The organism is Pseudoalteromonas sp. 2CM36K (assembly GCF_023161865.1).
Taxonomy (GTDB): Bacteria; Pseudomonadota; Gammaproteobacteria; order Enterobacterales; family Alteromonadaceae; genus Pseudoalteromonas; species Pseudoalteromonas tetraodonis.
The window spans coordinates 1-57,671 of sequence record NZ_JALNTK010000016.1 but is presented as its reverse complement, the minus strand read 5'-3'; the positions used below and the strand labels follow the sequence as shown (position 1 = coordinate 57,671).

The 57,671-nt window shown below is 41.6% G+C and carries 56 protein-coding genes, 1 other RNA gene and 1 pseudogene (1 of these 58 running past the window's edge); 25 read left to right on the top strand and 33 right to left on the bottom strand.

What is annotated here, in order from left to right; genetic code table 11:
* Together rnr and MTN97_RS11260 are read right to left on the bottom strand one after the other, a co-directional pair.
* Positions 1 to 1,524: the 5' portion of a ribonuclease R gene (gene rnr, locus MTN97_RS11265; protein WP_214552582.1), read on the bottom strand. 936 nt of this gene lie to the left of the window's left edge; only the first 1,524 of its 2,460 coding nucleotides appear in the window; its start codon is at positions 1,522 to 1,524; its stop codon lies off the left edge, out of view.
* Between the two features lie 207 nt (positions 1,525 to 1,731).
* The gene (locus tag MTN97_RS11260; protein ID WP_171034746.1) at positions 1,732 to 2,466 is read right to left on the bottom strand and encodes an enoyl-CoA hydratase/isomerase family protein; all 735 of its coding nucleotides are present in this window, start codon (positions 2,464 to 2,466) and stop codon (positions 1,732 to 1,734) included.
* 391 nt (positions 2,467 to 2,857) lie between these two features.
* Here MTN97_RS11260 and MTN97_RS11255 point away from each other — a divergent pair, with 391 nt between their 5' ends.
* The 6 genes from MTN97_RS11255 to tnpA all read left to right on the top strand — a co-directional run bounded on the left by MTN97_RS11255 (position 2,858) and on the right by tnpA (position 8,407).
* Positions 2,858 to 3,718 carry an IS982 family transposase gene (locus MTN97_RS11255; RefSeq protein WP_036981709.1) on the top strand — a complete coding sequence of 287 codons (861 nt, stop codon included), beginning with the start codon at positions 2,858 to 2,860 and terminating at the stop codon, positions 3,716 to 3,718.
* Positions 3,719 to 3,884: 166 nt separating this feature from the next.
* Positions 3,885 to 4,751, top strand: a complete 867-nt coding sequence (locus MTN97_RS11250) for a DMT family transporter (RefSeq protein ID WP_036981361.1) — start codon at positions 3,885 to 3,887, stop codon at positions 4,749 to 4,751.
* Positions 4,748 to 5,452 carry a glycerophosphodiester phosphodiesterase gene (locus MTN97_RS11245; protein ID WP_069440113.1) on the top strand — a complete coding sequence of 235 codons (705 nt, stop codon included), beginning with the start codon at positions 4,748 to 4,750 and terminating at the stop codon, positions 5,450 to 5,452. The genes MTN97_RS11250 and MTN97_RS11245 overlap by 4 nt, the downstream gene beginning before the upstream one ends.
* 58 nt (positions 5,453 to 5,510) lie before the next feature.
* A complete protein-coding gene (locus MTN97_RS11240; RefSeq protein WP_248474418.1) occupies positions 5,511 to 6,731 on the top strand; it encodes a methyl-accepting chemotaxis protein in 1,221 nt (406 codons plus the stop codon).
* A gap of 70 nt (positions 6,732 to 6,801) precedes the next feature.
* Entirely contained in the window at positions 6,802 to 7,935 is a 1,134-nt protein-coding gene (gene queG / locus MTN97_RS11235; protein WP_248474417.1) for a tRNA epoxyqueuosine(34) reductase QueG, read from the top strand.
* A 235-nt stretch (positions 7,936 to 8,170) separates the two neighbouring features.
* The gene (tnpA, locus tag MTN97_RS11230; protein WP_069440111.1) at positions 8,171 to 8,407 is read left to right on the top strand and encodes an IS200/IS605 family transposase; all 237 of its coding nucleotides are present in this window, start codon (positions 8,171 to 8,173) and stop codon (positions 8,405 to 8,407) included.
* 311 nt (positions 8,408 to 8,718) lie between these two features.
* Here the strand turns inward: tnpA and MTN97_RS11225 are convergent, their stop codons facing one another.
* Positions 8,719 to 9,207 carry a GNAT family N-acetyltransferase gene (locus MTN97_RS11225; RefSeq protein ID WP_013464075.1) on the bottom strand — a complete coding sequence of 163 codons (489 nt, stop codon included), beginning with the start codon at positions 9,205 to 9,207 and terminating at the stop codon, positions 8,719 to 8,721.
* Between the two features lie 88 nt (positions 9,208 to 9,295).
* Between MTN97_RS11225 and MTN97_RS11220 the strand changes: the two genes are divergently transcribed.
* The 7 genes and pseudogenes from MTN97_RS11220 (at position 9,296) to MTN97_RS11190 (ending at position 15,009) form a co-directional block, all read left to right on the top strand.
* The gene (locus MTN97_RS11220; protein WP_138627708.1) at positions 9,296 to 9,865 is read left to right on the top strand and encodes a glutathione peroxidase; all 570 of its coding nucleotides are present in this window, start codon (positions 9,296 to 9,298) and stop codon (positions 9,863 to 9,865) included.
* A 76-nt stretch (positions 9,866 to 9,941) separates the two neighbouring features.
* The gene (locus MTN97_RS11215; RefSeq protein ID WP_008114778.1) at positions 9,942 to 10,223 is read left to right on the top strand and encodes a peptidylprolyl isomerase; all 282 of its coding nucleotides are present in this window, start codon (positions 9,942 to 9,944) and stop codon (positions 10,221 to 10,223) included.
* Positions 10,224 to 10,292: 69 nt separating this feature from the next.
* Positions 10,293 to 10,571: a glutathione S-transferase family protein gene (locus MTN97_RS11210; protein WP_248474416.1), complete on the top strand. Its 279-nt coding sequence runs from the start codon at positions 10,293 to 10,295 to the stop codon at positions 10,569 to 10,571.
* A 301-nt stretch (positions 10,572 to 10,872) separates the two neighbouring features.
* Positions 10,873 to 11,190 (top strand): annotated as a pseudogene (locus MTN97_RS11205) (glutathione S-transferase family protein); the annotation flags it as partial.
* Between the two features lie 11 nt (positions 11,191 to 11,201).
* Complete coding sequence (locus MTN97_RS11200) at positions 11,202 to 11,552, top strand: DUF2750 domain-containing protein (protein WP_013464070.1); 351 nt, start codon at positions 11,202 to 11,204, stop codon at positions 11,550 to 11,552.
* Between the two features lie 89 nt (positions 11,553 to 11,641).
* On the top strand, positions 11,642 to 12,322 hold the full coding sequence (locus MTN97_RS11195; RefSeq protein WP_069440107.1) for a hypothetical protein: 681 nt from the start codon (positions 11,642 to 11,644) through the stop codon (positions 12,320 to 12,322).
* Positions 12,323 to 12,435: 113 nt separating this feature from the next.
* Complete coding sequence (locus MTN97_RS11190) at positions 12,436 to 15,009, top strand: M1 family metallopeptidase (protein ID WP_138627619.1); 2,574 nt, start codon at positions 12,436 to 12,438, stop codon at positions 15,007 to 15,009.
* A gap of 77 nt (positions 15,010 to 15,086) precedes the next feature.
* On the opposite strand, the gene MTN97_RS11185 is transcribed toward MTN97_RS11190, so the two are convergent.
* A complete protein-coding gene (locus MTN97_RS11185) occupies positions 15,087 to 15,452 on the bottom strand; it encodes a hypothetical protein (RefSeq protein ID WP_248474415.1) in 366 nt (121 codons plus the stop codon).
* Positions 15,453 to 15,513: 61 nt separating this feature from the next.
* Positions 15,514 to 16,389 (bottom strand): hypothetical protein, encoded by an 876-nt coding sequence (locus MTN97_RS11180; RefSeq protein WP_248474414.1) that lies wholly within the window; start codon positions 16,387 to 16,389, stop codon positions 15,514 to 15,516.
* Positions 16,390 to 16,504: 115 nt separating this feature from the next.
* Here MTN97_RS11180 and MTN97_RS11175 point away from each other — a divergent pair, with 115 nt between their 5' ends.
* The 3 genes from MTN97_RS11175 to yjjG all read left to right on the top strand — a co-directional run bounded on the left by MTN97_RS11175 (position 16,505) and on the right by yjjG (position 18,797).
* On the top strand, positions 16,505 to 17,404 hold the full coding sequence (locus MTN97_RS11175; protein WP_248474413.1) for a phosphoribulokinase: 900 nt from the start codon (positions 16,505 to 16,507) through the stop codon (positions 17,402 to 17,404).
* A gap of 167 nt (positions 17,405 to 17,571) precedes the next feature.
* On the top strand, positions 17,572 to 18,111 hold the full coding sequence (yjjX, locus tag MTN97_RS11170) for an inosine/xanthosine triphosphatase (RefSeq protein WP_248474412.1): 540 nt from the start codon (positions 17,572 to 17,574) through the stop codon (positions 18,109 to 18,111).
* An 11-nt stretch (positions 18,112 to 18,122) separates the two neighbouring features.
* On the top strand, positions 18,123 to 18,797 hold the full coding sequence (gene yjjG, locus MTN97_RS11165; protein WP_248474411.1) for a pyrimidine 5'-nucleotidase: 675 nt from the start codon (positions 18,123 to 18,125) through the stop codon (positions 18,795 to 18,797).
* A gap of 87 nt (positions 18,798 to 18,884) precedes the next feature.
* Here yjjG and lpxC read toward each other — a convergent pair whose 3' ends face one another.
* The 16 genes from lpxC to mraZ form a co-directional block, all read right to left on the bottom strand.
* Positions 18,885 to 19,796 carry a UDP-3-O-acyl-N-acetylglucosamine deacetylase gene (lpxC, locus tag MTN97_RS11160; protein ID WP_010390707.1) on the bottom strand — a complete coding sequence of 304 codons (912 nt, stop codon included), beginning with the start codon at positions 19,794 to 19,796 and terminating at the stop codon, positions 18,885 to 18,887.
* A gap of 105 nt (positions 19,797 to 19,901) precedes the next feature.
* Complete coding sequence (gene ftsZ / locus MTN97_RS11155) at positions 19,902 to 21,158, bottom strand: cell division protein FtsZ (protein WP_248474410.1); 1,257 nt, start codon at positions 21,156 to 21,158, stop codon at positions 19,902 to 19,904.
* A 21-nt stretch (positions 21,159 to 21,179) separates the two neighbouring features.
* Positions 21,180 to 22,412 carry a cell division protein FtsA gene (gene ftsA / locus MTN97_RS11150; RefSeq protein ID WP_013464060.1) on the bottom strand — a complete coding sequence of 411 codons (1,233 nt, stop codon included), beginning with the start codon at positions 22,410 to 22,412 and terminating at the stop codon, positions 21,180 to 21,182.
* A gap of 13 nt (positions 22,413 to 22,425) precedes the next feature.
* Positions 22,426 to 23,187: a cell division protein FtsQ/DivIB gene (locus tag MTN97_RS11145; RefSeq protein WP_248474409.1), complete on the bottom strand. Its 762-nt coding sequence runs from the start codon at positions 23,185 to 23,187 to the stop codon at positions 22,426 to 22,428.
* 1 nt (position 23,188) lies between these two features.
* On the bottom strand, positions 23,189 to 24,109 hold the full coding sequence (locus tag MTN97_RS11140) for a D-alanine--D-alanine ligase (RefSeq protein ID WP_028834436.1): 921 nt from the start codon (positions 24,107 to 24,109) through the stop codon (positions 23,189 to 23,191).
* Positions 24,106 to 25,515, bottom strand: coding sequence for a UDP-N-acetylmuramate--L-alanine ligase (murC, locus tag MTN97_RS11135; RefSeq protein WP_248474444.1), 1,410 nt, complete (start codon positions 25,513 to 25,515; stop codon positions 24,106 to 24,108). Before murC ends, MTN97_RS11140 begins: the two co-directional genes overlap by 4 nt.
* A 42-nt stretch (positions 25,516 to 25,557) precedes the next feature.
* A complete protein-coding gene (murG, locus tag MTN97_RS11130; RefSeq protein WP_248474408.1) occupies positions 25,558 to 26,634 on the bottom strand; it encodes an undecaprenyldiphospho-muramoylpentapeptide beta-N-acetylglucosaminyltransferase in 1,077 nt (358 codons plus the stop codon).
* Positions 26,631 to 27,806 carry a cell division protein FtsW gene (gene ftsW / locus MTN97_RS11125; RefSeq protein WP_008465286.1) on the bottom strand — a complete coding sequence of 392 codons (1,176 nt, stop codon included), beginning with the start codon at positions 27,804 to 27,806 and terminating at the stop codon, positions 26,631 to 26,633. Before ftsW ends, murG begins: the two co-directional genes overlap by 4 nt.
* Entirely contained in the window at positions 27,803 to 29,137 is a 1,335-nt protein-coding gene (gene murD, locus MTN97_RS11120; RefSeq protein ID WP_248474407.1) for a UDP-N-acetylmuramoyl-L-alanine--D-glutamate ligase, read from the bottom strand. The genes ftsW and murD overlap by 4 nt, the downstream gene beginning before the upstream one ends.
* Positions 29,138 to 30,220 (bottom strand): phospho-N-acetylmuramoyl-pentapeptide-transferase, encoded by a 1,083-nt coding sequence (mraY, locus tag MTN97_RS11115; protein ID WP_008110692.1) that lies wholly within the window; start codon positions 30,218 to 30,220, stop codon positions 29,138 to 29,140.
* Positions 30,214 to 31,602, bottom strand: a complete 1,389-nt coding sequence (gene murF, locus MTN97_RS11110) for a UDP-N-acetylmuramoyl-tripeptide--D-alanyl-D-alanine ligase (protein ID WP_008110694.1) — start codon at positions 31,600 to 31,602, stop codon at positions 30,214 to 30,216. Before murF ends, mraY begins: the two co-directional genes overlap by 7 nt.
* Positions 31,599 to 33,077, bottom strand: coding sequence for a UDP-N-acetylmuramoyl-L-alanyl-D-glutamate--2,6-diaminopimelate ligase (gene murE, locus MTN97_RS11105; RefSeq protein ID WP_248474443.1), 1,479 nt, complete (start codon positions 33,075 to 33,077; stop codon positions 31,599 to 31,601). The genes murF and murE overlap by 4 nt, the downstream gene beginning before the upstream one ends.
* Positions 33,070 to 34,887 (bottom strand): peptidoglycan glycosyltransferase FtsI, encoded by a 1,818-nt coding sequence (locus MTN97_RS11100; protein WP_013464053.1) that lies wholly within the window; start codon positions 34,885 to 34,887, stop codon positions 33,070 to 33,072. Before MTN97_RS11100 ends, murE begins: the two co-directional genes overlap by 8 nt.
* Positions 34,884 to 35,210 carry a cell division protein FtsL gene (gene ftsL, locus MTN97_RS11095; protein ID WP_008110697.1) on the bottom strand — a complete coding sequence of 109 codons (327 nt, stop codon included), beginning with the start codon at positions 35,208 to 35,210 and terminating at the stop codon, positions 34,884 to 34,886. Before ftsL ends, MTN97_RS11100 begins: the two co-directional genes overlap by 4 nt.
* Entirely contained in the window at positions 35,207 to 36,145 is a 939-nt protein-coding gene (gene rsmH / locus MTN97_RS11090) for a 16S rRNA (cytosine(1402)-N(4))-methyltransferase RsmH (protein ID WP_008110698.1), read from the bottom strand. Before rsmH ends, ftsL begins: the two co-directional genes overlap by 4 nt.
* A gap of 28 nt (positions 36,146 to 36,173) precedes the next feature.
* Positions 36,174 to 36,632, bottom strand: a complete 459-nt coding sequence (mraZ, locus tag MTN97_RS11085; protein ID WP_008110699.1) for a division/cell wall cluster transcriptional repressor MraZ — start codon at positions 36,630 to 36,632, stop codon at positions 36,174 to 36,176.
* 574 nt (positions 36,633 to 37,206) lie between these two features.
* Between mraZ and MTN97_RS11080 the strand changes: the two genes are divergently transcribed.
* From MTN97_RS11080 to MTN97_RS11070, 3 genes are read left to right on the top strand one after another with little or no spacing between them, the layout of a single operon-like run.
* Entirely contained in the window at positions 37,207 to 37,524 is a 318-nt protein-coding gene (locus MTN97_RS11080) for a hypothetical protein (protein ID WP_008110700.1), read from the top strand.
* A 5-nt stretch (positions 37,525 to 37,529) separates the two neighbouring features.
* On the top strand, positions 37,530 to 37,970 hold the full coding sequence (locus tag MTN97_RS11075) for a hypothetical protein (RefSeq protein ID WP_016899505.1): 441 nt from the start codon (positions 37,530 to 37,532) through the stop codon (positions 37,968 to 37,970).
* 13 nt (positions 37,971 to 37,983) lie between these two features.
* Complete coding sequence (locus MTN97_RS11070) at positions 37,984 to 38,226, top strand: hypothetical protein (protein ID WP_008110702.1); 243 nt, start codon at positions 37,984 to 37,986, stop codon at positions 38,224 to 38,226.
* 22 nt (positions 38,227 to 38,248) lie between these two features.
* Here MTN97_RS11070 and MTN97_RS11065 read toward each other — a convergent pair whose 3' ends face one another.
* Positions 38,249 to 39,094 (bottom strand): pirin family protein, encoded by an 846-nt coding sequence (locus tag MTN97_RS11065; RefSeq protein ID WP_248474406.1) that lies wholly within the window; start codon positions 39,092 to 39,094, stop codon positions 38,249 to 38,251.
* Positions 39,095 to 39,346: 252 nt separating this feature from the next.
* Between MTN97_RS11065 and MTN97_RS11060 the strand changes: the two genes are divergently transcribed.
* Positions 39,347 to 42,373 (top strand): EAL domain-containing protein, encoded by a 3,027-nt coding sequence (locus tag MTN97_RS11060; protein WP_248474405.1) that lies wholly within the window; start codon positions 39,347 to 39,349, stop codon positions 42,371 to 42,373.
* Positions 42,374 to 42,396: 23 nt separating this feature from the next.
* Here the strand turns inward: MTN97_RS11060 and MTN97_RS11055 are convergent, their stop codons facing one another.
* Positions 42,397 to 43,344 (bottom strand): YihY/virulence factor BrkB family protein, encoded by a 948-nt coding sequence (locus MTN97_RS11055; protein ID WP_016899509.1) that lies wholly within the window; start codon positions 43,342 to 43,344, stop codon positions 42,397 to 42,399.
* Between the two features lie 124 nt (positions 43,345 to 43,468).
* On the opposite strand from MTN97_RS11055, the gene MTN97_RS11050 reads away from it, so the two are divergent.
* Positions 43,469 to 44,572: a mechanosensitive ion channel family protein gene (locus MTN97_RS11050; protein ID WP_248474404.1), complete on the top strand. Its 1,104-nt coding sequence runs from the start codon at positions 43,469 to 43,471 to the stop codon at positions 44,570 to 44,572.
* Positions 44,573 to 45,253: 681 nt separating this feature from the next.
* Here MTN97_RS11050 and rnpB read toward each other — a convergent pair.
* An RNA gene (gene rnpB / locus MTN97_RS11045) (RNase P RNA component class A) lies at positions 45,254 to 45,619 on the bottom strand.
* A 42-nt stretch (positions 45,620 to 45,661) separates the two neighbouring features.
* Entirely contained in the window at positions 45,662 to 46,519 is an 858-nt protein-coding gene (gene rsmI, locus MTN97_RS11040; RefSeq protein WP_248474403.1) for a 16S rRNA (cytidine(1402)-2'-O)-methyltransferase, read from the bottom strand.
* Between the two features lie 60 nt (positions 46,520 to 46,579).
* Between rsmI and MTN97_RS11035 the strand changes: the two genes are divergently transcribed.
* The 4 genes from MTN97_RS11035 (at position 46,580) to dolP (ending at position 50,145) form a co-directional block, all read left to right on the top strand.
* The gene (locus MTN97_RS11035; protein WP_248474402.1) at positions 46,580 to 48,460 is read left to right on the top strand and encodes a penicillin-binding protein activator; all 1,881 of its coding nucleotides are present in this window, start codon (positions 46,580 to 46,582) and stop codon (positions 48,458 to 48,460) included.
* Between the two features lie 9 nt (positions 48,461 to 48,469).
* Positions 48,470 to 48,841 (top strand): YraN family protein, encoded by a 372-nt coding sequence (locus MTN97_RS11030; RefSeq protein ID WP_036981301.1) that lies wholly within the window; start codon positions 48,470 to 48,472, stop codon positions 48,839 to 48,841.
* 151 nt (positions 48,842 to 48,992) lie between these two features.
* On the top strand, positions 48,993 to 49,586 hold the full coding sequence (locus tag MTN97_RS11025; RefSeq protein ID WP_036981300.1) for an SIS domain-containing protein: 594 nt from the start codon (positions 48,993 to 48,995) through the stop codon (positions 49,584 to 49,586).
* The gene (gene dolP, locus MTN97_RS11020; RefSeq protein ID WP_008468380.1) at positions 49,579 to 50,145 is read left to right on the top strand and encodes a division/outer membrane stress-associated lipid-binding lipoprotein; all 567 of its coding nucleotides are present in this window, start codon (positions 49,579 to 49,581) and stop codon (positions 50,143 to 50,145) included. Before MTN97_RS11025 ends, dolP begins: the two co-directional genes overlap by 8 nt.
* 1,147 nt (positions 50,146 to 51,292) lie before the next feature.
* Here dolP and MTN97_RS11015 read toward each other — a convergent pair.
* The 8 genes from MTN97_RS11015 to rplM all read right to left on the bottom strand — a co-directional run bounded on the left by MTN97_RS11015 (position 51,293) and on the right by rplM (position 57,185).
* Positions 51,293 to 51,730 (bottom strand): ClpXP protease specificity-enhancing factor, encoded by a 438-nt coding sequence (locus MTN97_RS11015; RefSeq protein WP_036981298.1) that lies wholly within the window; start codon positions 51,728 to 51,730, stop codon positions 51,293 to 51,295.
* Positions 51,730 to 52,356, bottom strand: a complete 627-nt coding sequence (sspA, locus tag MTN97_RS11010; protein ID WP_008110861.1) for a stringent starvation protein SspA — start codon at positions 52,354 to 52,356, stop codon at positions 51,730 to 51,732. The genes MTN97_RS11015 and sspA overlap by 1 nt, the downstream gene beginning before the upstream one ends.
* Before the next feature lie 79 nt (positions 52,357 to 52,435).
* Positions 52,436 to 53,179, bottom strand: coding sequence for a cytochrome c1 (locus MTN97_RS11005; protein WP_036981296.1), 744 nt, complete (start codon positions 53,177 to 53,179; stop codon positions 52,436 to 52,438).
* Entirely contained in the window at positions 53,176 to 54,441 is a 1,266-nt protein-coding gene (locus tag MTN97_RS11000; RefSeq protein ID WP_036981294.1) for a cytochrome b, read from the bottom strand. Before MTN97_RS11000 ends, MTN97_RS11005 begins: the two co-directional genes overlap by 4 nt.
* The gene (gene petA, locus MTN97_RS10995) at positions 54,441 to 55,031 is read right to left on the bottom strand and encodes a ubiquinol-cytochrome c reductase iron-sulfur subunit (protein ID WP_248474401.1); all 591 of its coding nucleotides are present in this window, start codon (positions 55,029 to 55,031) and stop codon (positions 54,441 to 54,443) included. The genes MTN97_RS11000 and petA overlap by 1 nt, the downstream gene beginning before the upstream one ends.
* Before the next feature lie 567 nt (positions 55,032 to 55,598).
* Entirely contained in the window at positions 55,599 to 56,195 is a 597-nt protein-coding gene (locus MTN97_RS18025; RefSeq protein WP_312842961.1) for a four helix bundle protein, read from the bottom strand.
* A gap of 160 nt (positions 56,196 to 56,355) precedes the next feature.
* Positions 56,356 to 56,748: a 30S ribosomal protein S9 gene (gene rpsI / locus MTN97_RS10985; protein WP_024600778.1), complete on the bottom strand. Its 393-nt coding sequence runs from the start codon at positions 56,746 to 56,748 to the stop codon at positions 56,356 to 56,358.
* An 8-nt stretch (positions 56,749 to 56,756) separates the two neighbouring features.
* Complete coding sequence (gene rplM / locus MTN97_RS10980; RefSeq protein ID WP_002957960.1) at positions 56,757 to 57,185, bottom strand: 50S ribosomal protein L13; 429 nt, start codon at positions 57,183 to 57,185, stop codon at positions 56,757 to 56,759.
* Positions 57,186 to 57,671: the final 486 nt, after the last annotated feature.

Sequence of the window (57,671 nt, the reverse complement as noted above, 5' to 3'; positions counted from 1 at the left end):
TTCAATCCCCAGCTCAGTTAAAAACTGAGTAAAGTTACCCAGTTTTTCGCTATCGGGTTCATCATGCACCCTAAATAGGGCACTTGCTTCGTGTTTTTCAAGTAATTTAGCCGCAGAAACATTGGCTAAAATCATACATTCTTCAATGAGCTTATGCGCATCGTTACGAATAACTGGCACAATTGATTCTATTTTACGCTGTGCATTAAATACAAAACGGGTTTCGAGTGTTTCAAACTCAATGGCACCACGCTCTTGGCGCGCCGCTTTTAATGCCATGTACATTTGCTGCAAATCAGTTAAATGCGGCACTACAGCTGCGTATTCTTTACGTAGCTTTTCATCGTTTTGTAAAATGGCATTTACTTTGGTGTAAGTTAAACGTGCATGTGAGTTCATCACCGCTTCGTAAAACTTATAACCTGAGAGCTTACCCTCTTGCGATACGGTCATTTCTGCCACCATACACAAGCGATCAACCTCAGGGTTTAGCGAACACAAACCGTTAGATAATACTTTTGGTAGCATTGGAATAACTTGCTCAGGGAAATACACTGAGTTACCGCGCTCTATCGCTTCTTTGTTAAGCGGCGTGTTCATACCTACATAATGTGATACATCGGCAATGGCTACCCATAAGCGCCAGCCACCCGACTTTTTAGGCTCACAGTATACGGCATCATCAAAATCACGAGCGTCTTCGCCATCTATGGTCACAAGCGGTAAGCCGCGTAAATCAACTCGACCTTGTTTATCGGCTTCTTCAACAAATTCACCTAAGTGGGCAACTTGTTGTTCAACCTCTTCAGGCCATACGTGTGGAATATCGTGATTACGCAGCGCAACTTCAATTTCCATACCCGGCGCTAAATGCTCGCCCAGTACGTCGATAACTTTACCTACCGCATTCATATTGCGGCTTGGATTTTGGGTTATTTGCACTTGCACCATTTGGTTATGGCGCGCGCCTTTTTCGTTACCCGGTAGAATAATAATGTCTTGGGTAATGCGCGGATCTTCAGCCACAACAACGGCAATACCATGCTCAACAAAATAACGCCCTACAATAGGTGCGCGCTCGTTAGTGAGTACTTTGATGATGCGAGCGTCGCATTTTGAGCCTGAGCCGCGTTTAGTGCCTTTGGCAAGAACGATGTCACCGTGTAGCACCATATTCATTTGATGCTTGGCAATAAACCAATCTTTGCTCTCGCCTTCAACTTCTAAAAAGCCAAAACCGTCTCTGTGACCGACTACTTTGCCTTTGGTTAAACCGGCTTCGTCAATCAGGGCATAACATTTAAATTTATTAAAATACAGCTGCCCATCACGCTCCATGGCGCGAAGTCGGCGCTTAAATGCTATTTGTCGTTCTTCATCGTTGACCGCGAGTTCTTCACATAGTTGTGCGTAGCTAGCAGGTTTGGAACGCTCTTGCAGGTGAGTAAGTATAAACTCACGACTAGGGACTGGGTTTTCGTACTTTTCTTGTTCTCGACTGAGATTTGGATCTTGGTTTGACATTCACTATCTTGTTAGTTGGTTATGTAAGTATTTTAACTCATATACTCGCAATGAGACAGGTAAAAGCCATTAAACTTTTAATAAAGCGTTATTACCTTTTGCATTTTGTAGCAATGTAGCTAAATAACACTTAACACCTACTTAATTAATGTACATGAAAGTGAGTAAATTAACTGTAGTTAATTTACTCACTTTTATAAAAACAGCTTACTTTTGCTGTAGTTTCTTCCACAATAGCGCGCTGATGTTTTCAATAAAAGCCGCATCTTGTGCAGCCATAACATCGAGTATTGGTTTGTTCATTTGGCTTTTATTTTGAGAGTATATCCAGCGATTTTTATTAAAGCTTTGCGCAAACTCTAACACACCCGTTTGCAAGGCTTGCTCATCAGCAAAGGTGGCCTCTACTACGTTATGTTGTAATAATTTTTGCGCATCAACACGCTCACCGGTCATGGCTAAACGATTAAAAAACTGCTGATTTATGGCTTTATTAATAATAGGAAACATAGACGGTACAAACGGCACTAATACATCGACTTCGGGGAAACAAAAGAAGCCTTTGTCTGATTTCATAAATCTAAAATCACAGGCACATGCCAACACCGAACCATTACCATAAGTGTGGCCGTTTAGCGCGGCAATAATAGGCATAGGAAAAGTAACGATACGTTTAAACAAGGCACCTATCGAGTTCATGAAATCGGCAATTATTTGTGGTGTGTTGTCAGGGTTGGCCATCCACTGTAGATCAATGCCTAACGACCAACTTTTATCGCTACTTGAGGTTAGCACCACCGCTTTAAAATGCTCGTTAGCCTCAATCGTATCTAGGTGTTGATTAAACTCGTTTATAAAGGTTGGATTATGGCGGTTTTCTGCTGTATTCATAGTAAGGATAGCCGTGCTTCCTTGCGTGGTAATTTCTATTAATGCTGTCATTAGACCCTCATTTAGTGCTTTTAGCTGCGCTTTTAGCACTTTTCATTACTTTTATAATTGTGAACTACCCATCGACGCCGCTTCGCGTCGAACAATGGGTTTTCTCGGAAAATTTCGATAAATACAAATAACATAAAAATGCATACGAACATAAAACAATCGACATAAGTGATAGTAAAACTTAGTGTTTCTTATATCCCCGCCCTCGGATCGGGCGAGGGTTTACGGCGAAACTGCTAAAAAATCGCTAATGCTTAAGCTTGTTAAAATTAAAGAATTCATAACACCCTCCAATATAAGTAACCTGAGCTGCACATAAGAAATGGAACTAAATGCCCTTGCGGTGATCAGATCTTTCGACCAAGAAACATAAGATTACCGAGGCAAGGGCATGAATAACTTAGATGCAATTTACGTAGATGTCGATGATTTTTGTTTATTGTTTGAACCTCAATGGCTTAAACACCTAATAGAATCAGGTGAAAAGCAACGCATTAAGCCATCTCGACTATCCTCTAGCGAAGTGATGACTATATTAATTGCTTTTCATCAATCAGGTTATCGCGATTTTAAAACTTACTACACCAAATTTGTTTGTCAGTATTGGCGACATTATTTCCCTGATTTAGTCAGTTATACACGTATGTTGAAGTTACTTCAGGCCACGTTACCTGCTCTGTGTAGCTATCTGAAGCAGCGCTTTGATAAACCAACAGGCATTGCATTTATCGATTCCACTTCTCTCAAGGTGTGTCACAACATGCGTATTCCTCGTCACCAAGTTTTTGCAGGAGAAGCCAAACGAGGCAAAGGAACAATGGGCTGGTTTTATGGTTTTAAACTTCACCTCATCATGAATGATGAAGGTGGTTTATTAGCTGTAAAAGTGACAGCTGGGAATGTTGATGATAGACAGCCGGTATTAGATATGGTCGATAATGTTGCAGGTAGTTTATACGCTGATAGAGGTTATGTATCTGCAAACTTAAAAGCGGAACTTGCTGAGCAAGGTATTGATTTTATTACAGGTCAAAGAAGTAATATGAAACGTCAGCCAATATCATCTTGGGATAGAGCGATGTTATCAAAGCGTTTCATCATCGAAACAGTTTTCGACCAGCTGAAAAATATGGCTCAAATAGACCACACAAGGCACCGCAGCTGCATCTCATTTATGGTTAATTTAATGGCTGGATTAATAGCCTATACTTTTCAGACTAAAAAGCCGAGTATAAAAGTGACTCGGCTTTAATTCTTATGCAGATCTGAGGTTAAGTAAGGTAACTATGCCAGTGGATAAATAGATAATAGTGTGAAGTGTCATTAACTTGGCTGACATTTGTCATGAAATAGAAAAATTCATCTTCTGAGTGTAAAAGCAATGCTAATATAGCCAAAAAAAGTGACCAGGAAACTTAATGCAGTCCCAACAACAAAGCTTAATTTACTTACACATTGCCGTACTTTTATTTGGCGGCACCGCCTTATTCGCAAAGCTAATTGGTTTGAGTGCATTAGATATTACCGCTTATCGTGCGGCTATCGCTGGGCTGGCAATTTGTGTGCTACTGTCTTTGCAAAAAAAACCAATTAAGCTGCATCGCGCTAAAGATTATGTGATTGCCATTTTATTAGGCATTGCCGTAGGTATTCACTGGGTAACCTATTTTGCAGGCATGCAATTGGCGGGAATTACCGTGGGCATGTTAGCCTTTTTTACCTATCCCGTGATCACGGTATTTTTAGAGCCCCTATTTAATAAAAGTAAGCCCAAAACAAAAGATATAATAAGTGCTGTGGTGGTGATTTTTGGCATTTATTTATTGATCCCTAACGTTAATTTAGGCGATGACATCACTTTAGGTGTTTTGACGGGCGTGGTATCAGCATTATTTTTTGCTCTTCGTAATATTACCCACAAACGCTACTTTAGCGAGTATGGTGGACCGCAAACCATGTTTTACCAAACCTTAGTCGCAAGCCTGATGCTATGTGCTTTTATTGAAGTGCCCATAACAGAAATTAATGATACTGATTTAATATTGCTGCTTATTGCCGGTGTGGTGTTTACTGCGATGCCGCATTCGTTATTTGCAGCGAGTTTAAAACATTTATCAGCAGCAACCGCTGGATTGATTTCTTGCTTACAACCTCTTTATGGCACAATACTGGCTATAATTATTCTGCACGAACGCCCTTCAGTGATGACCCTGATTGGTGGCGCACTGATTGTTAGTGCTGCGTGCTTTGAAACTTGGTCAATTTCACGGAAAAAGCAGCCATGAAAATATTTGCACATAGAGGCGCAAGCACACACTTCCCCGAAAATACGCAAAGCGCCATTTTAGCGGCGTTAAAAGCGAATGTAGATGGCATTGAGGTTGATGTACAAAGCGCGCTTGATGATTACGTTATTATTCATGATACCTACCTCGACAGAACCACTAATGGCAAAGGCAAAGTGTGCGACTTTAGTGCCCAGCAAATTAAACAGTTTGATGCCGGAAATGGCGAACAAATCCCTACTTTGCAGCAATTAATAAACTGGAATAATAACCAAACCTTACTCAATTTAGAGCTAAAACATACCTTTGAACTTGAAAAGTTTGTAACCGTGCTTGAAAGTAACATTGCGAACAAAAAAATAACCGCAGACAATATTTTAGTTTCATCATTTAATCATCATCAACTACACTGGCTAAAGAGCCGTTTACCGTGGCTTAAAATTGGCGCACTTACTGCATCAATTCCATTGCAGTATGCAAAGTTTGCACAAGACTTACAGGCCTATAGCATTCATATTGACAAAAACTTTATGAACAAACCGTTTGTTGACGATGCCAAAATGCGCGGTTTACAAGTATTTGCTTACACCGTAGATGAAGTCGAAGATATTAAACTGATGCTTGCCTGTGGTGTTGATGGTATTTTTACTAACGACCCTGAACGAACTAAGCATTATTTAGCGCAATTAAATGAACTATAACTAATTATTTAATTGCCATTTATGCTATAAAAACAATAATTTAGTAGGCCACTATTTAATGAGTAGCTACATGCGTATTTATAATTTTTTAGAACAAACACTGTTTTATACTTTAACCCGAAAAATAGTTGGGAATTTAAGTTTTGTTTTTTTATTTCAAGCCATTACTTTGTTTTGGTTGCACAGTAACTTAACCGAAAACCAGCAAAGCACTGGCTTATTTTGGGTACTTGCGCTACTTATTATTGCAGGCTTTATTTTTACTATTCTTTATATGCGCTTTTTAATTGTGCGCCCGGTAAAAGCAATGCGCGATACGCTCATTAATATTAATCAACAAGATGCGAATTTAGCAGCCAAATTACCCCATTTCACGTTTGATGAATTTAGAGACTTAAGTGAGCAATACAATCAATTTACTACCCATTTAAATAGTTTATTAAGCACTACCTATACCAGCGCCCAAGAGAGTGTGCAGAGTAACAGCCAAGTAACGCAATCAATGCAACACACTGAACAATTGAGTGAGCAGCAAATTAATTTAAGCCACACCATTATTAATGCCAGTAACCAAATTACCCAAAGCCTGCAGGCTATAGTAAGCAACACTGATAACGTACATCAGGTCAATAATGAACACCTTAATTTTGTAAAGCTCTCTGCTGGTGAGCTATCAAAACTAGTTGAGCAGGTAAGGCTTATTAATGAAATGCTGGGTAGTTTTTCTAAAACGATTGCGGGCTTGAAAGAGAACAGCGAAAACATTCGCAGTATTTTAAAAATGGTTGAAGAGTTTTCGGATCAAACTAACTTATTAGCACTTAATGCAGCCATAGAAGCAGCACGCGCTGGTGAAGCGGGGCGAGGTTTTGCCGTGGTTGCCGATGAAGTTCGTACCCTATCGGTTAAAGTAAGCGACGCAACACGCCAAATTAGTGATTTTATTACCCAAATGAATGAGCTCGTTAATGAAACGAATAAAGAGTCAGAGCAATTAATAAACCACTCAAATAATGCGCAAACATCAATTAACACCACCTCTGATGGGTTTGGTAAAATGCTCAATGAGTTTGAACATAATCAACAACAATTGCAGCAAATAGCCAATGCAGTACACTTGCTCGAAGATACCCAAAACCAAACGCATGAATCGGTTGAGCAAATTGTGGCGCTAGGCGAACAAGCCAAGCAACAAATAGATACAGCACTGCATGATTCTGAACAATCACAAAAGCTAAGCCAACAAACCCAACAACAGTTAAAACGCTTTGTAGATTAGGCAATAACAATTTCACCCAAGCCGCGATTATGCTAAATTAAGCGGCTTGTCATTTAACTGTGTGAAGTATGTGAGCGACGTAAAACCAAACTATGAACAGCTAGCCCAGCAAATAAAATTATGGGGCCAACAACTTGGCTTTAGTGAAGTGGGCATTACTGACATTGATTTAACTAAGCATGAAGCACAGCTTCAGCGCTGGCTTGATGCAGGGTACCATGGTTCAATGGATTACATGGCTGCACATGGAATGAAACGCGCCCGCCCTAGCGAGCTAGTCCCTGGCACGCAACGAGTTATTTCAGTAAAAATGAATTACCTGCCGCCAGATTCAGGCTTTGCCAAAAACCTTAAAAATACCGAGAAAGCCTATATCAGCCGCTATGCGCTTGGCCGTGACTATCATAAGTTAATGCGTAATCGGCTCAAGCAATTAGGTAAAAAAATTGAACAGCAGGTAGGTGACTATGGCTTTAGGCCTTTTGTTGATTCAGCCCCTATACTTGAACGTCAACTCGCTGAAAAAGCGGGATTAGGCTGGCGCGGAAAGCATTCTTTACTGATAAATAAAGAGGCGGGCTCTTGGTTTTTTTTAGGCGAGTTATTTGTAGATTTACCACTGCCTATTGATGATGAAAACACGTTCGAAGGTTGTGGTAAATGTGTTGCCTGCATAACCCTTTGCCCTACCGGCGCTATTGTAGAACCTTATGTGGTAGATGCACGTAAATGCATATCGTATTTAACCATAGAGCATCAAGGGGCTATTCCAGAGCAATACCGAACCTTAATGGGTAACCGCATTTATGGTTGCGATGATTGCCAATTAGTGTGCCCATGGAATCGCTATGGACAAATTACCGACGAGCAAGACTTCCACCCCCGTGCGCAATTAAAAAATAAAGACTTACTCGCGTTATTTGCCTGGGATGAAACTACCTTTTTAACAAATACCGAGGGCAGCCCTATTCGGCGCATTGGCCATGAGCGTTGGTTACGAAATATAGCGGTTGGCTTAGGCAACGCAGATTTTAGCCCAGCGATTATTCATGCACTTGAAGATAAACGCAAAACAGTCAGTGACATGGTGAATGAGCACATAGAATGGGCACTTACCCAGCAACATGATAAACAAAGACAAAAGCTGCGCAAAACAGCACGGCTAATACGGATTGTTGAAAAAGGCCTACCCAGAGACGCGTAAGCCTATTGCCTAAAAGAACGCGACATAATGTCGCTGATACAAGCTATCTACCTAATCGTAGCAAGAAATTTACCCCGCGCCTCGCAGCCCGTAACCCGCACCTTTAAGCTTTGTCTGTAATCACTCTCTTTACGAGCTCTTTGCCCTCTTTGTGCATAATTTACTAATATCTGATTTAACACAGAGAAGAAAATGAGGAGTAAATGAGAAGCCACAATTAAAGTACAGATCCGAGATGGAGGTGGACAAAGATCATATACACATATTGCTAACGATTTCTCCAAATATCAGCGTTGCGAGTTACGTTAGGAGAATTAAACAATCTACAACGCAAAGTCTATGGTCGAGATTTAAATGGTTTAAAAAGCAATTCTGGGTTAAAAAGACAGTTTGGTCTGACGGATATTTTGTTTGCTCTGTTGGAAATGCGGCTGCTGATACAATTCGAAAATACATTCAAGAGCAGGGCTAACTATTCCGATTCATCCCATCGACGCCGCTTCGCGTCGAACAATGGGTTTTCTCGGAAAATTTCGATAAAAAAATGATTGAGAAGTCGCTTTCTCAACAACTATCGATACAACATCGGTTGGCAGCCAATTAGTTCTAATAACACTTTTAAGCGCATAGCAATCATGCTACTGCTATCAATAATAAGTATTTTTCTCGCCATTTAGACACACTTTAAAGAGTTAATTAAACATCTTTTCAGCATAGTCTAGAATTTTTGGTTTAGCATAATCACCTACGTAAAAGTGAATTTTGCTTCCTTTTGTTATGGTACTAGGTTAAATGCTTACCAAAAATAGTTAGGCTGTACAGCTGATTGTCCATTCTTGCTACGTTAGGCAGCTCTCCCCATACTGCAAAATCAAAATGCTTAAATAATTTAATGCTCGGTTCGTTGTGACTAAAAATAAACCCAAGTAATACTTCGATATTAAGCTGCTTGGCTTGTTGTTGTGCAAATTGCATCAGCTTTTTACCCAACCCTTTTCCTTGGGCTGCTGCCGTAATGTAAATGCTTAACTCAACGGTGCCATCGTAAGCTGGGCGGCCATAAAACGATTTATAACTAAGCCACGCTAATACTTGGTTGTTCTCACAGTAAACAAAAATAGGCCGTTGAGCAGTATGGCTATCAAACCAAGGTTGTTTATCAGCGACGGTTACCTCTTCGGTATCGGCGGTGACCATTCGACTAGGGATAGTTTCATTGTAAATAGCAACAATGGCAGTTAAATCATCAGGTTTTGCTAAACGTATAGTCATAGAAAATAAAGTAAAATTGATCAAATTAGCCTATAGTAGCGTATGATAAGTTACATAAGTACTCTAATAACGCACTTAAGGTAATAGCATGATAAAAAAAATAATACTTGGTTTAACCCTCGCGTTAAGTTATGTTTCGCTAAATACATATGCCGCAGACTTGCCCACCCCTTCATTAGATGCAAACACCTGCAATGACTTCACGAATGTTTCACTTAGAAAGTTGCGCTCAACTGAAACCATTAACTTATGTGATTTTAAGAACCAGCCTCTTTTAATTGTTAACACTGCGAGTAACTGCGGTTTTACGCCGCAATTTGAAGGTTTAGAAGCACTTTATAATAAATACAAAGACGAAGGCTTGGTGGTATTAGGCTTTCCATCAGATGATTTTTTTCAAGAAGAGAACGATGAAAAAGATACCGCAAAAGTGTGTTATGTAAATTATGGTGTTACCTTCCCTATGCTGGCCACCAGCGCAGTACGTGGTAGTGACGCAAACCCTATTTTTAAGCATTTAAACGCTCAAACCAGTTCACCAAACTGGAACTTTTATAAATACGTGGTATCGGCCGATCGCAAAACGATTACGCGCTTTAACAGCCGCGTAGCACCGGATTCAGCAAAACTAGAAAGCGCAATCAAAAGTGCATTTTAACTTTGTGTTTTCAGTTTAACCTTACTAAGATGTTGCTATCAAATTTAAAAAACTAAACTTACAGGTAGGAGAACTTATGGCAGTTGCAAGTGCAAGGCACATACTCGTAGACAGTGAAGCACAATGTTTAGACCTTAAAGATAAAATTGAGCAAGGTGAAGACTTTGCAGAACTCGCTAAACTGCACTCTAATTGTCCATCAGGTCAAGATGGTGGTGCATTAGGTGAGTTTGGCCCAGGTATGATGGTGCCTGAATTTGATAAGGTGGTATTTTCAGCGCCGCTAAATCAAGTACAAGGCCCTGTACAAACACAGTTTGGTTACCATTTATTAGAAGTAACCAGCCGCTCAGAGTAAATAAATCGATTTATTAATAAAGCCGCATCAGCGGCTTTTTATTTATGTGGAGTTGGCAAAAGCCCCATTATGCAACTATTTGGCTCTATTCCTTCCCCTTATGTTCGCCGCGTTAGAATCTGGGCAGAACAAAACAATTGTGCGCTTGAATTTATTAATCTAGATATTTTTTCTAAAGACGATCGGCCGTTGGTAGTCACAAAAAATCCAGCAGCCAAAATCCCTATATTGGTCGATGACACGCTTACCCTAAGTGATTCAAATACCATACTGCGTTATTTACTTGAAAAAACCAAGCAACCCCCACTTACATGGCCTCAAGAGCACTTTTTAATTAGGGCCTGTTGATCTTTCAAGGTTAAATTTACAGCAGTCTGTTTGGTATTTAGGCAAGGCAGAGCCTATGTGGTGTGGTTATTCCCCATAAATAGGCGATAACGTAGCATTAATGCCAAACAGGCGCTGCCCGAAGGGTTCTGCCTAGGGGCGATTAACTCTTTGTTGCCTACATGGATGTAGGTAAGGGGCGTGAGCAGGACGCGGAAGCTTTGCTCGGTTTTTACTTAGCCCACTAGGTTACAAACCTCGCGCCGCGATTAAATCGCCCCTAGTTTGAAGAAATTTTAATCCGTAAAGGTCAACAGGCCCTAGCATCAATGCCTGCAATGATTCATTGGTTGAATTACTGTTATGCCAACGTTCTGGATTTGATACGCAAGCCGATAAGCTGTTTTTTAATCTGCAAAATGAGCGAGTTGCGCAAACATTACACTATTTAAATGATCATTTATGCGATGATGAATTTAAAAGCTGTGAATGCCTCAACATCAGTTTATACTGCTTACTTGATTGGATATGCTTTCGTGAACTCACTGATTTTAGCGCGCAGCCGCAATTAGTTAAGTTTTATGAAGCGTTTAGTCAGCGTCAAGCGGCTAAAAATACCAACCCTCGACTTAAATTTTAAAAGGTGGATACATGAGCGATATCGAAATTGAATCACAACTAGTTAGCTTTGTAGAAAAAGTACGTGTTAGTGAGCAGATCTGGGCACTGGGTGCCGATGATGGTGGCTTTGTTGTATGTGAGTCAAATCAGTTTGATGACACCGATGTACTTTTACTGTGGGAATCACAAGACGCAGCACAAGCACAATGTAAAGAAGAGTGGCAAGACTACAGCCCTGTAGAAATAAACCTTGATGAGTTTTTAGATGATTGGGTTGAAGACCTTAAATCTGATGATGCTCTGGTTGGCTTAAATTGGAATGACGATCAGGTGTGTGTAGAAATTGAACCAGTTGGTTTAGCTCGCGCGCTAAGCGAATAAGTTTTAGGCGTTAGTTTGCTGACATTATCCCAACTAACAGCAATGGTTAGTTGGGGTATAAAAATAATAAAAACTGTCAAGGTAATACGTTGAAAACCCATCTTGGTCGTCGTCCATTTTCAGCTATGGAGCTGCATACGCTCTATAACGGATATATTTATAGTGATACACGGCTTGCCCGCGAACAAGCTAAACACTGGCATTTTTGGCTGCCCTTAATTGCTTATTACAGTGGCGCTTACAGTGATGAAATTGGCTGCTTAACCCTTGATGACCTAATACTTAAAAATAATATACTCTGTTTTAGTTTTCATACCCACGGTAAAATTAAGCCACGTTTAGTGCCTGTTCATCATGCCCTTATTAGTGCCGGATTTAATGACTATTTAGCTTATGTAAAAGCGCAAAACCACTCCCGTTTAATGTTTGATCTTCCCGCTAAAACAGGGCGCTATAGCGAAAAAGTGCGCATATGGTTTTCAGGAGAGGGTGAACGCGCAGGATATTTGCAAAAATGTGCAATTCCTTCGGTGGATCAATTCGGTATGAAAACCGCCATTAGTAGTTTACGGCTTAACTTTGAACAGCAAATTCGTATTTATGCCCTGCAAGCAGGCAACAAAGACTGCTTTAATTACTTAATGGGCTTTAATGATTACCCCCATGATAACTTTAACGATATAGCCTTGTTAAATAAGGTGCTACAACAGATCCGGGTTATCAATTCCCATATTCATTGGCAGCGGTTTTTAGCCCGAGATAGCCACTGACAAACTTTGTTACTCTTTTCCTTAGCGATCTGCGCTTACTCTAATAAAAAAGCTGTTAAGATGAAGAGCCGTCTATATGACTGTTTCTAACAACAAAAAATCTAGGGATAACTATGTTTTTAAAAAGCCTCTTAACCGTGAGTGTTGCGCTTGCGATGAATGCTGCTCACGCTAACGAATTCGTCATTGAAAAACTCGCAAAGCCAAGTTCACAAAAAGTCGCTTTAACGCTCGACCCAAGTCAGGATACCTTTACAGGAATGACCGAGATCAGCTTAGAAGTGCTCAAACCAACACACTACATTGAACTTAATGGTGTTGATTATGCAACTAAAATGGTGCAACTACTAGGTGAGCAAAACTGTGATTTAAACAGCGAAATGCTTAAAACAGGTAAAGTTAAATTTAGCTGTGAAGAGCAAATTCAGCCAGGTAAATACACCTTAAAAATAGATTTTTCAGCGCCTTATAACCGCCAGAGTGTGGGGTTATATAAAACCCTAGATCAAGGCGTTCCGTACTTGTTCACGCAATTTGAAATGAGTGATGCGCGCCGTGCATTTCCGGTGTTTGACGAACCAAGCTATAAAATTCCGTTTCAGTTAACCATTACCGCCCCCACCTCACAAAAAGTGTATTCAAATACACCTGAGCTAAAAACGACGGTGAATGGCGATATGACCACCCATTACTTTGATAAAACGCCACCAATTCCATCTTACTTAGTTGCTATGGCTGTAGGTCCATTTGAAGAGCTAGAAATTAAAGGCATGCCTATTCCTGGGCGTGTGATCACCCCACAAGGTAAAATTCATTTAGCGCAATATGCAAAAGAGAACATGCCTAAAGTACTGGGCGCACTTGAAGACTACTTTGGTATTCCTTATGTATATAAAAAGCTAGATTCAGTGGCTGTTCCAGAGTTTCCGTTTGGCGCTATGGAAAACTCAGGCTTAGTGACTTACCGCGAAGATATTCTTTTGGTTGATTTAGAAGCTGCAACGCGTAGTAAAAAACAACGTAATGTCTCTATTATTGCCCATGAATTAGCTCACCAATGGTACGGTAACTTAGTGACTATGAAGTGGTGGAACGACTTATGGTTAAACGAGGCGTTTGCAAGCTGGATGGCGGCAAAAATTACTAAGCAGCTTAATCCTGAGTTTGAATCACACCTAGATTTACCACAAAACAACGTAATGGCGTTAGATGCACGTTTAAGCACTAAGCCAATTCGTAAACCAATTAAAACCGAAGCCGATATTATGGATGGTTTAGGCCTTGCCTACAGCAAAGGCAGCTCAGTACTGGCGATGGTTGAAAACTGGATTGGCGAAGAGGCATTTCAAGCTGGTATTCAGAACTACTTAAAAGAATTCTCCTATAAAAATGCAGAAGCTGCCGATTTATGGGAAGCACTTGGTAAGGCTTCAAATAAAGATGTAGCGAGCGTTTTAAAATCGTTTATTGAACAATCGTCATTCCCGCTAATTAACGTTAAGCAGCAAGGTAAGAGCATTACGATTTCGCAAAGTCGTTTTGCCAATGCCGGTGTTGAAGCCCCTGCTCAACTGTGGAATGTACCGGTTGCGATTAAATATGGTGCTGGCGATAAAGTACAAACAGCCAATGTATTATTAAATAAACAAAGCCAAACGCTAGCATTAGACTTTGAACCAGAGTGGATTTATCCAGATCAAGGCGCGCTAGGTTATTACCGTTGGGTAATGGATGATGCGCAATTTAATGCGCTAATAGATAATGCAGCTACGGTATTAAACGACCGTGAACGCTTAGCCCTATTATCGGCAACAGATGCCCTACTTGATGCCGGTGTCATTTCAGCGGCTAAGCTGATGCAAACGCTTGAAGTTTTTGCCAGCGATAGTCATCCTCGCGTGGCTAATACTGCTTTAGGTTATTTAGCGTCACAGCAGCGTACTTTTAAAGACGATAGCAATAAAGATTTATGGCCTACGTTTATTCAAAATGCGGTGATGCCTGCCGCTAAAAAATATGGCCTAGAAGCAAAAATGGGCGAAGATGGCGCAGTAGCTCAACTTCGTGCCGCGGTGGTATCACGCTTAGGATTTGATGGTGAAGATAAAAATGTGATCAATAAAGCCAAACAGCAAACACAAGCTTACCTAAACGATCCACAAAAGGTAGACCCTTATTTAGCAGCTACTTATTTACGTCTTGCGGCTTTTCATGGGGATAAGGCGTTGCTAGATCAGTTTATGACAACCTTTAAAACCACCAAAGATCCACAAGTGCGAACCAATATGCTGGCAGCAATGGGTTACTTTGGTAAACCTGAACTACAAAAAGCGGTACTGGCGTATAGCTTAACAGACGAAGTAACGGCTTCTGATATGCGTACTATTTTATCGGGTCAAAGTTACACCGATGAACGCCAAGCACTGTTTATTGATTGGATTTATAGCAACTACGATAAAGTAACAGCAAGTTTGCCACCATTTTTTGTGCCTAACTTACCTTACTTTACTACCGCCAGCTGTGACGCTGACAGTTTAGCTACAACGCAAAGTTTCTTTGACGCTAAACTGGAAGCTGTACCCGGTTATGCGCGTACGTTAAGTAAACTTGCAGAGAGCACCAATGACTGTATTGCACTTAAAAACCGCGAACTGAAATCAGTCAATAGCTTTTTAAATAGTAAATAAACTAAAGGTTAAGGGTTAAGGGTTAAGGGTTAAAGATTTTATCTTGCACCTTTTGCCTTTAGCCCTGCACCACTCTATTAACCGCCAATAATCATCGTTAGCTTTGCTATAAACTCTTTCGCTGCTTGCTCAGAGTTAATTTTAAAAGCGACACCATAATGAATAGGCTGCGTACTTTTATAAATACGGGTAGGAAAACGGGTCATTTCACTGCTATGAAAATAGCCTTGAGTACGCACAACCCCATCAATATCAGTAAAGTCATCGCTAAACACTTCAAATGCAGGTCGGATCACAATTTTACCTTTACCTGCTTCCGCATGGGTATAAAACGCTTCTTTAGAGTTTACTAGCATATACTCAGCTATGTTTTTTATTTTAAAGTTACTTCTACACTCTAGTTTGATCAGCTGCTCGGTTAACTCGTCTGCACTGTAGGCCATGTTTATCCCTATTCGTTGATTTATGTATAACCTTAACGCATACGCAATATGAAGTCTTATTTTATTGTGTTACGTGGCAGACAAATGCAAGCTTATCGTTGTTATAACTCATTCGAGTAATATTCGTTTTGCAGTAGTTGCTTAAATCAAGCCACTGCGATATAGCAGAGCCGCGTGTTAATTTACGCTGGTAAACACGGTTTTTAATTGCGTAAGCAATGGTATTTTCATCTTTTAAGATGAAATCTTGTACTTGGTTTGGCAGTCTAAGTATATCGGTAACTTGCTTAGTTTGTGGATCAAAACGCGCTAGGTGATGCTGCCCGTGTTTACTATGGCTAAATAAAAACTCAGCCTGCGCTTTATTATAAATAAGCGTGCGACCAATATCGCTTGCTACCACCTCACCTTTTGCCGCAGCAACCGAGGTATATTGCAAAGTGTGTGGTTCGCCTAAAATAAACATCACTAAATCGTTGTTACTTCCCCAAGCGTGGTAACCTACAGGTTCAATCCAATCAAAAATACGACTTGCAGCCAACTCGGGTGCCAACGGATATTGCCATAGCTTTTGTTTACCATCGTCTTCAACGACAATCGCCGATAAGTGCTGCCCATCCGGTGTTAAAGTGGGCGAGTATTCACTTTGTGGCGTATTAGTGACCATAGAGGTTTGTTTTGATGATAAACTGTAAAGCGCAATATCTGTTTGACTCTGGTCATTACTGATTATTTCTCGGGTATAGTATAGGCCGGTGTCGGTTAAATGGGGTTGATTGTTATAGCTCGTTTTATCACTAACAATGCTTACACGTATACCATGCGGAGTATTTAAATCGGCGAGCAAAATGTGGCTTTTAGGCATACTTGCCTGAGCAATATCTAGCGTTAAAGCATTTATAGCTATAAGCCCTAACAACGGTTTAATCAGTTTCATGCTTTCTCTCGTTTTAATTTTAAGCACCTCATGATAACGTTATTTACTGATGACGTCACTTGACCTAAGTCAGTCAACTCTTTATAACTAACGGGTCATAAAAAAGAGAACAAACATGTCAGCTAAACACCCTATTATTGCAATCACCGGTTCATCTGGAGCGGGCACAACAACAACCACTAACGCCGTGAAGCATATTTTCCGTAGCCTTGATATCAATGCGGCATTTATCGAAGGTGATAGCTTTCATCGTTATACACGTCCTGAAATGGACAAAAAAATTCGAGAAGCCCAACAAGAAAGTAAACATATAAGTTATTTTGGCCGAGAAGCCAATGACTTTGGTGCATTAGAAGACTTATTTACCAAGTATGGTGAAACAGGCGAAGGTAAACTGCGCCGTTATTTACATACCTTTGATGAGGCCGTGCCTTATAACCAGTTACCTGGAACATTTACTCCTTGGCAAGAGCTTGAGCAAAATACAGATTTAATGTTTTACGAAGGCTTACATGGCGGCGTGGTCGACGAAGATCATAATGTTGCTAAGCATGTTGATTTACTCATAGGCATGGTGCCAATTATTAACCTTGAGTGGATCCAAAAGCTTATTCGCGATACCTCAGAACGCGGCCATTCTCGTGAAAAAGTAATGGACTCGATTGTACGCAGTATGGATGACTACATTAATCATATAACGCCGCAATTTTCTCGTACCCATATTAACTTTCAGCGAGTCCCCACCGTTGATACTTCCAACCCATTTAGCGCAAAAGATATCCCCTCCCTTGATGAAAGCTTTGTTGTGATTCGCTTTAGGGGGATTGATGATGTTGATTTTCCGTATTATTTGCGGATGATTGAAGGCAGTTTTATGTCGCGTATAAACACCTTAGTGGTGCCTGGTGGTAAAATGGGACTCGCTATGGAGCTAGTGCTTACGCCACTGATCAAAGATATTATTTTGAAAAAACGCGCCTTAGCAAAATTAGTCCCACCTGAAATTCCTATTTAAGTGTATCGATAATCTGTTAGAGACTTTTTGGTTTAGAAGATCTAACAACATACGATGATCTTATGGAGCTGATCATTTCTTTTATCAAGTGATAGCAAATACATTCTGCTCTTTTTTGTTTAGTCTAACTCACGTACACTGCTGATTTTAAGTATGATGAGAGTAGTATGTCGCAAGCCATGAAAATTGTTGTCGGGTCTAAAAACCCAGTAAAAATCAATGCCGCTAAACACATTTTTGCGATGTATTTCCCTGAGCATTTAATTGAATGTAGTGGCGTTCATGCACCTTCAGATGTACCCGATCAACCAATAGGCGAAGAACAAACGTGTTTGGGTGCACAGAATCGAGTTAACTACTGTAAAGCACAGCATCAAGCAGACTACTACATAGCGATGGAAGGCGGCGCAGCGCAATTTAGCTATGGTGCAGCAACCTTTGCCTATGTTGTTATTGATGACGGCGCACAGCAAGTTACAGGACGAAGCAGTAACTTACCTTTGCCTTCGGTTTTTTATAAAGCATTGCTGCAAGGTGAAGAGCTCGGAGATGTGATGGATAAGGCTTTTAATACCACCAATATTAAGCAACAAGGGGGTGCTATTGGTTTATTAACTGATCATCATGCGACACGAGAAAGTACCTATACTCAAGCGCTGACTCTCGCCATGGCGCCTTTTCTTAATCCCACTTTATATAATCAATAACGGATGTTTTAATGAAGTATAACTACGTATTATTTGATGCCGACGAAACCTTATTTAGCTTTAATGCCTTTGCTGGCTTACAAAAAATGTTGGCAGCTTATGGCATGGATTTTACCAAAGCAGATTATGAACATTACCAAAATACCAATAAGCCATTATGGATTGCCTATCAAAATAACGAAATTACCGCAAACCACCTGCAAGTAACTCGCTTTAGTGAGCTGACAAATAAGCTTAATGTTCCAGCCCAGCAGCTCAATGATGACTTTTTATCGGCAATGGCTGAAATTTGTATGCCTTTACCCGGTGCGATTGAATTATTAAACGCCCTTAAACCTCATGCCAAGTTAGGCATTATCACCAATGGCTTTTCTCAGCTACAAGCACGTCGTTTAGCGCATACTGGGCTGCAAGATATGTTCGATTGGCTGGTAATTTCTGAAAAAGTAGGTATAGCTAAACCTGCAAAAGAGATATTTGAGCACACCTTTAATTTAATGGGGAATCCACCGAAAGAGCAAATTTTAATGGTCGGTGATACCGCCAGCAGTGATATTCTTGGTGGACAAAATGCAGGCATAGACACCTGCTGGTTACAGCACCCAGGGGTAATCTTACCTGAAGGTATTAAGCCAACGTATCAAGTCACTGAGTTAAAACAGTTACAAACTATTTTAGGTCTATAATACCTGACTGATTATGGTTACAAACAGCCAAAAAAAATGACGCTAATAAGCGTCATTTTTTATAACTGTATGTAAGCGATTAACTGATTAGGCGTTTGCTAATTCAAGGCCGGGGGCAGGCATCGAAACAGGCGTTTCAAAGGTTGCCCACTCCCATGCTGACTCAGTTGCCATAATTTTGCGTAGTAACTTGTTGTTTAAATCATGGCCTGATTTAAATGCAGTTACTTTACCTAAAAGGTTATGACCTGTCATAAACATGTCACCTACACAGTCTAGTATCTTATGCTTGACGAACTCGTCTGGGTAACGCAGACCGTTTGGATTTAAAACTTTAAATTCATCAAGTACTACTGCACTATCCATACTACCACCTAGTGCAAGGTTATTAGCATGCATGTATTCAATATCTTTCATAAAGCCAAAAGTACGCGCACGACTAATCTCTTCAGTAAAACTTTGTGCGGTAATATCTAAGCCAATGCGTTGGCGGCTTTCATTGATTGCTGGGTGATCAAAGGCAATTTCAAAGTCGATATGAAATCCGTCGTAAGGTTCTACTTCGGCCCATTTATCACCTTCTTCAATACGTACTTTTTCTTTAATACGAATGAAGCGTTTTGCAACATTTTGCTCTTCAATGCCGCCTTTTTGTAATAAATAAATGAATGGCAATGCACTACCATCCATTATTGGAACTTCTGAGCTATCAAGTTCAACAATTAGATTGTCGATACCCATGGCCGCAACAGCTGCAATTAAATGCTCAGTAGTTGATAAGCGAACACCATCTTTGTTAATTAAACAGGTACACAATTGCGTATCACCAACGGCTTCAGGTGTTGTTTCAAAATCAACAACCGGATCAAGGTCGACACGACGAAATACAATCCCAGTATTTGCGCTCGCAGGTCGGAGAGTTATTGTGACCTTCTCACCTTTATGAAGTCCAATTCCTATGGCTTTGACTACTTGTGCAATCGTACGCTGTTTAATCATAGGTTCGCTCACTTTAGTATATATTACAGTTAGACGGCGGAGTGTAACATAAATACGGTATAACTACAATATTTGTTCACATTTCGCACAAAAGTACTGTTTTAATTAGTCTGCTTGTTTACGTAAAAAAGCAGGGATGTCGAAATAATCGCCACCTTCAGATTTATCTGTTTTCTTAGCACTGCTTGACGACGTATTCGTTGCTGAACTTGAAGAGCTAGTCGATGTGCTTTGCTCTTTTGATTCAGTTTGCGATGTCGTTGCAGGCTCTTCAGTCGTACTTGTGCCTTGGCTTGCAAAGCTAGGTACGTACATGCTGCTGCTTGTTTGTGTGCTTGAGCTAGTTACATCAGAGCCTGACGCTTTTTTGAAACTGTTATCTACAATACCAAACTGTGGACGACGATCGCCGCCTAAGCCAGTTGCAACCACGGTTACACGTAGCTCATCCGTCATTTCAGGGTCGATTACCGCACCCACAACAACCGTTGCGTTTTCAGACGCTAGCGCCTTAACGTGATTACCCACAATTTCGAATTCTTCAATCGCGATATCCATACCCGCAGTAATGTTAACCAAAATGCCTTTAGCACCGGTTAAATCTACGTCTTCTAGTAATGGGCTTGAAATAGCCGCTTCTGCTGCTTCTTGTGCACGATCAGGACCCGAGGCAGATGCAGTCCCCATCATGGCTGTACCCATTGCAGACATAACAGTACGTACGTCGGCGAAATCCACGTTAATTAGACCCGAGCGTGTGATTAGCTCAGCAATACCCTGTACCGCACCAAATAATACGTCATTTGCTTTAGCAAACGCATCCAGTAAAGTTGTCCCTTTACCTAATACTTTTAGTAATTTGTTATTTGGAATAGTAATTAACGAGTCCACGATTTCAGACAATTCGCTAATCCCCTGCTCTGCAGCAGCAGCACGTTTTTTACCTTCAAAATCAAATGGGCGCGTTACAACTGCCACGGTTAGAATGCCCAGCTCTTTAGCAATTTTAGCCACGACTGGCGCTGCTCCGGTCCCTGTACCGCCGCCCATACCTGCCGCTATAAATACCATATCGGCGCCTTCAAGGCTGGCACGAATCGTTTCTGCGTCTTCTTCAGCCGACTGACGGCCTACTTCAGGGTTTGCACCCGCACCTAACCCAGAGGTTATTTGCGTACCTAATTGTACCGTTACATCAGCGGCTGAATTACGTAATGCTTGTGCATCCGTATTCGCTGCAATAAAACGAACACCTTCTATTTGTTGTTTTACCATGTGCTCAACTGCGTTACCGCCGCCGCCACCAACACCGATTACTTTTATTACAGCTTCTTCGCTGTGTTGTTCCATTATATCAAACATATTTACTCTCCGACTTGAGTACTAAAACTCGCCTTGAAACCATTTTGTGATGCGGTTCCACCAATTATTATTATCATCCGCTTTCGACTTTTGTGCATTCATCGACTGCATAGTACGCCCGTATTGTAACAAACCTACAGCGGTTGCGTACGATGGATCATCAACATAATCAGTTAAACCTACTACACCAATTGGTTTACCTATTCTTACTGGCATCTGAAAAATATCTTCAGCCACTTCCATTGCGCCAGTCATTTTAGCAGTTCCGCCAGTAATGACGAGACCTGCTGCAATTTGGTCTTCTAATCCTGAACGACGAATTTCTTCCATCGCCAATTCAAATAATTCTCTAAAACGTGGCTCAACCACTTCTGATAACGTGTGCCTAGACATCAGTCTTGCTGGCCGCCCACCTACGCTTGGCACTTCAATCGTGTCTTCGCTGCTCGCCATTTGGCTACTTGCACAAGCATATTGTACTTTGAGTGACTCAGCATGTGATATAGGTGTACGAAATATTTTTGCAATATCACCGGTTACTTGGTTACCTGCCACCGGAATAACCGCCGAATGACGCAGCGCACCATTAATATAAATAGTGATATCCATAGTACCACCACCAATATCAAGCACAGCAACACCTAACTCTTTTTCGTCATCCGTCAGTACGGAATAACACGAAGCAAGCGCTGTGAATATAAGTTGGTCAACTTCAAGCCCGCAACGTTCAACACATTTTTCTATATTTTTAGCCATGTCGTTGGAGCAGGTAATAATGTGCGCGCGTGCTTCCATGCGCACACCGCTCATGCCGAGTGGGTTTTTAATCCCCTCTTGCATATCAATGCTGTACTCTTGCGGCAAAGCATGCAACATTTTGCGTTCAGCTGAAATTGGCACTGAACGAGCAATGTGTATTACATTTTCAATGTCTTCATCGGTTACTTCGGTGTTATTAATAGCCACAACACCGCTTTCGTTCTGACACTGAATATGCTTGCCAGAAATACCCAAATAAACCGAGCTAATACGACAATCAGCCATCAATTCGGCTTCATCTATAGCGCGGCGAATAGACTCAGACACTAAATTTAAATCGTTAACACCGCCTTTATCCATTCCATGAGATACTTGGCTCCCCACGCCAACAATGCTGAGCTTGTTATCTGTGGTGATTTCACCTACCGTGGCCACTACTTTAGAAGTGCCAACGTCTAATCCAATCACTAGGTTTCTTTCTGCTGACTTAGTCATGCCTTACTCTTTATTATAATTGCTGTTCTTGCAGTGGCTTATAGCTCACTGCAAGGCCGGTATCGTAGCGTAAATCAATTGCATCTATCTGTGCATCAGCACGTTTTTCTATACGTGAATAAACGTCTATAAAACGTTGTACACGTTTGGCTTTATCTTTGCGTCCTAAATTTAAACGCACACCGTTATCTAACCAAAGTTGCCACGAAAACCGCTCAGATAGCGCAAGGCTAGTGAGCGTTAATGCATTGACTTTGAGCATTTCATCAAACTGTTTAAACGCTACCCATGCTTCTTTTTCACTGCCCTCTGGCCCATATAGTTGGGGTAAAGTGGCACTTAATTTATCACTTTTTGCTTCAAACGCGTCACCGCTTTGATTAATCAGCAAGTCACTATTCCAGTGAGCAACCGCTTGATGTTCTACCACGTAAACTTGAATGGTATCAGGCCATTGCTTTCTTACCGATACCGTTGCAACCCAAGGCAGCTCTTGTACTAAATGCTGAACTTGCTTTACGTTTAGCTCAAAAAAACTGCTTAAATCTGCTTTTTTTATTGCCGCTGTTATTGCTTTTTCATCGGTGTACTTAGGGTTCCCCAGCACCGTTAAATGCTTAATTTGTGCATCTTTATTTTCAACTAACCAGTGCGAAACACCACTGGTTATTTCAATTAACCCTATCACCACTGCTAGAAAAAAACTCACTCCATAAATCAGCGACCAGTTAAGTTGCTGTTTTAGTTGCTGCGCTTTCTCTAAAAAGGGATGCATATTAAAGGGTTTGCTCCAAAATGCGAACAACTAATTGCTCAAAACTTGCCCCGTTGGCTTTTGCTGCCATTGGCACCAATGATTTTTCTGTCATGCCTGGTACGGTATTCACTTCTAGTAAGTAAAAATGTCCTTGTTCATCTTGCATCGCATCGACTCGTCCCCAGCCACTTGCACCTACTAAATCAAACGCATCAAGCGCCATCGCTTGTAACTTTTGAGTATCCGATGGTGATAAATCAGCAGGGCAATGATATTGCGTACTATTTGACTGATATTTAGCTTGGTAGTCATAAAATCCATTTGGGGTGCTCATTTCAATCACAGGTTGTACTTCATCACCCAAGACCGTAATGGTAAATTCACGACCCGTGATCCACTGCTCTACCAATACTTGGCTGTCGAACTTAAATGCATTAGTTAGCGCATCTTCAAGTTCTTCTGCAGAGCTTGCTTGCGCCATACCGATACTGGAGCCCTCGTGCGATGGCTTAACCATTACCTTTTTAAATTGCGCCATAATGGCGTTGGCATCAAAGCCTTTTTTAGCATCAACCACGGCATAAGGTGCGGTGCTTAAGCCTGCCGATTTAAACAAATGCTTACAACGAATTTTATCCATTGCCAGTGCCGAACCCAGAACATTACTGCCGGTATACGGCAGGTTCATAAATTCTAGAGCACCTTGTACCGTGCCGTCTTCACCACCACGCCCATGTAAAGCAATAAAAACGCGATCAACGTTTAACGACTTTAATTCCCATAACGAACGATTTTGTGGATCAAACGCTATCGCATCAATGCCAACTTCTAACAGCGCATTTAATACCGCTTGACCAGATTTTAATGACACGTCACGCTCTGCTGAATTTCCACCTAGCAGCACCGCCACTTTACCAAACTGGGAATTTACCTGTGTCATACTTCACCTTGCTTTAATTTTTCTATCGACATATTCGTGGCTGCTAAATTTTTAACAAGCTGACCTATGTTACCCGCACCTTGTGTGAGCACTAGGTCGTTATTTTGTAGGCAGTTGGCAAGTACGCCCGCAAGCTCTGAGCTTGAGGCTACATGTAATGGCTCTTTGCCACGCTGGCGCAAACTACGGCATAAGCTTTTACTATCGGCGCCAACAATCGGCTCTTCGCCAGCACTGTAAACATCGAGTAATAAAAGCTGATCAACCTCAGCCAATACCTTAACAAAATCTTCGTATAAATCGCGAGTACGCGTATAACGGTGCGGCTGATACACCATCACTAAACGCTTATCAGGCCAGCCTTCCCGTGCTGCGGTGATAGTAGCGGCCACTTCTGACGGGTGATGACCATAGTCATCAACAAGCATCACGCTGCCGCGTTCATTTTCAAATTCACCGTAGTGCTGAAAACGACGGCCAATACCTTCAAAAGTATCTAAAGCCGCTAAAATTGCATGATTCGCAATATTTTGATCTTTAGCCACGGCAATCGCTGCGGTTGCATTAAGAGCATTATGTTTACCCGGCATATTCAGCTTGGCGGTTAAACTCTCACCTTGTTTATTAGTCACCGTAAATTGGCATGTGTTGGCTGTTTGGCTAAAGTCACTCATTCGATAATCAGCCTCGTGTGACTCACCGTAAGTAATCACCGGACGACCAAAACGGGGGATCAATTCAGCAGCAACGTCTGAATCAATACACACCACCGCTAACCCGTAAAACGGCAGATTATGAATGAATTCAACATAAGTATCTTTCATTTTTTCTAAACTACCGCCGTAGGTTTCCATGTGATCTTCTTCAATATTAGTGATCACCGACACCATAGGCTGTAAATGCAAAAATGAGGCATCGCTTTCATCTGCTTCGGCGATTAGAAAGTCACTTTTACCTACCTTAGCATTGCTGCCAGCACTGTTAAGCAAACCACCAATAATAAAGGTTGGATCGAGCTCGGCTTGTGCATAAATGCTCGCAATTAAGCTGGTTGTGGTCGTTTTACCATGGGTGCCCGCAATGGCGATACCGTGGCGAAAGCGCATCAGTTCAGCTAACATTTCTGCTCGACGAACCACCGGAATACGCGCAGCTTGCGCGGCTTGAATCTCAGGGTTTGTTTTATCAATTGCACTTGAAACCACCACCACATTGGCGTCTTTTACGTTATTTTCATGATGGCCAATAAATACTTCAGCACCGGCTTTAATTAAACGCTCAGTCATTGCGCTGTGAGCTATATCTGAACCAGTAATACGGTAACCTTCAAAAGCAAGTACTTCTGCAATGCCGCCCATGCCTGCACCGCCTATTCCTACAAAGTGAATAGTTTCAATGCGGCGCATCGCTGGGCGTGTATATTTTTCTTTTGCTAATGTCTGTTTCACTTATGTTCTCTTATTTGTTACTTGCTCACAGTGCATCGCTACGCTTGCTGTGGCATCTAAAATAGCTTGCTGTTTTGCTTTGCCAGCCATTTTAGTTATTAATAAAGGTTCGGCTAAATAGGGGCTTAAAAGTTCAACAATACTGCGCTGATTAAATTGCCCCTGTGGCATTAATAACGCCCCCTCTGCCATTACTAAATACTGTGCATTGGCTGTTTGATGATCATCAACCGCGTGTGGAAACGGCACAAATACCGCCATTTTACCCGCTGCGGCAATTTCACTTACCGTAAGCGCACCCGCACGACAAATCACAATATCTGCCCAGCTATAAGCGGTATACATATCATCAATAAATTCAGCAACGGTCACTTGCTCATTGCCCATTTGTTGCTGCTGGTAACTTTCACTTACACTAGCAAGGTGCCCTTTACCGGTTTGATGCCAAATATTAATAGCACTGGTGTCATTTAAGCGCTTAAATGCTTCAGGTAGTGTTTGGTTGAGCACTTGCGCACCTAACGAACCACCCACCACTAAAATATTTATAGGGCTGGTTACTTCGCGCTCAGTAATTTCAATCACGCTCTGGCGTACAGGATTACCTACCAGCTCTGCTTTGCCATTGGCAAAAGCACTGGGGAAAGCCGCTAACACGCGATTAGCACATTTAGCCAACCACCTATTACTCATGCCTGCTACGGCATTTTGTTCGTGAATCACCAAAGGAATACCCAGGCTTTTTGCCGCAATACCTGTTGGGCCAGTTACATACCCCCCCATTGCTAAAACGACGTCAGGGCGTTGTTGTTTTAATACCTTACGCGCTTGCAATATTGCATTAATAACCATGAATGGCGCTTTAATAAGGCGTTTTAAACCATTCCCTCGCACGCCTTTTACATCAATAAAATCAATTTCTATGTTGTGCTTGGGCACGACACTGGCTTCCATTCTATCTGGGGTGCCTATCCAGCTAACTTGCCAACCTTGCTGTTTGAGATAATCAGCAACGGCAATCCCTGGAAAAATATGTCCACCTGTGCCCCCTGCTACAACGACTATTTTTTTACTCATCGCTTAGCTCCACCTGACGTGGCTTGTTTCGTTGCCATCTTGGTCTCAAAATCTACACGTAATAAAATACCGGTTGCTATGGTCATCATTAATAAACTTGAGCCACCATAAGAAATAAACGGCAAGGTTAATCCTTTGGTTGGTAAAATACCGGCACTGGCGCCCACATTCACCATAGTTTGAAACGCAAACCAAATACCAATTGCTAAGGCTAAGTAGCCTTCATATTCTTTGCCGTTTTTAAGCGCGTTTTGGCCAATGAGTAAAGCTCTAAATACTAAAGTACCGAGTACCATTAAAATGCTAAGCACTCCCATAAAACCTAACTCTTCAGCAATAACAGCAAAAATAAAGTCGGTGTGCGCTTCTGGTAAATATTGTAATTTTTGTACGCTGTTTCCTAGGCCTTGGCCAAACCAATCGCCTTGACTATAAGCCATTAGTGATTGCACTAATTGATAGCCTTTGCCAAAAGGGTCATCCCAAGGTTCTAAAAAGCCAACCACACGCGCCATACGATATGGCTCTAACACAATAAGCCCAACCACTAGCGCAATACCGGTTAAAATAAGTGCAAAAAACTGCCAAAGCTTGGCACCGGCTAAAAACAACAAACCAACCGTAGTGACAAACATCACCACCACAGTCCCTAAATCGGGCTGCATTAAAATAAGTGCTGCATAAACTGCAAATACCGCTATGGGTTTAGCAAAGCCTTTTATGTTTTCTTGAACTTCATTGCGCTTACGTACTAAGTAGCCTGCGATATAACTAAAAAAGAACAACTTAGCGAGCTCTGAGGCTTGAATATTAAACGGTCCTACGGGTATCCAGCGGGTCGAACCATTGACTTCACGTCCTACAATGAGTACCACTAATAACAGTACTAAACCGATTAGTAATAAATAGGGGTTAGCTTTTTTCCACCACGACATAGGTACTTGAGTACTAATGCAAAATAAACAAAACGAGAGCCCTAAAAAAATGCCATGGCGGATAGTAAAATGATAAATATTACCAAACAGTCTATCGGCTGTCGGCATTGAGGCACTGGTTACCATCACAAAGCCCACACCAATCAGCATTAGCATGCAATAAAGCAGTGGCACATCATAAAGCTGCGCTGAAGGTTTAGGGGTGAGAGCCTCTTTAATATCCGCAAAAGCAATCATGACTGCCCCTGCAATACACATTGCACAAAATCATCGCCGCGTTGCATATAATTGTTATACATATCAATGCTGGCACAGGCAGGTGCGAGTAAAACGGTATCGCCCGATTTACTTAATTGCTTTGCAAGCGTCACAGCCTCAGACATATTATTGGTTAAATGACCTTTAGCACTGAGTGCCACTAAATCTTTGGCGTCTTTACCAAAACAAATCAGCGCTTTTACATGCTTTTCAATATAAGGCTTTAGCACCTCTAAATCAGCACCTTTTGCATCACCACCAGCAATAACCACTAAGTTTTGTTGTTCACCCGCTAAACTATCTATTGCCGCCACTGTTGCGCCTACGTTGGTGGCTTTAGAGTCGTTAAAGTATTTAACGCCATTGAACTCACCCACAAACTGACAACGGTGCGCTAAGCCATTAAATTGAGCTAATGCGGTTTTGTAGTGCGCCTTAGTAATTGCAAATGGACTGAGTAATGCCATCACTGCCAACGTATTTAAATAGTTATGCTTACCCACAACGGCTAAAGCACTTACTGGTAAATAAGCTTCGTCCTTTACCATAAAGTGCGCTTCGTTATTGTGCTGTGCTAAGTGGTAATTGCCTTGTGTTTCACCAAAACTCAGTTGTGGTGCTAATGTGCGACTCACAGGGTGTGTTTGCTTATCGTCAGCATTAATCACTAAGTGTTCAGCACCGTTATAAATACTTAATTTTGAATCTATATAGGCTTGGTAACTATCATAACGATCGAGATGATCTTCTGAAATATTAAGCACGGTTGCACTGGTGGTTTTTAGGCTGCGTGTGGTATCAAGCTGAAAACTCGATAACTCTAATACAAATACATCAAAGTCACCGTCAAGCAAATCCAGTACCGCTGTACCGATGTTGCCACCGAGTGCCACCTTATAACCTGCGGTTTTTAATACTTCGTAGGCAAGTGTTACTACGGTTGATTTACCATTAGAGCCGGTTACAGCAACGACTGGTTTGCTATTAATGCGCGCAAATAACTCAACATCACCAATCACTTCAACGCCTGCGTTAATTGCCTTAACAATTGCTGGTGTTTTTAAGCTCAGCCCGGGACTAATAATAATCATATCGCAAGCACTGAGCGCTGCATTTTCTAAGTCACCAAAGTGAGTGTTTAATTGAGGTGCGTGCTGATTGAGCCAATCAACACCTGGCGGATTCTCTCTGCTATCGACCACATAAGGCTGTATTGATTGAGATAATAAAAAACGCACAATGCCCAGACCGGTTACACCGAGTCCGAGCACTGTTATGTGTTTATTTTTTATCTCGTTTAAATACTGCATTTATCGGATCTTTAATGTCGCAAGGCCAGCGAGTACCAGCACAATAGAAATTATCCAAAAGCGCACAATAACGCGTGGCTCCGGCCAACCTTTAAGTTCGTAATGGTGATGAATAGGCGCCATTCTAAAAATGCGTTGCCCACGTAATTTGTAAGAGCCAACTTGTAAAATTACCGATAGCGCTTCCATTACAAACACGCCCCCCATAATAATCAGTAACAGCTCTTGGCGAACAAGTACGGCAATAATCCCCAATGCACCACCCAGTGCTAATGAGCCTACATCGCCCATAAATACTTGCGCCGGATACGTGTTAAACCATAAAAAACCTAACCCAGCCCCTACAATAGCGGTACATACCACAACCAACTCACTCGCCAGTGGTAAATGCGGAATATGCAAATAAGCCGAAAAATTAATATTACCCGTTAAGTAAGCAATAATGGCCAGTGCTGCAGCCACTAAAATAGTAGGTACAATGGCTAAACCGTCTAGACCGTCGGTTAAATTAACCGCGTTTGACGTGCCCACCAACGCAAAGTAGGTGATCACGATATAAAACAACCCCAGCTGTGGCAGTACATCTTTAAAAAATGGCACAACAAGAGATGTTTCTGTCGCTTGTGTGCTGCTCATGTAAAGCGCAGTGGCTACAACCAGTGCAATTACCGATTGCCAAAAGTATTTCCACTTTGCAATAAGTCCTTTTGGATCTTTGCGGATCACCTTACGGTAATCATCAATAAAGCCCACAATACCTAATGAGCCAATTACAAATAAAGTGGCCCATACGTATTTATTAGACAAGTCTGCCCATAATAATGTGCTGGTAAAAATAGCCCCTAAAATAAGTAAGCCACCCATGGTCGGTGTACCCGATTTAGATAGGTGCGATTGCGGACCATCATCACGTACTGTTTGCCCTATTTGCATGCGTTGCAACGCACGAATTAACTTAGGACCAAAATACAACGACATCATCAATGCGGTTAAAATACCTAAAATGGCACGCAGGGTTAAATACGAAAAAACATTAAAGCCACTATAATATTGAGTTAAATACTCAGCCAGCCAAACTAACATGATGATACTCCATTGATGGCTTGTTGCTGGCCATTAACTAAATCGGTTACTAAAAGCTCCATGCGAGAACTGCGTGATCCTTTCACGACAAGGGTAATTTTTTTATCTACTTTACTAATGCTGTTTTGAATTTGCTGCAGCATTTGCTCACGATTAGAGAAATGGCGATTTGGCAGCCCAAATACATCACTGGCACATTTACTTAATACTCCGAGTGTAAATAACTCATCAATGCCTTGCGCTAATGCGTATTCACCGACTTCTTGATGATATTTACGGGCATCTTCGCCAAGTTCACCCATATCACCGAGTGCCAAAATACGATGACCTTGAATATCACTAAGTAAATCAATCGCAGCTTTCACCGACTTTACGTTGGCATTGTATGTATCATCGATAATGGTGAGTGAATCACTGGCTTCAATTAGGTTAACCCGTCCTTTAACTTCACCCATGGTCGCTAACGCGCTGGCAATGTCCTCAAGTGACACGTCAAACTCACTTGTTAACGCCGCAGCAATAAGCGCGTTACTAATATTATGTTTACCTGGCAGTGCTAACTTAACCGGCACACTGTGTTGCTTGGTGCACAAAGTAAAGCTTGCGCGAGCTTGTGCATCTAGGCTGATGTCTTCAGCCCAAATATCGAGCTTTTCACTACTCGAAAAACATTTAATATTGCGCGTTGCTAACTTATCAAGCCAATATTGACTAAAGTCACTATCGCAATTGACGATGGCGATGCCATCCTCTTTTAATCCGTCGTAAATTTCACCTTTTGCTTGTGCCACACCTTGCAGGCTACCAAAGCCTTCCAAGTGGGCAGCAGCAACATTACATACCACAGCTACATCCGGTTTGGTCATCGCGGTGGTGTATGCAATTTCACCTATGTGGTTAGCGCCTAATTCAATAACCGCAAAGCGATGTTGTGGCTCTAATCTGAGTAAAGTTAACGGTACGCCAATGTCGTTGTTAAAATTACCTTTAGTGGCTAATACATCCCCTTTACTTGATAAAATAGCGGCACACATTTCTTTAACTGTGGTTTTACCTACACTGCCAGTAATAGCGATAGTTTTAGGTGCAACTTGCGCCATCACTGCTGTACCAATTGTGCCTAATGCAATACGGGTATCGGCAACTACAAATTGAGCAATATCGGTATCAACAGCGTGATCGACAATCACGCCTATAGCGCCTTTTTGTTTTGCTTGTTCAATAAATTTATGACCATCAAAATTTGGGCCCTTAAGCGCCAAAAACACTTCACCATCACACAAAGTACGGGTATCGGTGTTTATATTTATCACCTTGCGATTATCACCTTGATAATCGGTTGCTAGCACATTAGCTAGCCAATCAAAATCCATTGGGATCATGCTTGAGACCCTCTTACTGCTTTTTTTAATTGTTGTTGTACAAATTGGCGGTCGCAAAAATCGATGCGTGTATCGCCTATAATTTGATAGTCTTCATGCCCTTTACCGGCAATTAAAATAACCTCACCGGCTTTTGCGTTATCTATAGCAAATTGTATCGCGGCACCGCGATCGGCCTCTAAATGAGCGTTTTCTGGATGCTCTAATCCCGCAGCTACATCATTAATAATGTCATTAGGGTCTTCAGAGCGTGGGTTATCACTGGTAATGATCACTTTGTCTGCAAACTGCTCAGCAGCTTGTGCCATTAGTACACGCTTTCCTTTATCTCTGTCGCCGCCACAACCAAACACACAACTCACGCCACCTGGTACATGTTGCTGCAGCGCTTGTAACGCTAAAGCCAACGCATCTGGCGTATGCGCATAATCAACAACGCAAGTAGGCATACTTGGCGCTGTAAATGCTTGCATCCTGCCGGCTACCGGCTGTAAATACTCACATCCTGCTACTAACTGTGTTAATGGATAGCCTAGCGCTAATAGCGTTGCTAACGCAGCCGTTAAATTATAAAGATTAAATTCACCAAACAGCGGTGATTTTATGGCAACATCACCCCAGCTAGTAGTTAATTGCGCCGAAATACCGGTTGCTGAATACTGAACATCTGAAAAATACACAAACTGTGCATTTTTAGGGGCTAAGTTTTTACGGCCATAACAAATAAGACTATTAAAGCTGTATTTTTCAATCCATTGCTCTGCTTGTCCGTCATCCTGATTAAGAATGACATAGTCAGCATCAAAATCACGAAACAGCATTAATTTAGCATCACCATAGCTTTGCATATCGCCATGGTAATCTAAGTGATCTCGCGACAAGTTAGTAAACACTGCAGCTTTAAAATAGCATTGATCAACACGGTGCTGTACCAAACCATGCGATGACACTTCCATAGCAACCAATTGGTGTTGCTTATTTTTTAAGTCGCTTAAAATACGCTGTAAATCGACTGCTGAAGGCGTAGTATTTTGCAGTGGTGTTAAGTTATCTGGATGGCCGTAACCTAAGGTACCAATAATAGCGGCTTGGGTATGACAAAATTGCGCTAAATGAGCAATCATTGCTGTGGTAGTCGATTTACCATTGGTGCCCGTTACGCCAACTAAATCTAAGTGCTTGCTCGGTTGTTGGTAAAATTGACTCGCCAATACAGGCAGTTTCTTATTCAACTCTGAGACTAAATAAAGCGGCTCAAAATCACTTTCAAATTCACACAGTCTGTCGGCAATAATTGCACTGGCACCATTTTCAATTGCTTTACTAATAAAGTGCCCACCATCTAACTGGTGCCCTTTTATCGCCACAAACACATCACCTGGTTTTACATCGCGGCTATCTAAACGCAGCTCGTTTACCATTAAACGTGCTGCATCTATTTCTAAATGTTTTAAAATTGTGTGTAAATCACGCACCATCATCTTTGCCCTTCACGTATGCCACCGAGTCTTTGTCTGGGGCAACGTTTAAAATTCTTAATGAATTAGAGATTATTTCTGCAAACGCTGGACCTGCTGTTGCGCCGCCATAATAAACATCTCCACCGGGCTCGTTGATTAATACCACAACGGCTAATCGCGGGTTACTCGCAGGGGCAATGCCCGCAAAATAACCTACATATTCGTCACCATAGCCCCCTGCGGCGGCTTTTTTAGAGGTGCCTGTTTTACCAGCAGCGCGGTAACCATCCACTTTAACGCGGCGTGCGGTACCGCCTTCTTCAAATACGCTTTCCATCATATGTACAACGGCTTCAACATCTTCTTGTTGAAAGACACGCTCACCTTCAGGTATAGAATCTTGCTTTAGTACAGTAAGCGGACGATTAACCCCGCCTGCCCCTAACATGGCGTAAAAACGTGCCATTTGCGCGGTACTCACGGCAATATTGTAACCAAACGAGAGCGCTGCAATTTCGTGATCTGACCAACGGCGATTAGGGTAAAATAAGCCACTACTTTCGCCTACCATGCCAGTACCACTATCACTGCCAAACCCCACTTTTTGATACAGGCCCACAAAGTACTCTTTGGGTACTGTTTGGCTTATTTTGGTTACTCCCATATTACTGGAGTATTTTAAAATTTCGCGCAGCGTCATTTCGCCATGATTACGGGTATCTTGTACTAAGCTGCCTCCTAAGCGCATCCAGCCTGGGTAGGTATCAACTTTGTCATCCGGTTGGATTGTGCCGTAGTCTAATCCAGCTAAAATGGCTAGAGGCTTAACAGTTGAGCCGGGTTCAAACAAATCGGTAATAGCGCGGTTACGACGTTTATGAGGAGCCGCCCCGCTTAAGTTGTTAGGATTAAATGATGGGCTATTGACCATGGCCAAGACTTCACCGGTTTTAACATCTACTACCATGGCAGAACCTGAGGTCGCTTTATAAGTTAATACCGCTGATTTAACTGCTTTATAGGCAATGGCTTGAATTCGCTGATCAATACTTAGCTGAATGCTTTCAGGCTCTACTCGCTCGCGTTCATCAAGCACTTCAACTTCACGCCCTTGCGCATCTTTGCGAATGGTACGGCGACCTTCTTCACCGGTTAACGCGTTTTCATAAAGCTTTTCTATGCCCTCAATGCCTTTACCATCAATATTGGTAAACCCAATAACATGCGCACTTACTTCACCAGCAGGGTAATAACGTTTTGATTCATCTAATAAATGAATACCAGGTAGGCGTAAATCACCGATGTAATTAGCCACAGCGGGAGTCACTTGGCGTTTTAAATACACAAAGCGACGAGTAGGATCATCAAGTAATCGCGTGTTAATTTTACTAGGCTCAATGCGCAACACATCAGCCAATTCACGCCAGCGTAAATCATTTTTATAATACAGGGCGGTACGCTTATTTAACTCAGCAACATTTTCACGAAGCGTTTGCTGATCTTCACCATTTTTGCGTGCTTGCCTAAGTACTTTACTAACCAGTGATTTATGCAGGGCTTTAGGATCCGCATACACGCTTACCACAGGCACACTAACGGCAAGCTCTTTACCGTTACGATCGAAAATCATCCCGCGTTGCACATGCAGTTTTTCAATCCGTACCGTACGTTTATCGCTTTCAGAGCGCGCTTTATCAGGTTCAATTACTTGCAAGTACGCAGCACGCGATACCAAGGTCACAAACACTAAAAAAATCACCGCGCACACTAAAATAAAGCGCCATGCGATTAGGTTATTGACTGGTTTTTTGCCTCGCATTCTCATTGTAATATAATTACCTGCTCATCTTGGCTGGTTGGCCGCTTCATTTCGAGTTGTGACGTTGCCACTTCTTCAATGCGCGCATGTTGTGAATAAAACTCTTCTTCCACTAAAAAATAACGCCATTCTAAATCCAATTCGTCACGCTCTTGGAGCAACGAATCTTGCTCAATTAATTGCGCTCGAGAGAGATGAGTTACCTGCACTACACTCAAGCTTGATGCGAATATCACAACCAACAAGGCCAAGGTGATCTTGTTCGCACCTAGGCCTTTAATTATTTCAAGAAATAAATTGGGTTGGCGATAGCTCGCTTTTTTACTCATCCCAACCTCTGTGCGATCCTTAGCACTGAGCTGCGAGAGCGTGGATTACGCGCCACTTCATCAGCACTTGGTTTAATAGCTTTACCCACTGCTTTTAACGTCAGATTTTTATTTATTTGTGCGTCGGTTAAAGGCAGACCTCTGGGTATCGCTTCTCCCTTACTCTGTTTTTTAATAAATTGTTTAACAATGCGATCTTCTAAAGAATGAAACGAAATAACCACTAAGCGACCACCCGGCTTAAGAACTTTAATCGCCGCTTGTAATGCCGTTTGAATTTCCTCTAATTCGCTATTGATATAAATACGAATAGCCTGGAAAGTCCGCGTTGCAGGGTGTTTAAACTTATCTTTCACCGGTACGGCTTCATCGACTAAATCAGCGAGCTGCTTAGTGGTAGTGATTGGCGTGTGTTCACGCACTTCTAAAATTTTGTGCGCAATGCGTTTACCAAATTTTTCTTCACCTAGCTTTTTGATCACATGAGTAATGTCATCTAATTCAGCCTCAGCTAACCACTGCGCTGCGCTGCGACCTGTACTTGGATCCATTCTCATATCGAGCGGACCATCTTTCATAAAGCTAAAGCCACGCGCTGCGTCATCTAGCTGCGGCGACGACACACCAATATCAAGTAAAATGCCATCAACCTGACCAATAAGATCGTTTTGCTCAGCTACCTCGTATAACTTTGAAAAACGAGAATGAGCAATTGAAAAACGTGGATCATCAGCAAACTTTTCAGCAGACTTTATCGCTTGTGGATCTTGGTCAATGGCCTGCAAACGACCGCTTTCACCTAAGCGCGCTAATATTTGCCCTGAATGTCCGCCACGTCCAAAGGTACCATCCATGTATATGCCGTCTGGCTTAATTGCAAGTGCATCTATGGTTTCGTCCATTAATACGGATACGTGTTCAAATTGCGCTGTCATTAGCTGTTATTTGCCTTTTATTTTGCTGCTAGAGGGTGAAGTTATCTAAATCGTCATTCGGTTCAAAATCACCGAGCCTTTCAAGCTCAGTGTCTTGGCGCATTTGCTCGTGCCAACGCGCCTCATCCCAAATTTCAAATTTATTCATTAAACCCACCAGCATAATTTTTTTGCCAAGTTCTGCATGTGAGCGCAATGAAGGCGCCAACAAAATTCGACCGTTTTTATCAAGCTGATACTCTGTCGCATTACCTAACAACATACGTTGCATCCGTCGTGCTCTAGGATTCATATTAGATATTTTTGCTAAACGGCTTTCTATTTCTAACCATTCAGCAAGAGGGTATAACCAAAGGCAAGGCTCATTGAGTGCAACGGTGCAAATTACCGTTCCCTGATCTTCAGACAATAGCGTATCTCGGTACTTAGTCGGTACCGCAAAACGTCCTTTATCATCCAAACTCAGTGAACTTGCGCCACGAAACATAAAAAGCCTATTGTAAATTTATTTTAATCAACTTTTTGATTAACCCGATCCAGTTTGATCCACTAAACACCACTTTTTACCACAGTGCTCCAGTTTAGGGCTTGACAAGCCTTTTTGTCAAGTAAGTCACCCAGCTTTAGCACCCCGCGAAGCCTGAAAAAATAAGGCTCCGATTAAAGCGGTTGAATTGTTTAATAAAAAATCTGATCAGCCAGTAAAAAATTTTTTATCGTGCTTTTTATTAGCTTGTTGGCATTATTTGCGTAATGAATAAACAGTGAATAATTACAATTTATTTGAGCCCTGCTGACCTTTGTGAATTAGAGTTTGGTCAAACTAGATGCGGTTTAATCGTGTCGCGAGGTTTGTAACCGAGTGGACAAAGAAAAAATCAATCTCGAATGATCATCACGTTCTAGTTTGTAAAAATTACAAACTGTTGTCGCAATAGTTACAGCTATAAACCCACTCAAAATTCGTAAAAAAAATACAATTCATATAAAACAACAGGTTAAAGGCTGGTTTAATCATTGCATCTAAATAATTACTTTTAAAAAACTATTAAGGATTGATTATGGCTACGGCAACGAAGAGCAAAACTCCTATTGATGCAAAACAAGAGATTGAAGCACCGCTAACAGATAAAGCGACATCAGCAGCGCATGACGCAGTTGATGCATTATCAAGTAAAGCGGCGGCGGCAGAAAGTGGCGTTCGTAAAGGCGCAAGCAGCTCAGCTGAAACGCTTAATGAAAAGCAGTTAGCCGCTCGTGAGAAACTAGCAGAGTGTTCGTCTAAAACACGTCAACTCGCATCAGAAAACCCATTAGCAACGGCAGGTCTGGCGTTTGCTGCTGGTATGTTAGTTACAGCACTGTTTCGTCGTAAGTAATACTAATGCAAAACCAACACTCAACACCAAGTGAATCACAAGGGACAGATTCGCCATCATCGGCAAAACACGCGGATGACTGGCAAGATCATGTTGCTAAGCTTGCTGATTATGCAGCGCAGCTCAAGGATGATTATTACCAACAAGGAAAGTTAACGCATCAGCTGGCTACAGCTGAGTGGAAGCTGTCGTTAAGATCCTTAGCACTGATCACCATTCTACTAGGATGTTTTGCCAGTGGCTTGGTGTTACTGTGGGTGGGGTTTTTAGGTATTGTAGGCTTTGCCACCTTTGATCTGTTTAGCTCTATCTGGCTGAGCATTGCAGTAGTGATCAGCCTACAAATTTTATGCTTAGTTTGGCTGTGGCGAAATGCCGTTTATCTGAGCAAAAAAATTGGCTTTACTAAAACGCTAAATAGTCTAAGGCAGCTGCTTAAATTATAAGGCACACACTATTATGTTAATCAATTATTTGATCAACTCACCGAACGCTCGCGTGCAACAGCTAGATAAAGAAGTTGTTATGCGATCAGAGCTAAAACGTCAGCATCTTGCAGCTATAAAATACAGAGCAAAACGCTTTGCAGCAACAAAAGTGGGGCTTGCCAGTGCGTTTGCAGCTGGCGCTGTAGTTGAGTCTGCTAAAGGTGATGCTAACACGATAAAAAAATACACTTGGTTATTAAAGCTACTTGCTTAAAAGTCATTCGCGCATCGATTCATCACGACAATGAGCCAAAAAAACCATTTTGATAATCGCTAACAGCCTGGCGAATTTCAGCCTCGGTGGTCATTACAAAAGGTCCCATGTGCGCAATTGGCTGGTTAAGTGGATCGCCTGCTAAAATAAGAACCCCCGCCGCTTTCTTTGCCTGTAATGCAATGTCACTCAATGGTTCTAATATAAGCAACTTACCCGCATTAAACACGTCACCGGTCTGAGATATTAATGAGCCTGTATGAATATAAATCATCACTTTTTGCTGTTTTAAAGCCGGTAAATTAAGCCCTTCACCCGCAGGCAAAGCTACATCGGCTATAGCGCCATTAGCAGCTAAATTTTGTAAGCTTGCAGCCAATTGGTGTGATTCAAATTGCCATGTCCCTGCTAAGGCTTTAAGTGAAACACCTTGTTGATTAGTAAAACTCGGTGCTGGATGCTCTGTGGTATCTTGGTATTGAGGCTCACGCATTTTTTGAGCACTTGGCATATTGAGCCAAATTTGAAAGCCATGTAAGCCTTGTTCAGCATCGGCAAGGGGCATTTCACTGTGCATAACACCGCTACCGGTACTCATCCATTGTACGTCACCTGCACTAATCGCCTTTTTGTTACCCATTTGGTCTTGATGTTCAAACCCGCCTTTTAAAATATAGGTAAAGGTTTCAATACCCCTATGAGGATGAGGAGGAAAACCACCAATATAGTCACTCTCATCATCAGATTTAAGCTCATCTATCATTAAAAATGGATCTAAATATTTACCATCAAATCCTGGAATACGACGAATATTAACACCATCCCCATCTTGGGTAGCATAAGCAGTTAGTACTTTGGTTATTTTCATTTTTTGCCTAAAATAGGTTAAGTAAAAGTATAAAATATTAATTTATAATTACAACTAGACCCGAAAATTAATTAATAAATTTCAGTTATATACAATAAAAGTAAATTTAATATTTGCGATATAATTTTAGTACATTAAAGGTTATTTATAGTAGAATTATTGGTCGGAGTTTTACCCTATATTTATTTGGATACGATTATTTTTACTGCATCATTAAAACATCAGCTTTATCGACTACTTATGCTAATTTGCATGCCTGTAGCTGCTGTCATTTTAGTAACCTTGTGGTTTAGTCGTGACGCGGCTATTAAAGAGCACGAGAAAAAAGTGCGCTCTATCACTGAGCACCTAATTATCAAGCAGCAAAGCATGATTAATGATGTAGAGCATATTACTGAGTTTTTAGCAAAAAAGCAGAAAGACATTAAGTCTTTATCTTCTCGCTGCCCTTCGTATTTTTTAGATGTTAAGGCACTCAATGGCAATATCGCGAATATTGGTTTAGTAAACAAAGACGGCGATTTAATTTGTTCCTCAAATAATGACACCCCTGATATCAACGTTAGTGATCGTCCCTACTTTAAAAACGCACTCGCCAGTAAAGAGTTTAGTATTGGCCATTTCCAGCACGATCGCAGCCTTGAAGCCCAGAGCATTAACTTTGCTTCCCCTATTCTTAATGAAAACAATGATATTGAAGGCGTGATAGTAACTGTAATTGCTTTAGACTGGTGGAGCTCGGCACTTAATAGCTTGAATTTACCGACAGAAGTTCGAGTCGCCATCACTGACTCTAATAATCTTATTTTAGCCAACTCCCCTTTTTCAGCCAATAGATTAGGTTATAAATTGGAAGAGTTTGATTTAGAACATAATTTACAAGCAGGTGTCATTTTTAAAGGAAAAGATGGTATCCGTAGAGTTTTTCATCAAACGTCTCTCTATCGAGATGGCAATGACAATAAGCTCTCTATTTATATTACTCAACCAATAGATAAAACACTTGAGCGGATAGATATTAACTTTGTAAAAATGGTTTTAGGGTTTTTAATTACTATTCTTCTTTTAGCTGTATTGGTCAAACGACTAATCAATAAAAGTATTTTAAATCCGGTTAAAAGTTTAACGCAGGCGGTTAACCACTTAGCGGCCGGTAATATGCCTCATGACGATGAGAAGCCCAATAGTCCTGAGCTAAATAAACTTTACCATCGTTTTAAATACATGGCCGAAACTCGCTTAACGGCTGAAGCATGCCTTAAACATAAGCATGACGAGCTCAATAGCTTACTTAATGCATTACCCGATGCTTTTTTACGCGTAGATGCCAATGGCAATATTCTTGATACCGGTGGACATATTAAATCGTTAAATTATAGCCATTCAACACCCCCTAAAAAATTATCGTGTTTATTCTCTGATGCTAATTTAAAACAAGTGCAAGGGTACTTAATACCCCTGAACGCCCCTGTCACTGTTGAGCTTGAACAAAAACAAGACAATCAGTTTTATGAAGCTAAAATTAGCCCAATGAAAAAAGCCGATGAGTTTATTATCGTTATTAGTAACATCACGCAACGAAAGCAAAATCAAGAATCGTTGCATTTAGCGTCATTAGTTTACAACAACAGCAGTGAAGGCATGGCAATCACGGATGAAAATGGGGTTATTTATGATGTGAACCCTGCGTTTTGTGAAACAACTTTGTATTCTCGAAAAGAAGTACTCAATAAAACGGTGGGTATTTTATCATCGGGTAAACACGATAAGCAGTTTTATAATTACATGTGGCAATCGCTCAATAAAACAGGGCGTTGGCAAGGTGAAATAACCAATCGTCGTAAAAATGGCGAGCTGTATGTTGAATGGTTAACCATCGATACTATTTACGATAAAAATAAAGCCCCGATTAGCCGTATTGCTATTTTTACCGACCTAACCGAGAAAAAACAAGCAGATGAATTAATTTGGCGACAAGCGCATTTTGATCATTTAACCGACTTGCCTAATCGATTAGAGCTAAAAGAGCGATTAAACCAACGATTCGAAAACCTGTTCAGTGAAGATCAAAAACTGGTCATTATGCTATTAGATATTGATCATTTTAAAGATATTAACGACACATTGGGCCACCATTTCGGCGATAGATTACTTAAGTTAGTATCTGAGCGAATTGTAAAAACGGCCAAAGAGGCTGACTTTGTAGCACGAATTGGCGGAGACGAGTTTGTTGTTGTGTTTAGTGATTTACATGGCAGCGAAAGCATCGAGCAAATGGCAAAATCACTTTTGCTTAGCCTTGCCTCCACTATTTTTATTGAAGATGAAAAAGTGTATATCAGTGCCAGTATTGGTATTGCCTGCGCGCCAGATGATGGCCAAAATCCAGAGCAATTACTTAAAGCCGCTGACCAAGCTATGTATAAAGCAAAAAATAGCGGTCGCAATGGCTTTGAATTTTTCTCACATGATATGCGTAAAGATGCAAACGCAAGAATGCAACTACTCAAAGAGCTTCGCTCAGCTATAGAGCTAGAACAGTTTGAATTGTATTACCAGCCTATCGTATCGCTTGATGATTTACACATTCACAAAGCTGAGGGGCTTATTCGTTGGCAACACCCAGAAAAAGGCCTGATCAGCCCAGCTGACTTTATTCCTCTTGCTGAAGAAACCAGACAAATAAATGCGCTGGGTCAATTTGTATTTGCTGAGGCACTACAAACACTTAATGATATTAAAAAACACATTCAAGATGAATTTCAAATAAGCATTAACGTTTCACCAGTGCAATTGGCAACCGTCGATAGCGGCATAGACGAATGGTACGATATGCTAGCAAAGGCAAATATACCAGCCTCAGCGATTGTGGCCGAAATTACTGAAGGCTTAATGGTTAATCCTGAAGAGCTGACCCAAAGCCGCCTAAAAGCCTTGGTTAAATCAGGGATGCAATTGGCCCTTGATGACTTTGGCACCGGTTACTCATCGCTTGCTTACTTGCAAGAAATGGATACCGACTACCTAAAAATAGATAAACGCTTTGTTGATAATATTCAAAAAGGCAGTCAAGAGCTGGCTTTGTGTGAAGCAATTATCATGATGGCTCATCAGCTTGGTTTAAAAGTGATTGCCGAAGGCATAGAAACAAAATTACAAATGGATTTATTACTTGAGGCCGGTTGTGATTATGGTCAAGGCTATTTGTTTTCAAAGCCGCTGCACAAAGCCTCGTTTATGCAGCTGATAACAACAAATCAAGCAATTAGTTTAAAATAAAAGTCATTTAGCCCTAATACTGGTTATTTTGTGTCGAGGTGGTCTGCTACATACGCACCTCGCTGCCCTCTTTTTTTATCTGGTCCAATGGTGCTGTCTTGAGCAGTTTGCTGCTCTAACGCTGCATTGATTGTGGCTCCTAAAATAATGATATAAGCGCTAATAAATAGCCACATAAGCATAATAACCACCCCACCTAAAGAGCCATATGTTTCGTTGTAACTAGCAAAATGAGATACATAAAATGAAAAGCCAAAAGATGCCACAATCCATAATACAGTGGCGGTGAATGAGCCCACGGTAACCCAGCGCCATTTAGCTGCTTTTCTGTGAGGCGCATAACGGTATAAAATTAATAATGCAAAGTTAAAGGTTAGTGCCAGTAATGGCCATGAGATAAGCATGATTAAAAAATCAATACTCTCTTTTATTCCTAACAGGTTAAGCGCTAGCGGTAATATACCTATAATTACCAGTGCTATTACAGCCACCACAATTGCACCTACTGAAAATAATAAACGTACAAGTTGCGCCTTAAAAAATGAACGCTTTTCGTATTCGTGATAACTAATATTACATGCTGTGATCAACGCTTGGCTGCCCTTAGAGCTACTCCAAATAGTGAGCAGTAAAGTAGCCAGCGCACTAAGGCTTAAACTAGTTTGTGACTTTTGCGCAAGACTTGAAACTTGAGATAAAATAATTTCTTGAGTGCTTTGTGGTAATAACGCCATAAACTGACTTAAATACACACTAATATCATTCGGTGATGCAAAATAAGCATACACAGACACCAATGCCGCAATGGCGGGAAAAATAGCCAGTAACGCATAAAATGCCACGCCTGCTGCCACTAAAGATAAATTATCACGGCTCATTTGTTTTACTATTCGCCTTATAATATCCCACCAGCCACGCAGAGGGATATGGTTAGGCTGCTTGGCTCTTTGGCCACGCTTAAAGTCACTCATAGTTAACTCCCTTTTCCTAATTAAGTAGCAAAATGTTTGCCAAAAAAAATACTGCTTGGTATTAGACTTGCTGCTATTGTTTAACACAGACCCTAATTACTTCGACCTAACACGGATGACCTCTATGCTCAATGTTTTAATTGCAACACTCGCTAATAACACATCAATTCCAGCAATCGACACCGTTAAACCAAACTCTATTTCATGGAGCTTTTTAAAAGATCAAAGCGTGCAATTACTACACACATTCATGCAATTACTGCCCACTTTATTATTAGGGATTGTTATTTTGGTGATTAGTTATTTAATTGCCACACCATTATCACGCTTGTTAATAAAGCCTGTTACTTACATGACCAAGAGTAAATTAGTACATCTAGTTGCTAGGCGAGGTATTAGCACCTTAATTATTTTACTCGGGTTTTATCTATTTTTACGCTTGGCAGGACTCACCGAATTCGCGGTCGCAATTATGAGTGGCACCGGATTAATTGGGCTTATTTTAGGCTTTGCCTTTCGGGATATTGCTGAGAACTTTATTGCCAGTTTACTTTTGAGTGTACAGCGTCCATTTAAAATAGATGATGTAATAGAAGTTGATGGCAGAATTGGTATTGTTAAAAAAGTAACTGCACGGGCAACCACTTTAGTTGACTACGATGGCAATCATATTCAAATACCCAATGCGACTGTGTATAAAAATACCATTAAAAACTTAACCGCTAATCCAAAAATGCGCGGTCATTTTTCAATCGGTATTGGCTACGATAATGATATTCGCGACGCACAAAGTCTGGCAATTAGTATAATATCGCAGCAAATCTCTGTGCTTAGCGATCCACCTCCCCAAGTATTGATTGATAACTTAGGCTCCGCCACTATTAACTTTACCGTTTACTTTTGGGTCAACGGCGAACAATACAGCACGGTAAAAGTAGCCTCACAGCTTATGCGAGAGTTAATCAATAGTTTTACGCAACATAATATAAGCATGCCAGACAATGCCAGAGAGCGTATATTGCTCAATAGCCAAGGTGAAGATATTTATCCCATAGCAAGCGAAGCTAAAACAGAGACAACAGAAGAAATTAACGAGCAATCACATATTCAAAAACATAAAACCACAGAGCATGAACACAGTATTGATGATGTAAGTAGTGATACGGATGATATTCGCGAGCAAGCCGATGAATCACGCGACCCAGAGCAAGGTAAAAATATTATATAGAGAGGTTCGAGGTTCGAGGTTCGAGGTTCGAGGTTCGAGGTTCGAGGTTCGAGGTTCGAGGTTCGAGGTATTTAAAAACCTTGCGGTTAATATCGCAAGGTTTTTTTATACCTGTAGCAGCGGGTTCACCCCGCGTCGTTATTAGGTATTAGGTTTTAGGTTTTAGGTATTAGGTTTTAGGTATTAAGCCCGTCACCCGTCACCCGTCACCCGTCACCCGTCACCCGTCACCAATGAACTTAAACCAAACCTGCGAGGCATAAAGCCCCGCTTTAAAAACCATTTTGAACCACAGAGTACACCGAGACGCTTCGCGCTACACAGAGAAGAAAAGCAAATAAAACATGTCTTTAATCATTTCCTCTGTGTGCTCTGCACCCTCTGTAGTAAATAGAATCACTAACAGACGCGACATAAAGTCGCTGCTACATTTGCGCGGCATAAAGCCCCACCTACGTCTAATCCAAACACCGTGCTTGGCTTAATCTCTACCTAATACCTAATACCTAGAACCTTTGTCTTTAACCAGACGCGGGATAAACCCGCTGCTACATCAATCAACCTTTACCCGTTCCTCGTCTCTCGCAACCCATCACCCGCCGCTCGCTGACGACTGACGGCTGACGGCATATTCCAAACACAAAAAAGCCCGCAGCGTTAACTGCGAGCTTTTTTATTGAATGAGTGAGTCAGCCGGTAAGCCGGGTTCTGTCCTTTCCGAAGAAAGTGATAATCATTCGTCTAGGCCATAAATCGCTCTATGGCTCAAGCAACCTACCCGGTTCCAACGTGGGCCACGCCATAAGGAACCCTATTTGGTCTTGCTCCGAGTGGAGTTTACCTTGCAACCGACTATTACTAGCGGCCCGGTGCGCCCTTACCGCACCCTTTCACCCTTACCAATCCGAAGATTGGCGGTCTTCTCTCTGCTGCACTTGTCGTGGGCTCACGCCCCCCAGCCGTTAACTGGCACTCTGCCCTGTGGAGCCCGGACTTTCCTCCCCCTGCGCATTTTCGTTGCAGGCAGCGATTATCTTGGCTAACTCGGCGCGCAGTATACATGAGAGCACCACACTACGCAGTAAACATTTACTGTTTTTCTTCAATAATTGTTTTGTAAAGCGCGTTTTTCTTCATACCAAAGTAATCGGCCACCACGCCACAGGCTTTTTTCATTGGCATTTCGTTTTCAAGTAGCGCTAACATTTTACGGGCTTCAGGCGGAATATCGTCAACTACCTTAGGTTTACCCGGCAGCATGAGCACTATTTCACCGCGCTGTTTAGTAGGATCGTCAGTTAAAAACAGCTTTAACTCAGCTACGGTGCCATTAAAAAAGGTTTCAAATGTTTTAGTGAGCTCTTTGGCAAATACCACTTGCTGCTCACTACCTAGCGCTGCTTCTAAATCGTCAAGGCTTGCCATAATACGGTGGGTACTTTCATACATAATGCTGGTGATGCTTGAGTTAACTGCATCTATAAAAAAGTCTTGGCGTGCTTTACTTTTAGCGGGCGTAAAGCCAATAAACTGAAAACGGTCGGTTGGCAGCCCTGAACAACATACCGCAGTAATTGCAGCGCATGCACCTGGTACAGGTGTTACAAGTGCGCCCTGCTCACGGCATAAATTAACAACCGCATAACCAGGGTCGCTTATAAGCGGCGTGCCGGCATCGGATACTAATGCAATATTTAACCCTTGATTAAGTTGATCGATAATTTGCTGCGCTTTTTGCTTTTCATTATGGTCATGTAACGCAAAGGTTTTAGCCTTAATACCAAAGTGGCTGAGTAGCTTGCCAGTATGGCGAGTGTCTTCAGCAGCGATTAAGTCAACCTGCGATAATGTCGCGATTGCACGCTGACTTAAGTCGTCATAATTGCCGATTGGGGTGGCAACAACGTAAAGAGTGCCAATTTTCTGTGAATTCTCCTCATTTAACATTGAGGTCTCCTGCGTCAGTCAGTAATATAAGCAAATCGCGTTAACGTATGGGAAATCATTGTGCGACTTAAACTAGTTAGTCTATTAATTATATTGTCAGGGTTATCGGCGTGTAGCACAACCGAAAAACCAACTAAAACCAGCGATAACTTAAATAGCAGTGCCAATACGCTGAAAAATGAATCACTGAACGCGCAATCGATTTATCAATTAGCGCAAAACCGTTTTGGTGCAGATAAAATTCAACTGCTTTATAGTGCCCGTGATAGCGCCATTACTGAAGAAAACTGGCCGCTACTCGAAACAATATGTAGCGAACTTGCACTTACTGCCAGTGTTGATCAAATTCAAAACCGTTTATATATTGCCTTTGCACAAAAAGAGCAGAATAAAAATCAGCAAGCACTTGAAGTATTAAACTCACTTGAGGGAAAACTCAAGCAACCCGAACATTTTGCCTGGCACCAATTTTTAACTGCCAGCATTTTTGCTTCTCAAAACTTGCCAAAACGTGCTGCACCCTATTTTTTTGCGGCGTCAGAATCTGCAACTAAAAACACTATTTCAATTCCTCAGCTTAGTGATGCACTTTGGAAAAATTTAAAGCAACTCTCATCTTACGCATTAGAACGATTTAACCGTGGTTCTGTTATTCAACAAGGTTGGGTAAACTTAGCTTTGTATCATCAAGTTTACGCCAACAGCTCGGTTGATTTAGACCAAGCCATTAATAATTGGCGCCGCCGTTACCTTGGGCATCCTGGTAACAATGTACTGCCAAAACAAGAAACGTATGCTAATGAATTAGCGCCAATTAATATTGAGCGTTTGGTTGTTTTACTGCCTCAGTCAGGTGCTAATAAGCGCCTTGGGGACGCCTTAAAAGCCGGTATATTGGCAGCGCTTGATAAAAAAGAGATCAACGAAACACTGTTTATAGATGAAAACACTGAAACAGAAGCGTTGAGCACACAAATTTCTCAGTTACAGCCTGACTTTGTTATTGGCCCACTATTAAAAGTCAATATAGATAAGCTCGCTAATACCAATACATTACTCGATATACCCACCTTACATTTAAATACCTTTGATGGCGAAAGAACCTCGCTGCAACATTACTTTTTTGCGCTTAATCCTGAACATGAAGTACAGCAAACGCTAGAGCACTTTTTAGCACAGGGTTATCAAAAGCCGATGTTGTTAGCGCCAAATAATACCAATGGCCAGCGCTTAGTTGACTACTTTAATCTGCAGTGGCAACGCTATAGTGAAACAACCACGCAAGTTGGTTTTTATAACGATAACAAAGATATGCCCAATACCATTACTAGCTTGTTAGAAGTTGATAAATCAAAAGAGCGTATTAAATCGGTTAAAGCACTTTTTAATAAAGAAGTTGAAAGCGAAACACGCTCACGTGGCGATATTGATGCCATTTACATACTCGGCGACGCCATTGAAACCCGATTAATTAAGCCTTACCTTGATGTTAATGTGAGTACCTTTGCCGATAGAATTCCTATTTACGCCAGCTCTAAAAGCCACAGTAAGCAAATAGATACCACTGACAAAGGTGATTTAGACGGACTCTACTTTACTGAACTGCCTTGGATGTTAGACTCACAAATTAAGCAACATAATCTGCGTCAGCAATACAATGATTTATGGCCTGAACAAGCCGATATAAGCCAACGTTTATTTGCGATGGCTTATGATTCCGTCACCATGCTTAACGATATTAGACAATTGAGTGTTACACCCGATAAATACTTTTCAGGGTTGAGTGGTAAATTGTCGATTAATAGTGCCGGTGATATTGAACGTTCACTGCAATGGGCTCAGTACAGCAACCGCCGAATAAAACCGGTGGAGTTAAAAACACAACGCCCTGTACCGCTATTTATGCAATCAGCTAACGATGGCATAACCATAATTAACTAAGGGGTCGACATGTCGTGGTTTAAACAGCTGTGGCAAAATAGTCGTGAAAAAGGCCAGTATTATGAGCGCCAAGCGCAAAAGTATTTAGAAGCACAAGGCTTAAAAGCCATTGAGCGTAATTATTACTGCCCCTATGGCGAACTTGATGTCATTATGAAAGACGGTCACACCTTAGTGTTTGTTGAGGTTAAGTTTCGTAAAAATAATATAAAAGGCGGCGCTAATTATGCTTTAAGCCCGCAAAAGCAAGCAAAATTAAGACGAACTATTTATCATTACCTCGCGGCTAAAAATTTAAAAAATCAGCCATTACGTATTGATTATGTTGCTATAACAGGCGAGCCATCACTACACATAAACTGGCTAAAAAACGTATTTTAATACCGAGCACATACAAATGAGTGAGCAATTATTACAACAGCTAAATTGCAAAATGCGTAGTTAAAAATTAACAAGCTGCTTCTAAAAATAATCATCCTTAATAAAGCGGGTGTGAGCTCACACAGAATTAGATATTAATTGTTGGTAATCCATGCAAGATACAATAAAAGAAATTTTTAAAGAAAGTATTCAAGTTCAAATTGCAGCAGGTGAAGTACTTCCTAGCGCATTGGAGTCAGCGGCATTCACCATTGCACAAAGCCTGATCAATGGTAATAAATTGATATGCTGCGGTACTGCAAATTGCCACATGTTGGCGCAACACATGGCAGGCGTACTGGTAAATTTTTACGAAACAGAACGCCCTTGCTTACCTGCAATCGCTCTCTCGCAAGAAAATATTAACCTAGGTCAAGGCCATCAAATAGATGACCACGATACCTTTGCGCGCCAAGTACGTGCCTTTGCTCAGCAAGGTGACTTATTATTGGTACTTGCCATTAATGGTAATGAAAAACACATAATTTCTGCTGTAGAAGCGGCACTAACCAAAGATATGAAGGTCATAGTAATGGTAGGTGATGATGGCGGTGAACTCGTTGGCCTGCTTGGCCATAACGATGTAGAAATTCGTACGCCGTCTAAGCGCCCGAGTCGCATTATTGAATCGCATTTAGTGAACCTTCACTGTTTAAGTGAATTGGTAGATTTAACCCTTTTCCCGCAGGACGAAAATTATGTTTAAACGCTCCCTGATTATTTTAGGCACCGTTGTGTTATTACAAGGTTGTGCAGCTGCTGTAGTGGCCGGTACAGCCAGTGCTGTTACTGCAGCAAACGATAGACGAACCATTGGCTCGCAAATAGACGACAACAACATTGAAATAAAAGCCAGCATTGCTATTAGCGAAGATGAACGCCTTAATAAGTTTGCTCATATCAGCGTTATAAGCGTAAATGGCGTGGTTTTAATGGTAGGGCAAGTTCCTAACCAAGAAATGAAAAACCAAGCGTTTAAAACCATTGAGAACCTATCTGGTATTCGAAAAATTCACAACCAACTACGCATTGGCTCTAATATTGGTATTACCACGCAAACACACGACTCATGGTTAACCTCAAAAGTAAAAGCGCAGCTTTTAGCGGCTGAAAACATCAGCAGTAATAATATAAAAGTAGTGACTGAAAATGCCGAAGTATACTTAATGGGGCTAGTATCTGACGCTGAAGCAAACCAAGCTGTTAATATAGCTCGCAACATCTCTGGCGTAGAGCGGGTAGTTAAAGTGTTTGAGTATTTGTAAAAGTCTCAGGTTCGAGGTTCGAGGTTCGAGGTTCGAGGTTCGAGGTTCGAGGTTCGAGGTATTTAAAAACCTTGCGGTTAACATCGCAAGGTTTTTTTATACCTGTAGCAGCGGGTTCACCCCGCGTCAGTATTTGGCTCAAGGTGTTAGGCCCTTTGCCCGTTGCCCGTTACCCGTCACCTGCTGCCGTGAACCCAAACACCGTGCTTGGCTTAATCTCTACCTAAAACCTAATACCTAGCACCTAGCACCTTTGTCTTTAACCAGACGCGGGGTAAACCCGCTGCTACACCAGTCAATCTTACCCCGCTTCTCGCAGCCCGTCGCCCGCTGCCGTGAACCCAAACACAGTGCTTGGCTTAATCTCTACCTAATACCTAGCACCTAGAACCTAGAACCTTTGTCTTTAACCAGACGCGGGGTAAACCCGCTGCTACATCAATCAACCTTACCCCGCTTCTCGCAACTCGTCGCCCGCTGCCGTGAACCCAAACACCGTGCTTGGCTTAATCTCTACCTAGAACCTTTGTCTTTAACCAGGCGCGGGGTAAACCCGCTGCTACACCAGTCAATCTTAACCCGCTTCTCGCAGCCCGTCGCCCGCTGCCGTGAACCCAAACACCGTGCTTGGCCTAATCTCTACCTAAAACCTAATACCTAGCACCTAGAACCTTTATCTTTAACCAGACGCGGGATAAACCCGCTGCTACACCAGTCAATCTTAACCCGCTTCTCGCAGCCCGTCACCCGCTGCCGTGAACCCAAACACCGTGCTTGGCTTAATCTCTACCTAAAACCTAGCACCTTTGTCTTTAACCAGACGCGGGGTAAACCCGCTGCTACACCAGTCAACCTTAACCCGCTTCTCGCAGCCCGTCGCCCGCTGCCGTGAACCCAAACACCGTGCTTGGCTTAATCTCTACCTAAAACCTAATACCTAGCACCTAGAACCTTTGTCTTTAACCAGACGCGGGATAAACCCGCTGCTACACCAATCAACCTTACCCCGCTTCTCGCAACTCGTCGCCCGTGAACTTTCACCTTTAACCTTTAGCCTTTAGCCTTTAGCCTTTAGCCTTTAGCCTAATATTTTCATACAGACATAAAAAAACCGCTTCTTAAGCGGTTTTTTTCTAACATTTACGGGCTATTTTATAACGCGTAAATGTGAGCCTTTTTTCTTTTCAGGCTTGGGAGCTGGCGTTTCATCAACTTGTTCAGGTGATGAATCGACACTTTCAAGCTCTGGAGCAAAATCGTCTTCGTCCTCTAAAAACTCATCTGCAGTAAAGACTGTGCCTTCGCCATTTTCACGTGCATATATTGCAAGTACAGCCCCTAAAGGCACGTACACTTGCATTGGCTGACCGCCAAAGCGCGCGTTAAAGCTAAGCTGAGTATTATCTAACGAAAACTGCGTAACCGCCGAAGGGCTTATGTTCAATACAATTTGGCCATCTTGAACAAACTGTGTTGGCACTTGCACTGCAGGAAAGTCAGCATTAACCACTAAGTGTGGCGTGCATTCGTTATCAACAATCCAATCAAGAAAAGCGCGTAGTAAATAAGGACGATTAGAAGTCATTATAAACGGATCTCACGCTCTGCTTCAGTTAAAGAAGCTTGGAATGATTCACGTTCAAATAAACGGATCATATACTCTTTAAGTTCTTTAGAGCCTGCACCATTAAGCTCAATACCAAACTCTGGTAAACGCCATAACAGTGGAGCTAAGTAACAATCAACTAAGCTAAACTCTTCACTCATAAAGTAAGGCGCTTCACTAAAGATGGGTGCTATTGCAAGTAATGCTTCGGTAAGCTCTTTACGAGCTTGCGCGGCATCAGAAGTGTTGTTAATGATTTTTTCAGCTAGGCTGTACCAATCAGTATCAATACGGTGCATCATTAATCGACTACGACCACGCATGACCGGATATACAGGCATTAGTGGAGGATGAGGAAAACGTTCATCGAGGTATTCCATGATGATGTTTGCCTGATATAAACCAAGCTCACGGTCAATCAGTGTTGGCACTGTGCCGTAAGGGTTAATTTCGTGAAGTGCTTCTGGCAGGTTATCCTTTTCAGCCATATGAATATCTACACTTACACCTTTTTCAGCAAGTACAATGCGTACTTGGTGGCTATACATACAGTTAGCACCAGAAAAAAGGGTCATTACAGGGCGCTTATTGGCAGCTACGGCCATGCCTACCTCCATTAAATAACTAAAACAGCAATAGGGGCTTAAGCCCCTATTGCAAAATTACCTTTAAATATGTTCAAACTTAATGAACATCTCTCCAGTATTCTTTCTTAAGCATAAATGCCAAGATAAATAGAATCACTAAGAATCCAAGTACCTTAATACCTAGCGCTTCCGACTCGAGACGTGTAGGTTCACCTACATACTCTAGGAAATTCGTTAAATCACGAACTGCTTGGTCATATTCATCTACACTTAATTCGCCCGTACCATCTGTTTTTGTACCAGTAATATGAGTGGTTGTTACACCATCTACTGTTACTTCTTCAGTAATTGCAGTAGGAACACCTTGCAACTCTTGAAGAACATGTGGCATACCCACCGATGGGAATAATGTATTATTTACGCCAAACGGACGAGATTCATCTTTGTAAAACGATTTTAAATAGGTGTAAATCCAATCACTGCCACGCACACGCGCAACATTTGTTAGATCCGGCGGAGCCGCACCAAACCATTTTGCAGCATCTTCTTTAGCCATAGCATTATTGATATGACTACCTACTTTTGAACCATCAAAAATAAGTTGCTCTTGACCAATCTCTGTTGGAATACCAATATCGCGGAAAGTACGTTCATAACGTTGATACTGCATTTGGTGACAACCAAGACAGTAGTTCATGAACAACTTTGCGCCACGTTGCAAAGAAGGTTGATCAGATATATCGTTACCCGCTTCCATTAGAGGAACTGACGGGCCTGCAGCCATTGCAGGTAACACGTTTACTGATAAAGCAAATAAACCTATTAGTAGCTTTTTCATCATTTCGTTAACCTCTCAGGCAATGGCTTAGTTTTTTCATTCTTACTGTAAACGAATAACAGTACGAAGAACATAAAGTAAGTCACAGTACAGATTTGCGAAACAAGCGTTTTAAAATCAGTTTGTGGTGTAGCACCAACCCAACCTAAAAGAACGAAAGTAACAACAAAACCTGCAATGTTCCATTTGTGGAAACCACAACGGTAACGAACTGAACGAACCGAACCACGGTCAATCCAAGGTAATAATGCTAACACAACAATTGATGCACCCATTGCAGCAACACCCATTAGTTTGTCAGGGATTGCACGTAAGATTGCATAGAATGGCGTAAAGTACCAAACAGGGAAAATATGCTCTGGTGTTTTAAGTGGGTTAGCTGCTTCAAAGTTTGGCGCTTCTAAGAAGAAACCACCCATAGCAGGCATAAAGAACACAACCCAACAGAACAAGATTAAGAAACCAACCACGCCCACAATATCTTTTACTGTGTAATAAGGGTGGAACGGAATCGCATCAATAATGTCTTTTTTATTAGTGTAGTATTCATGGAACTTAAATTTAGGCTTATCTTCTTCAGCCACAGTTCCTTTTTTACGTTTGTTATCAATACCGTCTGGGTTATTAGAACCCACTTCGTGTAGTGCAACAATGTGTAAAAATACTAAGATAACAATAACCAACGGCAATGCAATTACATGTAATGCAAAGAAGCGGTTAAGCGTTGCACCTGAAATTACATAGTCACCACGGATCCACAGTGTTAAGTCATCACCAATAACCGGGATAGCCCCGAATAATGAAATGATTACCTGTGCACCCCAGAACGACATTTGGCCCCATGGTAATAAGTAACCCATGAATGCTTCAGCCATTAGGGCTAAGAAAATGAACATACCGAACAACCACAATAACTCACGTGGTTTTTGGTAAGAACCGTAGATCATGCCACGGAACATATGCATGTAAACAACGATGAAAAACGCAGATGCACCCGTTGAATGCAAATAACGTAGTAACCAACCGTACTCTACATCACGCATGATGTATTCTACTGATGCAAATGCACCTTCAGCAGATGGTACATAGTTCATCGTTAACCAAATACCTGTAAGTATTTGATTTACTAGTACTAACATAGCTAGAGAGCCGAAGAAGTACCAGAAGTTAAAGTTTTTTGGTGCTGGATACTGTGCAATGTGCATGTTCCAAACACGTGTCATTGGGATACGGTCGTCTATCCACTCAACAATTTTACCAAACATTAGGCCACCCCTTGTTCTTCGCCCACTAAAATAGTGGTCTCATCAAGAAAAGTATATGGTGGAATTTCTAAATTTAATGGTGCAGGTACCGATTGGAATACACGGCCAGCCATATCAAACTTAGAACCGTGACATGGACAGTAAAAACCGTCATCAGTCCCTTCCACTTTCTCACCAAAGCCACCTTGTAAAAAGCTAGGTGAACAACCTAAATGCGTACAAATACCTACAGCGACAAAAATCTCTGGGCGTAATGAACGGAAATCATTGGTTGATGATTCTAATTGTTGTGGCTCTTGCGATTTCGGATCACGAAGTTGACCTTCATGTTCTTTCATCTGCTCAAGCATTTTTGGGGTCCGTGATACAACCCATACAGGTTTACCACGCCACTCGACACGTATTAATTGTCCTGGCTCAAGTTTGCTGATATCTACTTCTACAGGCGCACCCGCAGATTTAGCTCGCTCACTTGGATTCCAAGACGCAATAAAAGGAACAGCAGCCCCAGCCGCACCAACACCACCAACAACAGAGGTAGCTATGGTTAAAAAGCGACGTCGGCCATTGTCTACAGGCGCATTGCTCATCCACTTATCTCCACTATGATTCTCAACACTTGCTATATTGAGAACATCAGTTACAGCAGGTTAATTTTTCGAATTTTAAAAGAGAAACGATCATAATTAAAACCCTTGTTTAAAACAAGGTTATTCACAGCCTCCTGCTCGAATAATCCTGACTTGCTCAAATAGTTGATTAAGTTAGCTCGAGTATGAAACCAAATGACTATAGTATCGCTTCCGTAAAAACAATTTGTAAACAAGTACAATCTCACCAACTAAGTACAGTAACCACTGAATTTGGCGACATTAAACTCATTCACTTTATTTGCCCGCCAATTGTAGCAAAAAAATTCACCAATTAACTGATGGATTTAAACTAATTGCGATAATTATTTAACTTTTTTTGCGTTAGTCGGTCATTTTCAAGCTTTCGCTCAATAAATACGCATACTTTGCCGATTCTGATCAAGCTAATATCGACATTAGTCGTAAGGGGAGAAATTGAAGGTGAAAGGTGAAAGGTTAAAGGTTAAAGGTTAAAGGTCAGATCATACTCATATATTTTTGAATGAATATTAAATTTTGAACCTCTTATTCCCAAGCATCGATTGATTTCATCAATGCTGAAATCATACGGGAAAGTTCACGAGTCTCTTCAACCCATTCAGTGGCCTTTGTCGTATCAACTTCACCTATTTTTAATGCAATGTAAATTTGAGAGCGTAATTCTCCACAACTCCCCTTAGAATATGATAAAAACCGAATATAATCTTTAGGAGTTATTCGTTCATAACCCTCTGCTATATTTGAAGAAATTGAAAGTGCAGATCGTGTTATTTGATCTTTTAAACCAAACTCTTTGCTCTGCTTAAAATGTAAATAAATCTCGCAAGCTAAATCGGCTGAACGTTGCCATACTCTTAAATCTTCAAACCTCATAACATAACCAGTCAGCTGAAACATGCTTAACTTATAACTGTAAAATAAGAAAGACACAAAGCTTAGATCAAATTTATAGCTCGAACCTTGAATCTTGAACCTTGAACCTTGAACCTTGAACCTTGAACCTTGAACCTTGAATCTTGAACCTTGAATCTTGAACCTTGAATCTAGAACCTTGAACCTTGAATCTTGAACCTTGAATCTTGAATCTTGAACCTTGAACCTTGCTCCTTGAACCTTGAACATTGAACCTCGAACCTCGAACCTTGAACCTCGAACCTTGAATCTTGAATCTTGAACCTTGCTCCTTGAACCTTGAACCTTGAATCTTGAACCTTGAATCTTATAGCTACAAAACAAAAAACCCAGCATAAGCTGGGTTTTTGAATTCTTGATAACGTAAAAATTAACGTTTTGAGAACTGTGGACGCTTACGCGCTTTCTTAAGACCCACTTTCTTACGTTCAACTTTACGTGCATCACGAGTAACGAAACCTGCTTTACGAAGTTGTGGACGTAGTGACTCGTCAAACTCCATAAGTGCACGAGTGATACCGTGACGGATAGCACCAGCTTGACCAGTAGTACCACCACCGGCAACGGTGATGTGTAAGTCAAACTTTTCAGTCATGTCTACAAGCTCAAGAGCTTGACGAACAACCATGCGTGCTGTTTCGCGACCAAAGTACTCTTCTAAAGAGCGCTTGTTGATTACGATGTTACCAGTGCCTGGGCGTAAGAATACGCGAGCACTTGAACTTTTACGACGACCTGTACCGTAGTATTGATTTGCCATGATAGTGCTCCTTAAATGTCTAGAACCTGAGGCTGTTGTGCAGCATGATTGTGCTCAGTACCCGCGTAAACTTTAAGTTTACGGTACATAGCGCGGCCTAAAGGACCACGTGGCAACATGCCTTTAACAGCTTTTTCGATGATCATTTCAGGCTTTGCAGCTTGAAGTTTATCAAAAGTAGTAGACTTAAGACCACCTGGGAAACCAGAGTGAGCATAGTACACTTTGTCTTTGAATTTGTTACCAGTAACAGTAACTTTCTCAGCGTTAATAACGATGATGTAATCACCAGTATCTACGTGCGGTGTGTACTCAGCTTTATGCTTACCGCGTAGGCGATGAGCGATTTCAGTAGCGATGCGACCTAAAGTTTTACCTTCAGCGTCAACTACGTACCAGTCACGTTTTACTGTTTCTGGTTTAGCAACAAACGTTTTCATTTATAAAAATCCAATGTTTTTCAATTAAAACCACAGGTAGTTATGTTTAACTACCGCTCTAAGTTTGCTACAACCCCTTCGAGTTTTAGACTTTTGCGCCGCTCACAAGTGGCTAAACTATATGAGGACATAGAACGCAACGTGGCAGACGCGGGAGTATACCAGCACTTAAATCACATTGCTACCGGCCGGTTGTTTTTTCCTCAAGAAAAGTTTGGGATCGAGGGTTCGGGGTTCGGGGTTCGGGGTTCGGGGTTCGGGGTTCGGGGTTCGGGGTATTTAAAAACCTTGCGGTTAACATCGCAAGGTTTTTTTATACCTGTAGCAGCGGGTTCACCCCGCGTCAGTATTTGGCTCAAGGTGTTAGGCCCTTTGCCCTTTGCCCGTTGCCCATTGCCCGTGAACTTTAACCTTTAACCTTTAACCTTTAACCTTTAACCTTTAACCTTATATGGACTCCCTAAAGTAATCAATAAACATTCTGTA

Excerpts from the sequence above, each read along its gene's own strand:
- MTN97_RS11050 (WP_248474404.1), top strand. The coding sequence starts at position 43,469 with ATGCTCAATGTTTTAATTGCAACACTCGCTAATAACACATCAATTCCA.
- MTN97_RS11015 (WP_036981298.1), bottom strand. The coding sequence starts at position 51,730 with ATGACTTCTAATCGTCCTTATTTACTACGCGCTTTTCTTGATTGGATT.
- ftsA (WP_013464060.1), bottom strand. The coding sequence starts at position 22,412 with ATGACTAAGTCAGCAGAAAGAAACCTAGTGATTGGATTAGACGTTGGC.
- MTN97_RS11055 (WP_016899509.1), bottom strand. The coding sequence starts at position 43,344 with ATGAGTGACTTTAAGCGTGGCCAAAGAGCCAAGCAGCCTAACCATATC.
- yjjG (WP_248474411.1), top strand. The coding sequence starts at position 18,123 with ATGAAGTATAACTACGTATTATTTGATGCCGACGAAACCTTATTTAGC.
- MTN97_RS11175 (WP_248474413.1), top strand. The coding sequence starts at position 16,505 with ATGTCAGCTAAACACCCTATTATTGCAATCACCGGTTCATCTGGAGCG.
- ftsZ (WP_248474410.1), bottom strand. The coding sequence starts at position 21,158 with ATGTTTGATATAATGGAACAACACAGCGAAGAAGCTGTAATAAAAGTA.
- mraY (WP_008110692.1), bottom strand. The coding sequence starts at position 30,220 with ATGTTAGTTTGGCTGGCTGAGTATTTAACTCAATATTATAGTGGCTTT.
- tnpA (WP_069440111.1), top strand. The coding sequence starts at position 8,171 with ATGGAGGTGGACAAAGATCATATACACATATTGCTAACGATTTCTCCA.
- MTN97_RS11060 (WP_248474405.1), top strand. The coding sequence starts at position 39,347 with ATGCCTGTAGCTGCTGTCATTTTAGTAACCTTGTGGTTTAGTCGTGAC.
- MTN97_RS11220 (WP_138627708.1), top strand. The coding sequence starts at position 9,296 with ATGATAAAAAAAATAATACTTGGTTTAACCCTCGCGTTAAGTTATGTT.
- MTN97_RS11180 (WP_248474414.1), bottom strand. The coding sequence starts at position 16,389 with ATGAAACTGATTAAACCGTTGTTAGGGCTTATAGCTATAAATGCTTTA.
- sspA (WP_008110861.1), bottom strand. The coding sequence starts at position 52,356 with ATGGCCGTAGCTGCCAATAAGCGCCCTGTAATGACCCTTTTTTCTGGT.
- mraZ (WP_008110699.1), bottom strand. The coding sequence starts at position 36,632 with ATGTTTCGTGGCGCAAGTTCACTGAGTTTGGATGATAAAGGACGTTTT.
- MTN97_RS11070 (WP_008110702.1), top strand. The coding sequence starts at position 37,984 with ATGTTAATCAATTATTTGATCAACTCACCGAACGCTCGCGTGCAACAG.
- ftsL (WP_008110697.1), bottom strand. The coding sequence starts at position 35,210 with ATGAGTAAAAAAGCGAGCTATCGCCAACCCAATTTATTTCTTGAAATA.
- MTN97_RS11140 (WP_028834436.1), bottom strand. The coding sequence starts at position 24,109 with ATGACACAGGTAAATTCCCAGTTTGGTAAAGTGGCGGTGCTGCTAGGT.
- MTN97_RS11240 (WP_248474418.1), top strand. The coding sequence starts at position 5,511 with ATGAGTAGCTACATGCGTATTTATAATTTTTTAGAACAAACACTGTTT.
- rsmI (WP_248474403.1), bottom strand. The coding sequence starts at position 46,519 with ATGTTAAATGAGGAGAATTCACAGAAAATTGGCACTCTTTACGTTGTT.
- MTN97_RS11245 (WP_069440113.1), top strand. The coding sequence starts at position 4,748 with ATGAAAATATTTGCACATAGAGGCGCAAGCACACACTTCCCCGAAAAT.
- petA (WP_248474401.1), bottom strand. The coding sequence starts at position 55,031 with ATGAGCAATGCGCCTGTAGACAATGGCCGACGTCGCTTTTTAACCATA.
- MTN97_RS11185 (WP_248474415.1), bottom strand. The coding sequence starts at position 15,452 with ATGGCCTACAGTGCAGACGAGTTAACCGAGCAGCTGATCAAACTAGAG.
- MTN97_RS11210 (WP_248474416.1), top strand. The coding sequence starts at position 10,293 with ATGCAACTATTTGGCTCTATTCCTTCCCCTTATGTTCGCCGCGTTAGA.
- MTN97_RS11225 (WP_013464075.1), bottom strand. The coding sequence starts at position 9,207 with ATGACTATACGTTTAGCAAAACCTGATGATTTAACTGCCATTGTTGCT.
- murG (WP_248474408.1), bottom strand. The coding sequence starts at position 26,634 with ATGAGTAAAAAAATAGTCGTTGTAGCAGGGGGCACAGGTGGACATATT.
- murC (WP_248474444.1), bottom strand. The coding sequence starts at position 25,515 with ATGCGCCGCATTGAAACTATTCACTTTGTAGGAATAGGCGGTGCAGGC.
- MTN97_RS11260 (WP_171034746.1), bottom strand. The coding sequence starts at position 2,466 with ATGACAGCATTAATAGAAATTACCACGCAAGGAAGCACGGCTATCCTT.
- MTN97_RS11080 (WP_008110700.1), top strand. The coding sequence starts at position 37,207 with ATGGCTACGGCAACGAAGAGCAAAACTCCTATTGATGCAAAACAAGAG.
- yjjX (WP_248474412.1), top strand. The coding sequence starts at position 17,572 with ATGTCGCAAGCCATGAAAATTGTTGTCGGGTCTAAAAACCCAGTAAAA.
- MTN97_RS11000 (WP_036981294.1), bottom strand. The coding sequence starts at position 54,441 with ATGTTTGGTAAAATTGTTGAGTGGATAGACGACCGTATCCCAATGACA.
- MTN97_RS11190 (WP_138627619.1), top strand. The coding sequence starts at position 12,436 with ATGTTTTTAAAAAGCCTCTTAACCGTGAGTGTTGCGCTTGCGATGAAT.
- lpxC (WP_010390707.1), bottom strand. The coding sequence starts at position 19,796 with ATGATTAAACAGCGTACGATTGCACAAGTAGTCAAAGCCATAGGAATT.
- murD (WP_248474407.1), bottom strand. The coding sequence starts at position 29,137 with ATGCAGTATTTAAACGAGATAAAAAATAAACACATAACAGTGCTCGGA.
- MTN97_RS11255 (WP_036981709.1), top strand. The coding sequence starts at position 2,858 with ATGAATAACTTAGATGCAATTTACGTAGATGTCGATGATTTTTGTTTA.
- MTN97_RS11215 (WP_008114778.1), top strand. The coding sequence starts at position 9,942 with ATGGCAGTTGCAAGTGCAAGGCACATACTCGTAGACAGTGAAGCACAA.
- MTN97_RS11145 (WP_248474409.1), bottom strand. The coding sequence starts at position 23,187 with ATGCATCCCTTTTTAGAGAAAGCGCAGCAACTAAAACAGCAACTTAAC.
- MTN97_RS11100 (WP_013464053.1), bottom strand. The coding sequence starts at position 34,887 with ATGAGAATGCGAGGCAAAAAACCAGTCAATAACCTAATCGCATGGCGC.
- rsmH (WP_008110698.1), bottom strand. The coding sequence starts at position 36,145 with ATGACAGCGCAATTTGAACACGTATCCGTATTAATGGACGAAACCATA.
- murF (WP_008110694.1), bottom strand. The coding sequence starts at position 31,602 with ATGATCCCAATGGATTTTGATTGGCTAGCTAATGTGCTAGCAACCGAT.
- MTN97_RS11065 (WP_248474406.1), bottom strand. The coding sequence starts at position 39,094 with ATGAAAATAACCAAAGTACTAACTGCTTATGCTACCCAAGATGGGGAT.
- dolP (WP_008468380.1), top strand. The coding sequence starts at position 49,579 with ATGTTTAAACGCTCCCTGATTATTTTAGGCACCGTTGTGTTATTACAA.
- MTN97_RS11200 (WP_013464070.1), top strand. The coding sequence starts at position 11,202 with ATGAGCGATATCGAAATTGAATCACAACTAGTTAGCTTTGTAGAAAAA.
- MTN97_RS11075 (WP_016899505.1), top strand. The coding sequence starts at position 37,530 with ATGCAAAACCAACACTCAACACCAAGTGAATCACAAGGGACAGATTCG.
- MTN97_RS18025 (WP_312842961.1), bottom strand. The coding sequence starts at position 56,195 with ATGTTCAAGGTTCAAGGAGCAAGGTTCAAGGTTCAAGATTCAAGATTC.
- MTN97_RS11005 (WP_036981296.1), bottom strand. The coding sequence starts at position 53,179 with ATGATGAAAAAGCTACTAATAGGTTTATTTGCTTTATCAGTAAACGTG.
- MTN97_RS11030 (WP_036981301.1), top strand. The coding sequence starts at position 48,470 with ATGTCGTGGTTTAAACAGCTGTGGCAAAATAGTCGTGAAAAAGGCCAG.
- MTN97_RS11250 (WP_036981361.1), top strand. The coding sequence starts at position 3,885 with ATGCAGTCCCAACAACAAAGCTTAATTTACTTACACATTGCCGTACTT.
- MTN97_RS11025 (WP_036981300.1), top strand. The coding sequence starts at position 48,993 with ATGCAAGATACAATAAAAGAAATTTTTAAAGAAAGTATTCAAGTTCAA.
- rplM (WP_002957960.1), bottom strand. The coding sequence starts at position 57,185 with ATGAAAACGTTTGTTGCTAAACCAGAAACAGTAAAACGTGACTGGTAC.
- ftsW (WP_008465286.1), bottom strand. The coding sequence starts at position 27,806 with ATGATTGCTTTTGCGGATATTAAAGAGGCTCTCACCCCTAAACCTTCA.